41 protein-coding genes and 1 pseudogene are annotated in these 45,099 nt (G+C 61.3%); 29 read left to right on the forward strand and 13 right to left on the reverse strand.

What is annotated here, in order from left to right:
• The 3 genes and pseudogenes from VL598_RS08565 to VL598_RS08575 all read left to right on the forward strand — a co-directional run.
• A pseudogene (locus tag VL598_RS08565) lies at nucleotides 1–403 on the forward strand (alkene reductase); the annotation flags it as partial.
• A gap of 266 nt (nucleotides 404–669) precedes the next feature.
• A complete protein-coding gene (locus tag VL598_RS08570) occupies nucleotides 670–1,431 on the forward strand; it encodes an SDR family oxidoreductase (protein ID WP_325326280.1) in 762 nt (253 codons plus the stop codon).
• Nucleotides 1,432–1,480: 49 nt separating this feature from the next.
• On the forward strand, nucleotides 1,481–3,250 hold the full coding sequence (locus VL598_RS08575; RefSeq protein WP_325326281.1) for a tetratricopeptide repeat protein: 1,770 nt from the start codon (nucleotides 1,481–1,483) through the stop codon (nucleotides 3,248–3,250).
• 25 nt (nucleotides 3,251–3,275) lie between these two features.
• Here VL598_RS08575 and VL598_RS08580 read toward each other — a convergent pair whose 3' ends face one another.
• The 7 genes from VL598_RS08580 to VL598_RS08610 all read right to left on the reverse strand — a co-directional run bounded on the left by VL598_RS08580 (nucleotide 3,276) and on the right by VL598_RS08610 (nucleotide 10,075).
• Nucleotides 3,276–4,208, reverse strand: a complete 933-nt coding sequence (locus tag VL598_RS08580) for an MBL fold metallo-hydrolase (protein ID WP_325326282.1) — start codon at nucleotides 4,206–4,208, stop codon at nucleotides 3,276–3,278.
• The gene (locus tag VL598_RS08585) at nucleotides 4,205–5,062 is read right to left on the reverse strand and encodes a quinoprotein dehydrogenase-associated SoxYZ-like carrier (RefSeq protein WP_325326283.1); all 858 of its coding nucleotides are present in this window, start codon (nucleotides 5,060–5,062) and stop codon (nucleotides 4,205–4,207) included. Before VL598_RS08585 ends, VL598_RS08580 begins: the two co-directional genes overlap by 4 nt.
• Before the next feature lie 13 nt (nucleotides 5,063–5,075).
• Nucleotides 5,076–5,960 (reverse strand): quinoprotein relay system zinc metallohydrolase 2, encoded by an 885-nt coding sequence (locus tag VL598_RS08590; protein ID WP_325326315.1) that lies wholly within the window; start codon nucleotides 5,958–5,960, stop codon nucleotides 5,076–5,078.
• A gap of 54 nt (nucleotides 5,961–6,014) precedes the next feature.
• Nucleotides 6,015–6,764 carry a hypothetical protein gene (locus tag VL598_RS08595; protein WP_325326284.1) on the reverse strand — a complete coding sequence of 250 codons (750 nt, stop codon included), beginning with the start codon at nucleotides 6,762–6,764 and terminating at the stop codon, nucleotides 6,015–6,017.
• A complete protein-coding gene (locus VL598_RS08600; RefSeq protein WP_325326285.1) occupies nucleotides 6,761–7,675 on the reverse strand; it encodes a substrate-binding domain-containing protein in 915 nt (304 codons plus the stop codon). Before VL598_RS08600 ends, VL598_RS08595 begins: the two co-directional genes overlap by 4 nt.
• Before the next feature lie 59 nt (nucleotides 7,676–7,734).
• The gene (locus tag VL598_RS08605; RefSeq protein WP_325326316.1) at nucleotides 7,735–8,154 is read right to left on the reverse strand and encodes a c-type cytochrome; all 420 of its coding nucleotides are present in this window, start codon (nucleotides 8,152–8,154) and stop codon (nucleotides 7,735–7,737) included.
• A gap of 112 nt (nucleotides 8,155–8,266) precedes the next feature.
• Entirely contained in the window at nucleotides 8,267–10,075 is a 1,809-nt protein-coding gene (locus VL598_RS08610; RefSeq protein WP_325326286.1) for a methanol/ethanol family PQQ-dependent dehydrogenase, read from the reverse strand.
• 373 nt (nucleotides 10,076–10,448) lie between these two features.
• On the opposite strand from VL598_RS08610, the gene VL598_RS08615 reads away from it, so the two are divergent.
• The 8 genes from VL598_RS08615 (at nucleotide 10,449) to VL598_RS08650 (ending at nucleotide 17,660) form a co-directional block, all read left to right on the forward strand.
• Nucleotides 10,449–11,501, forward strand: a complete 1,053-nt coding sequence (locus VL598_RS08615; protein ID WP_325326287.1) for a beta-ribofuranosylaminobenzene 5'-phosphate synthase family protein — start codon at nucleotides 10,449–10,451, stop codon at nucleotides 11,499–11,501.
• 76 nt (nucleotides 11,502–11,577) lie between these two features.
• Nucleotides 11,578–12,507, forward strand: coding sequence for an NAD(P)-dependent methylenetetrahydromethanopterin dehydrogenase (locus tag VL598_RS08620; protein ID WP_325326288.1), 930 nt, complete (start codon nucleotides 11,578–11,580; stop codon nucleotides 12,505–12,507).
• Nucleotides 12,504–13,673, forward strand: a complete 1,170-nt coding sequence (locus tag VL598_RS08625) for an ATP-grasp domain-containing protein (RefSeq protein WP_325326289.1) — start codon at nucleotides 12,504–12,506, stop codon at nucleotides 13,671–13,673. The genes VL598_RS08620 and VL598_RS08625 overlap by 4 nt, the downstream gene beginning before the upstream one ends.
• A gap of 3 nt (nucleotides 13,674–13,676) precedes the next feature.
• The gene (mch, locus tag VL598_RS08630) at nucleotides 13,677–14,687 is read left to right on the forward strand and encodes a methenyltetrahydromethanopterin cyclohydrolase (protein ID WP_325326290.1); all 1,011 of its coding nucleotides are present in this window, start codon (nucleotides 13,677–13,679) and stop codon (nucleotides 14,685–14,687) included.
• A complete protein-coding gene (locus VL598_RS08635) occupies nucleotides 14,684–15,643 on the forward strand; it encodes a RimK family alpha-L-glutamate ligase (RefSeq protein ID WP_325326291.1) in 960 nt (319 codons plus the stop codon). The genes mch and VL598_RS08635 overlap by 4 nt, the downstream gene beginning before the upstream one ends.
• On the forward strand, nucleotides 15,630–16,514 hold the full coding sequence (locus VL598_RS08640) for a triphosphoribosyl-dephospho-CoA synthase (RefSeq protein ID WP_325326292.1): 885 nt from the start codon (nucleotides 15,630–15,632) through the stop codon (nucleotides 16,512–16,514). Before VL598_RS08635 ends, VL598_RS08640 begins: the two co-directional genes overlap by 14 nt.
• Nucleotides 16,515–16,681: 167 nt before the next feature.
• A complete protein-coding gene (gene fae / locus VL598_RS08645) occupies nucleotides 16,682–17,191 on the forward strand; it encodes a formaldehyde-activating enzyme (protein WP_325326293.1) in 510 nt (169 codons plus the stop codon).
• A gap of 76 nt (nucleotides 17,192–17,267) precedes the next feature.
• The gene (locus VL598_RS08650; protein WP_325326294.1) at nucleotides 17,268–17,660 is read left to right on the forward strand and encodes a hypothetical protein; all 393 of its coding nucleotides are present in this window, start codon (nucleotides 17,268–17,270) and stop codon (nucleotides 17,658–17,660) included.
• A gap of 162 nt (nucleotides 17,661–17,822) precedes the next feature.
• Here VL598_RS08650 and VL598_RS08655 read toward each other — a convergent pair whose 3' ends face one another.
• Nucleotides 17,823–18,311: a dihydroneopterin aldolase gene (locus VL598_RS08655; protein WP_325326295.1), complete on the reverse strand. Its 489-nt coding sequence runs from the start codon at nucleotides 18,309–18,311 to the stop codon at nucleotides 17,823–17,825.
• A gap of 399 nt (nucleotides 18,312–18,710) precedes the next feature.
• Here VL598_RS08655 and VL598_RS08660 point away from each other — a divergent pair, with 399 nt between their 5' ends.
• The 6 genes from VL598_RS08660 to VL598_RS08685 all read left to right on the forward strand — a co-directional run bounded on the left by VL598_RS08660 (nucleotide 18,711) and on the right by VL598_RS08685 (nucleotide 24,530).
• Nucleotides 18,711–20,816, forward strand: a complete 2,106-nt coding sequence (locus VL598_RS08660; RefSeq protein ID WP_325326296.1) for a sigma-54-dependent Fis family transcriptional regulator — start codon at nucleotides 18,711–18,713, stop codon at nucleotides 20,814–20,816.
• Nucleotides 20,816–21,415 (forward strand): flavoprotein, encoded by a 600-nt coding sequence (locus tag VL598_RS08665; RefSeq protein WP_325326317.1) that lies wholly within the window; start codon nucleotides 20,816–20,818, stop codon nucleotides 21,413–21,415. The genes VL598_RS08660 and VL598_RS08665 overlap by 1 nt, the downstream gene beginning before the upstream one ends.
• A complete protein-coding gene (locus tag VL598_RS08670; RefSeq protein WP_325326297.1) occupies nucleotides 21,394–22,788 on the forward strand; it encodes a DUF6513 domain-containing protein in 1,395 nt (464 codons plus the stop codon). Before VL598_RS08665 ends, VL598_RS08670 begins: the two co-directional genes overlap by 22 nt.
• A gap of 207 nt (nucleotides 22,789–22,995) precedes the next feature.
• Nucleotides 22,996–23,070 (forward strand): pyrroloquinoline quinone precursor peptide PqqA, encoded by a 75-nt coding sequence (gene pqqA, locus VL598_RS08675; RefSeq protein ID WP_325326318.1) that lies wholly within the window; start codon nucleotides 22,996–22,998, stop codon nucleotides 23,068–23,070.
• A 134-nt stretch (nucleotides 23,071–23,204) separates the two neighbouring features.
• A complete protein-coding gene (locus tag VL598_RS08680; protein WP_325326319.1) occupies nucleotides 23,205–23,819 on the forward strand; it encodes a DUF447 domain-containing protein in 615 nt (204 codons plus the stop codon).
• 24 nt (nucleotides 23,820–23,843) lie between these two features.
• Nucleotides 23,844–24,530, forward strand: a complete 687-nt coding sequence (locus VL598_RS08685; protein WP_325326298.1) for a (5-formylfuran-3-yl)methyl phosphate synthase — start codon at nucleotides 23,844–23,846, stop codon at nucleotides 24,528–24,530.
• A gap of 57 nt (nucleotides 24,531–24,587) precedes the next feature.
• Here VL598_RS08685 and VL598_RS08690 read toward each other — a convergent pair whose 3' ends face one another.
• From VL598_RS08690 to VL598_RS08700, 3 genes are all read right to left on the reverse strand, one after another.
• The gene (locus VL598_RS08690; protein ID WP_325326299.1) at nucleotides 24,588–25,175 is read right to left on the reverse strand and encodes an aspartate kinase; all 588 of its coding nucleotides are present in this window, start codon (nucleotides 25,173–25,175) and stop codon (nucleotides 24,588–24,590) included.
• A 98-nt stretch (nucleotides 25,176–25,273) separates the two neighbouring features.
• Nucleotides 25,274–26,443 (reverse strand): hydantoinase/oxoprolinase family protein, encoded by a 1,170-nt coding sequence (locus VL598_RS08695; protein ID WP_325326300.1) that lies wholly within the window; start codon nucleotides 26,441–26,443, stop codon nucleotides 25,274–25,276.
• Nucleotides 26,440–27,471 carry an ATP-grasp domain-containing protein gene (locus VL598_RS08700; protein WP_325326301.1) on the reverse strand — a complete coding sequence of 344 codons (1,032 nt, stop codon included), beginning with the start codon at nucleotides 27,469–27,471 and terminating at the stop codon, nucleotides 26,440–26,442. Before VL598_RS08700 ends, VL598_RS08695 begins: the two co-directional genes overlap by 4 nt.
• Nucleotides 27,472–27,484: 13 nt before the next feature.
• On the opposite strand from VL598_RS08700, the gene VL598_RS08705 reads away from it, so the two are divergent.
• The 7 genes from VL598_RS08705 (at nucleotide 27,485) to VL598_RS08735 (ending at nucleotide 34,751) form a co-directional block, all read left to right on the forward strand.
• Nucleotides 27,485–28,222, forward strand: coding sequence for a HisA/HisF-related TIM barrel protein (locus tag VL598_RS08705; protein WP_325326302.1), 738 nt, complete (start codon nucleotides 27,485–27,487; stop codon nucleotides 28,220–28,222).
• Nucleotides 28,223–28,477: 255 nt separating this feature from the next.
• Nucleotides 28,478–29,830 (forward strand): formylmethanofuran dehydrogenase, encoded by a 1,353-nt coding sequence (locus VL598_RS08710; protein ID WP_325326303.1) that lies wholly within the window; start codon nucleotides 28,478–28,480, stop codon nucleotides 29,828–29,830.
• Entirely contained in the window at nucleotides 29,827–31,530 is a 1,704-nt protein-coding gene (locus VL598_RS08715) for a formylmethanofuran dehydrogenase subunit A (protein ID WP_325326304.1), read from the forward strand. The genes VL598_RS08710 and VL598_RS08715 overlap by 4 nt, the downstream gene beginning before the upstream one ends.
• Before the next feature lie 5 nt (nucleotides 31,531–31,535).
• A complete protein-coding gene (gene fhcD / locus VL598_RS08720; RefSeq protein WP_325326305.1) occupies nucleotides 31,536–32,477 on the forward strand; it encodes a formylmethanofuran--tetrahydromethanopterin N-formyltransferase in 942 nt (313 codons plus the stop codon).
• Nucleotides 32,474–33,295, forward strand: a complete 822-nt coding sequence (locus tag VL598_RS08725) for a formylmethanofuran dehydrogenase subunit C (protein ID WP_325326306.1) — start codon at nucleotides 32,474–32,476, stop codon at nucleotides 33,293–33,295. The genes fhcD and VL598_RS08725 overlap by 4 nt, the downstream gene beginning before the upstream one ends.
• Before the next feature lie 31 nt (nucleotides 33,296–33,326).
• Nucleotides 33,327–33,896, forward strand: a complete 570-nt coding sequence (locus tag VL598_RS08730; protein ID WP_325326307.1) for a cytochrome b — start codon at nucleotides 33,327–33,329, stop codon at nucleotides 33,894–33,896.
• A 150-nt stretch (nucleotides 33,897–34,046) separates the two neighbouring features.
• Nucleotides 34,047–34,751, forward strand: a complete 705-nt coding sequence (locus VL598_RS08735) for a response regulator transcription factor (RefSeq protein ID WP_325326308.1) — start codon at nucleotides 34,047–34,049, stop codon at nucleotides 34,749–34,751.
• Here VL598_RS08735 and VL598_RS08740 read toward each other — a convergent pair.
• Nucleotides 34,676–35,743 carry a sensor histidine kinase gene (locus VL598_RS08740; protein ID WP_325326309.1) on the reverse strand — a complete coding sequence of 356 codons (1,068 nt, stop codon included), beginning with the start codon at nucleotides 35,741–35,743 and terminating at the stop codon, nucleotides 34,676–34,678. The two genes, VL598_RS08735 and VL598_RS08740, sit on opposite strands and share 76 nt — an antisense overlap.
• A 165-nt stretch (nucleotides 35,744–35,908) precedes the next feature.
• Between VL598_RS08740 and VL598_RS08745 the strand changes: the two genes are divergently transcribed.
• Nucleotides 35,909–38,281: a TonB-dependent receptor gene (locus tag VL598_RS08745; protein ID WP_325326310.1), complete on the forward strand. Its 2,373-nt coding sequence runs from the start codon at nucleotides 35,909–35,911 to the stop codon at nucleotides 38,279–38,281.
• Between the two features lie 103 nt (nucleotides 38,282–38,384).
• Here VL598_RS08745 and VL598_RS08750 read toward each other — a convergent pair whose 3' ends face one another.
• Nucleotides 38,385–39,458, reverse strand: a complete 1,074-nt coding sequence (locus VL598_RS08750; RefSeq protein ID WP_414718682.1) for a beta-propeller fold lactonase family protein — start codon at nucleotides 39,456–39,458, stop codon at nucleotides 38,385–38,387.
• Nucleotides 39,459–40,261: 803 nt separating this feature from the next.
• Between VL598_RS08750 and VL598_RS08755 the strand changes: the two genes are divergently transcribed.
• From VL598_RS08755 to VL598_RS08770, 4 genes are all read left to right on the forward strand, one after another.
• Nucleotides 40,262–41,884: an adenylate/guanylate cyclase domain-containing protein gene (locus VL598_RS08755; protein WP_325326311.1), complete on the forward strand. Its 1,623-nt coding sequence runs from the start codon at nucleotides 40,262–40,264 to the stop codon at nucleotides 41,882–41,884.
• 231 nt (nucleotides 41,885–42,115) lie between these two features.
• On the forward strand, nucleotides 42,116–42,730 hold the full coding sequence (locus VL598_RS08760) for a hypothetical protein (RefSeq protein ID WP_325326312.1): 615 nt from the start codon (nucleotides 42,116–42,118) through the stop codon (nucleotides 42,728–42,730).
• A 46-nt stretch (nucleotides 42,731–42,776) separates the two neighbouring features.
• The gene (locus VL598_RS08765; RefSeq protein ID WP_325326313.1) at nucleotides 42,777–43,820 is read left to right on the forward strand and encodes a patatin-like phospholipase family protein; all 1,044 of its coding nucleotides are present in this window, start codon (nucleotides 42,777–42,779) and stop codon (nucleotides 43,818–43,820) included.
• A 438-nt stretch (nucleotides 43,821–44,258) separates the two neighbouring features.
• The coding region (locus VL598_RS08770; RefSeq protein ID WP_325326314.1) for a LysR family transcriptional regulator at nucleotides 44,259–45,099 on the forward strand (841 nt) is incomplete at its 3' end.

Consider the following 45,099-nt stretch of genomic DNA (forward strand, 5'->3'; position numbering starts at 1 on the left):
GCGTGTCGGCATGCATCTCGCACCGCGAGGCGACTCGCATTCGATGGGCGACTCGAATCCGAGCGAGACGTTTGGTTACGTCGCGCGCGAACTCGGCAAGCGGCGTATCGCCTTTATCTGCGCACGCGAATCGCTGGGCGAGAATCGCATCGGTCCATTTGTGAAGGAGCAGTTCGGCGGCGCCTACATCGCCAACGAAAGCTTCACGAAAGAAACGGCCGAGCATGTGCTCGATGCCGGGGAAGCCGATGCTGTTGCGTGGGGCAAGCTCTTCATTTCCAACCCTGATTTGCCGGCGCGCTTCAAGCTCGACGCGGAGCTCAACAAGCCGAACCCGGATACCTTCTTCGCCGAGGGCGCGGTCGGTTATATCGACTATCCGTCGCTCGCAGCGGCTGCATGAAGTAAGTCAAGCCACATCAAGCAAGCAGTGCGAACGCAAACTCCGGCCATGCGCTAAGCACAGGCTGCAGTGCCAAAACGGCATCCCAGCCGGGTCTGCCCGTCTTGCCCGAGCAAAGCCAAGCGCCCCTGGCATCGCCAGGGGCCAGCTCGTTACATTTACTTCTCCAATCACGAGTGCGATGTGCGATGTGCGATCGAAGGATCGACGTTGTGCACGTCGGATATCCTGTGCGCCTACAACATCGCCAACTTGCTGAAGCTGTCATGACACCTACCACTTCGTTTGTTTCAAAGGTCATCATCACCGGCCATACGCGCGGCCTCGGTGCGGCAATGTCCGAAGCATTGCTTGCGCGCGGATTCGCTCTGCTGGGCGTGGCCCGAAAGCGCCACCCGTCGCTTGCTGCCCGCTTTCCCGGAGCAGTCGATGAAATTGAACTCGACCTCGCTGACGCGCATAGCGTCGAGGAATGGCTCGCCGACGGACACATGCAGCGCTTTTTGCATGGCGCAGAGCGTGCAGTGCTCATCAACAACGCCGGTAGCGTACAACCGATCGGGCCCTGCAGCGCGCAGTCGCCGGCCGATGTGGCACGTGCCGTCACATTGAACGTCGCTGCGCCGCTCATGCTATCGAGCGCGTTTGCTGCCGCGAGCGCTGATGTACCCGACCGGCGCATCGCACACGTTTCGAGCGGTGCGGCGCGCAATGCGTATGCGGGCTGGAACGTCTATTGCGCCACGAAGGCCGCCCTCGACCATCATGCCCGCGCGGCCGCACTCGACGCCGAACGCGCACTGCGAATCGCATCCATCGCGCCCGGCATCATCGATACCGATATGCAGGTGGAAATTCGCAGTGCAGACGAATCGCGTTTTCCTTTGCGCGATAAGTTTGTCGCATTGAAAGAAGACGGGCAGTTGAGTTCGCCTGACCAGGCCGCAGCGCTCTTCGTCGACTATCTGTTGAGCGACGGCTACGGCCAAACTCCGACTGTCGACGTGCGATCGCTTCCGCCCCAATGACGGGTTAGTGGCAAAGCAAAAACGGCCACATCTCAAGCCTCTTCTGCGTATGAGCAAGCCCGCCAACCGACGACAACTCGACACCCTCCTTCAACAAGCCGTCGCGCTGCATGAGAACGGTGCGCTCGCCGACGCGGAGGAGCTCTACCGCGAAATCCTCTCGCAGCGCCCGCGCCATTTCGATGCGCTCCAGTTGCTCGCTGCCCTGGCCTTGCAAGCCGGACGCATCGACGAAGGCGCGGAACTCTTGAAAAAGGCACTCTCGATCGACGGCACGCAAGCGCCCATCCACTCGAATTTGGCATTCGCATTGAATGCCTTGGGCCAGCATGATGCAGCGCTATCGAGCGCCAATCGCGCGATTGCGCTCAAAGCCGGCTTCCCGGATGCGCTGAATAATCGGGGCATGGCGTTGGCCGCGCTTGCCCGTCCAGCTGACGCGTTGACGAGCTTCGAAAAAGCCCTAGCCGCCAAACGCGATTTTCCCGAGGCTTGGAACAACCGCGGCTGCGCCTTACGCGATCTCGGTCAGCCGGCAGACGCGCTTGCTAGCTGTGATCAGGCGATTGCGCTGCGCCCGGAATACGCCGAGGCGTGGAGCAACCGGGGCAATGCGCTCAGCGACTTGAACCGGCCTTCGGACGCGCAGGCGTCGTACGAGCGCGCGCTCGCCGTATCCGACCGACTGGCCGATACCTGGAACAATCTGGCTTTGACATTCGCCGATCAAAGCCGCCATGACGATGCGCTGACGTGCTACGAACGTGCGCTCGCGATTGCGCCCGACGCGCCTGAAACGCGTTGGAATCGCTCATTGTGCCTGCTGCAAATGGGACAGTTGGAGACAGGTTGGGCTGAGTATGAATGGCGTTGGAAACGAAGGCGCATCGAGGCGACGAAGCGCGTATTCGATGCACCGTTATGGCTCGGGGAGACGTCGCTCGAGGGCAAGACCATCTTGCTGCACGCGGAGCAAGGGCTCGGCGACACATTGCAGTTTTGCCGTTACGCGGCATCGGTTGCACAACTCGGCGCGAGGGTGATCCTTGAAGTGCAGCCCGAGCTCATGCGGCTGCTGACACGGCTCGAAGGTATCGCGCAACTGGTCGAAGCAGGTCACCCACTGCCGCACTTCGATTGCCACTGCCCGTTGCTGAGCCTGCCGCTTGCACTGCGGACAAACCTCGCAACGATTCCCGCCGGGACGCCCTATCTATTTGCCAATGCTGAGGACTCCGAACATTTCGCAGTCTGTATCAATCGAATCGAAGGCAATGCGCAGACCGGCGACGCGCGCCCGCTCAGAGTCGGGCTTGTATGGGCCGGCGGCGCTCGCCCGCACGTTCCCGAGCTACGCAAGAACGATGCGCGGCGCTCGCTCGCGTTTGCGCAGATTGCACCTATTGTCGAGGTGCCGGGCGTGCAGTTCTTCAGCCTGCAAAAAGGGCTGCCCGCGGTGCAACTCGCTGCTGCATGTGAGACCCATGAAGCGAGCCGGCGTGTCATCGATTGGACCAATGAGCTGAACGACTTCGCCGACACCGCTGCACTCGTCGATAATCTTGACCTCGTGATCGCTGTCGATACGTCGACGGCACACCTCGCCGGCGCGATGAATAAGCCGGTGTGGGTTCTGAATCGCCTTGATACCTGCTGGCGCTGGATGCTCGAACGAGAAGACAGCCCTTGGTATCCGAGTGTCAGGCTTTTCCGTCAACGGACGCTTGGCGATTGGACGAGTGTCATCGATGCCGTTGCACGCGCACTGGCTGAGCGCGTTGTGTCCCAAACCGGAAGCAAATCGCCGCGAGCGGCATAAGGATCTAATTGCGGTTGGTACGAGCCTACGGCTTTTCCAATTGAAGATAGATCCGTTGTACGTTTTGGGGCTGCGCAATCGCATAGAGCTTGTAACCGCTGAAAGCAGGAAGCTGCACGGTGTGCATCGCATCGATCAGACTCAGGCCGCGTCGGTAAGCACGCTTAACCGACGCATCGAGTTCCCGCAGATAAACGTCCGTCTGCATGATCCCGTCGCTGTCCAAGGGCGGCCCGAAGCCTGGCACCACCGCCCTCAGTCTCAGGGTGTGCAGACTCTCCAGCGCCGCCAGCCAGCCCGAGATCTGCTCGTTGCGCAATTCGGGGATGCGGCCATTCGAGACCAATCCGCCCGCAAACAGGACACCAGTTTGCAGATCGAGCACCGCGAGATCGCCCGGCGTGGATGCAGGCCCGAAATGCAGCAGCTTGAGCTTGCGTCCCCCGCTTTCGATCTCGGTCGTGCCGTCGACCGTCTTGTCGGGTACGGTCACACGCGAGTCGGCCATCTCGACTTCACCGAGCGTCTTACGCAAATTCGCAAGGCAAATCGAGCAGCGTTCGCGAATCGATTGTGCAGCACGCGCATGCGCGAGAATCGACACACCATGGTCGCGAAATGCCGCAGCGCCAAACACGAATTCGGGCGCCTGATGGGTGATGACGACGAGTTTGATCGGTAAAGGTGTGACCTCACGAATCGCTTCGATCATCGCACGTCCATAGCGATAGGACGGGCCCGTATCGATTACCGTCACGCCGCTTTCGCCCACGATGAATCCGTTGTTAGCAACGATGCCATGATTCGCGGGTGCAACGGCTTCACCGTCGCCAAAAAACGCGTATACGCCTGGCGCAATCGCGCGCGGGTAAGGCATGCCGCTCATCGTCGCGTGTGCGATCGCGGTTACCGCAAGCAATAAGGCACCCAAGCCCGAATGAAGACCGCGCGCCGTCATTTCATCGTCGTCGCTTCTGCGGCAGGCCCCACATTGACCGCCACGGCCGCTTCAAATTGTTTGTTTTTTGTGTCCTCGATATGCGCCCTCAATTCACCCTTCCCCTTCGGCACGAAGTAGAAGCGGAAATTGGGGTTCTCGCTGATCGAGAAATTGACATCTGCGGTAAGTACGGGCTGACCGTTGTAGGTCACGTCGACTTTGCGCACGAAGTACGCCGTCGCATAGTTGCGCGTGATCTGGTTCATCGCCATGCCCGTGCGGTTCGGATGCCGGACCATCAGTTGCGCAAGCTCCGCTTTTCCTGCAACGGCCTGTCCTTGCACCTGCAGGCGCACCGCGCCGGCCGCGCGCTCTTGCGCATCGTCGTCTTTGTCAGCGGGAGCGGAACAGCCGCCCGATGCCTTCACGAAGCGAATCGCGCTATACAGGTGGCCGTCATTGGTTTCTGCAATCACGCGCATGAAAGTGTAGTCCTCCACGCGCACGCGAGTTTCAATACTGGCGAGTCCCGACTCCGGCGTGAATTGAAAGGAGCCGGCGTAAGGCTCGGGATTCTCGTCGATGAAAAGCCAAATCTCCTTGATGTAGTGAGTGCTCGTCTGCGGAAACTGCGCGCTGATCGCAATCGGCACGACAGCCGCATCCGCCGCTCGAGACGGAGCGTCCAGCTTGATCACCGCATCACCGCGTGCGTCGATCGTGCGATCCTTGAACGTGCCTTGCTTGAAGTCAAGCCAGCGCACGACCTTGTCCGGATCGTCATCGGGTTGTGTGGCCTGCGCTGCGTAAGGCGCGAGCAAAGCAATCGTCGCCGCCGCGACTCTCGCAATGGGCCTGAACGTGCTTTTCATGATCGGCCTCCTTCTACGGCTCCCACTCAAGTTCCGCGTAAGCCGCCGTTACGTTGCGGCGCTGGTAAATGTCAAACAACAGCCACTTGTCCCGCTCATCGAGCCCTATCGAATCCACGGCCTGCTGCATGGTCTTGCCCGACCTGATTGCCGAGCGCACATCGCGCGCCAGCCGCAAAAGGTATTGCTCCTCAGCATCGAGCGCCTGTCGCCAGGGTGTATCGATCGGACCATGCCCCGGCACGACATGACGAGGATTCATTTGTCGCAGGCCGGCGATGTCGTGAAGCCAGCCCTCCACGCTGCCGTCCACCACCGGAATGCATCGCACAAAGAGCAAGTCACCCAACCACGCAGTGCCGGTATTTTCGTCATATACCGTCATATCGTTATTGGTATGCGCGGTTTCCCAGGTACGTAACGTCAAAGTACGGCCGCCCAGATCCAGCGTGCCGCTACCGTTTACTGTCTGAGTCGGTCCGATGATTTCGCTGCCTTGCCCCTCATCGCCCAATTCGCGTTTCAGCACCCGCTTGTAGTTATCCGCGCGCGATGCCTCGGCTTGCGCGAGTTTCGCGCTGCCGACGAATTGCGGATGGTCGTCCAAGAAAGCCGCATTGCCGAAGATGTGATCGGGATGCATGTGGGTGTTGATGACATAGCACACCGGCAAGGGCGTTTTCGCACGGATTGCCGCGCGCAATGCCCGCCCTTCCACGAGCGTGCCGCCGGTATCGATCACGGCCACGCAGCGATTCCCGACAATAAAGCCAATATTCGCGATATCGCCGCCGTTCTCTCGCGTGGCGACGTCGTCACGGCCACGATGAACGAAATTGCCCGGCGCGATTTCCTGTACCACGAGCGGATCTTGGGCACGGGCAATCGCCGAGCACATCAGCGCGAAGAGAAGAACGATTAATTTCACGTCCGAGCCACGAACGCGAAGTCTTTACCGTGAAGCACTTGGCGCATTACCCGCCTTCCCAGGGCTTCCCGCCGGCGTTTTGAACGCCCCTTGATAAACGATCGTCTCAAACTGCTGTGGATGAGAAAAATCGTTGCCTGGCCCGGGCACTTCGGTTCGGATCATGAGCACATGACCTGGGACATCGTCGGAGAACACGAACGTATAACGCTTGCCCGTGTACTGTGAAAGCCGCGCCGCGTTCGGATCGTTCAAATAAGGCTGTATCACGATTTGCCGCACATTGACGTGCTTCGACATCCCGAGCGACTCACCTGACACCGGCGTGATCGCTGGTCCGGCAGCGAGCGCCATGCGAACCCGGTTTTGAAAATAACGCCGTTGGCCGCCCGTCAGCTGCTGCATCTCCGTAATGTCGTGTTCCAGAAAATAAACGATCACAGGGTTGCAAGGCAGCCCGCCCGGCACTTCCACCTGACCCGTGCGGTCCGTCACCTGCGCATCGTTTTTATCGTTGCCCAGACTCATTACGCGCACACGCACCGTATCGCTGACCTTTTCGGGTGGTCCTGAGTAGTTCACCGCATAATCGAGTTCGGTCTGCGGCGCAACACCAGAAAGATGCGGCTGCATGAAGAGCAGTCGCTCGGCCGATGTGATCTCAGAGGCCTGCTGCGCGTCGCTGGATGCAATGTTCGCCTGCGCACCCAACGCCGACGCGCTCGCAATGCCCATCGCGGCACACAAGCACGCCGCCACGACAGTGCGCCTCATTGCGCCGATACCGGTTGCAGCGGCAGCAAGGGAACCTGATAGCTCGTCAGGATCTGGTCGATCTTCGGCTGGTTTGAAGCAATCCAGTTGTCCACCTTGTCGTGCCATGCCTTTTCTCCGTAACGCACGCCCATCGATATTTCATAATCGAAGCGGATGCCAGGTTGCGGCGGAAACGGCACAAGTCGTACCTTGTTGCCGGAGCGGTTCACGAAATATCCCGCGATAGGTCCCCACACAAAGGCAGCATCGACATTGCCCGCAGTCAGATCATGCTCGATCATCTCACCGGGAAATGCGTCGGGATCTCCGCTTTGCTCTTGATACGACACGGCCTGATCGATCAGGTTGTGGCTCAAAAGCCAGTCCACCGCTGGGCTTTTGACGAAGATGCCGAGCTTCATCCTTTTCAGTTGCTCGGGCGGCAAGTTCATGAGATCGATCGGTGTCTTGATGCTCGCGTACTCGGGCGTGTTGGGAAACACCATCGCGTACGTAGAATGCAGATAGGGCCGCGTCGTCGCGGTCATATCGTAGCCCTTCGGCACGCCGATGATCAAATCGCACTTGTACTGCTCGGTGTTCGGCACTTTATCGCGCAGGGTGTTGCGCACGAAGCCCATGCGTTGCGGCCAGAACGTATATTCGACCTTATAGCCGAAATCGCTAGCCATCTGGCTCGCGATCTTGTTCTCGTAGCCTTCGCCCTTTTGATTCGACAAGGGCATGTTGTTCGGATCGGCGCACACGCGCAGCACGCCATCTGCGCCATCGTTGTTCGGCAGATTCGACGGCGGCCCCCCCGCACTCTGCGCAAATGCCGCTTGTCCTGCCAGCGCGGCGCAAAACACGGAAAGGAAACTAACCCGAGCGAGAAACAAAGCGGTGCGGCGTGTATCACAATCAAACATCGACTCCTCCAGGTGTGGTGGCCTTCTTCTGAAAGCAGGCGAAGACGTCGCCCAGCGGCTTATTTCACATCCATCGCCTGCAAGTCACCTGGTTTGATCTTGCCATCGGAGCGCCCTTTCAAATAGGCGTACAGACTCTCCCAATTCTTCTGCATCATCTGACTTGAGCTGAAATCGGGCATGCCCTTATCGACGCGGCCGCCAAATACGGTGCGATGAAATTCGTTCTTATCCAGCGTTTTAAAAGCATCGACCAACGACGGGCCGACGAGACCTTCCTGCTGTGCCCCGTGGCAACGTTCGCACGCGAGTGCACGCCAGGTACGCCAGCCCAGCAGCGTCCCGTTGTCAACCTTGTTGCCATCGACGACCTTGTACGTCACCGGCTGGATCTGCCCCGGATTCAACGGTGTTTGGGCGAAAGCAGCGGGCAGCGCAGCGAGCGCTATCGACAGCACCAGAAGAGATCGGCCTTTCATGCGTTTGACTCCGTCAACATGTTTTAGGTGTGGTCGCTTCACCGGTTCTCCCGTTGCGGCAGAACCGGCCTGATTGCGGCGGCCGGCCCCGCCGCATCACAACGATTTCAAATCAACTCGGGATGGCAAAGACGAACAGCGTGCCGCCGAGCGCCGTATACCTGGCCAGTTCACGATAGCCACCCACCGCACCCAGACCCTCGGCGGACTTTTCAAGGCCTGCCGCCATGCCGATGCCGGCCCAGCCGCCAATGCCCGAATAGACACCGACAAACTGCTTGCCCTGGTACTCGTAGGTGAAGACGTTGCCGATGATTCCCGACGGCGTCTTGAACTTCCAGAGCTCTTTGCCGTCCTTGATGCGCACCGCCTTGATGTAGCCTTCAAGCGTGCCGTAGAACACGATGTCGCCGGCCGTCGCGAGCGCACCCGACCACACGGAGAACTTCTCCGGCTTTGACCATACGATCTTGCCCTTCGAAGCATCCCAGGCGATGAAGTTACCCATCGCGCCGTTTTCGTTCGGGCCCGGATACATCGAAAGCGTCGCACCGACGAATGGCTGCCCCGAAACGTAATCGACCTGGAACGGCTCGTAATCCATACAAACGTGATTGGTCGGCGCGAGGAAGAGGTTCGAGTTCGGATCGAACGCAGCCGGTTGCTCGTCCTTCGAGCCGAGCGCAGCCGGGCAGATGCTTTTCACGTTGTGATCGGGACCGGCCGCCTGCGTCGAATAACTCGCGTTGCGAATCGGCAGACCACTCTTGAGATCGACGCTGTCAGCCCAGTTGACCGCCGGATCGTACTTCTGCGCAACGAGCAGTTCGCCCGTTACGCGATTCAGCGTGTAGCCGAAGCCGTTGCGGTCGAGGTGAACGATGGTGGGCACCTTCTTGCCGTTCACGTTGAGGTCGGCCAGGATCATCTCGTTGACGCCGTCATAGTCCCACTCGTCGTGCGGCGTCATTTGATAGACCCACTTTGCCTTCCCCGTATTCAGATCGCGAGCGAAGATCGTCATCGACCACTTGTTGTCGCCGGGCCGCTGTGTCGGGTTCCAGGTCCCGGGGTTGCCGGAACCGTAGTAGACAAGGTTGAGCTTGGGATCCCATGCGTACCAGCCCCACGTGGTCCCGCCTCCGTATTTCCACTGATCTCCCTGCCAGGTCTTGAGCGACGAGTCAGCGCCGACTGGCACCATCTTGCCGTCGGACCAGGTCATCGTGGTCTGCGGGTCGAACAGCATGTCTTTGTCAGGACCGACGCTATAGGCCTTCCAGACTTCCTTGCCGTCCTTTATGTTGTATGCGACAAGCCGGCCGCGCACGCCGAACTCACCGCCCGAAATGCCGGTCAGCACCTTGTCGCCGAAGACGTGCGGCGCGTTGGTGTTGGTTTCGCCCTTCTTCGGATCGCCGTTCTGCGCCGACCACAGGACGTCGCCGGTCTTGGCATCGAGCGCGACGAGTTTGGTATCGGCCTGCTGGAGGAAGATCTTGCCATCACCGTAAGCGAGACCGCGATTGACCGTGTCGCAGCACATCACCGAGATGACCTGGTTGTCTTGCTTGGGCTGGTACTGCCAGATGAAGGTTTGGTCCTTCAGGTTGATGGCGATGACCTTGTTGGGGAACGGCGAGTGGATATACATCGTATCGCCGATCACGAGCGGCGAACCTTCATGGCCGCGCAACACGCCGGTGGACATCGTCCATGCGACCTGTAACTTGCCGACGTTGTTCTCATTGATTTGCTTAAGCGGGCTATAACGGTGATTCGAATAATCTCCGGCCTGTGCCGCCCAGTTGGAAGGATTCTTGATCAGGCTGTCGAGTTGCGGATCGGCCTGCGCCATGAGTGAATTCAGGCCAGCCGTCGCAACCACCGCCAGTCCAAGAACCACGGTGCGTAAGTTCATGTCTCCTCCACGATAGTGATGCCTCCAACCCAAGGTTGACCTCGCTACCAGGTTGCATGTGCGCGCCTTCCAATGCAGGTAACGGGCTACGCTGCGCCGATTCGTTGCCGGACGCCTTGCGCAGCGACGCCCACCGCATATTCCGTGCCGACTTAAAAGGAACCGTCGTTCGCATCGCGATGCGTGGCCGCTTCGCACTACCTATAAGCCGATGCTGACTGAGCGGCGATACAACCTGTGTCAAATGCGCTAAAAATTGAGCAGAATGGGACACCGGCTCTCATGAACCGGGCAACGCGATAACTGGTACAGGTTTTGCCTTAGGCGAAGGCCCTTAAACCCGCCGAGTAGGCACCAAAGACCTAAACCCGCGATGCCCACCCAACCTAGCCGTCTATCGCCGCCCTCGGCGATCACCGTCGAAACGCCTGCTCGTCTGCATCTTGGCTTCATCGATCCGAACGGCTCCCTTGGCCGCGCTTTTGGAAGCGTGGGCTTGTCGATCGAAGGGCACGGCACGCGCCTCACCGCGAGACTCACGGCCACGACGAAAGGTGCGCCACGGGTCGTTGGCGCCGTCACCGCGGCACAGCGAGAACGCATCGCTCAGCACATCAGCCAACTGCAAGCGGCACTGCAGGAGCCCCGCTCCGTCGACGTCGAAATCCATGCGGCCCCCCGCTCACATACGGGGCTCGGCTCCGGCACACAGCTCGCGCTGGCATTGGGCACGGCCTTCGCGAGCGTGACGGGCCACGACGCGAGCACCGCCGAACTTGCAAGCATCCTCGGACGCGGGGCCCGCTCCGGTATTGGCATTCATGGATTCGATCACGGTGGCCTGATCGTCGACGGCGGCCGCAACGCCGCGCAACCGAGCGGCACAACCATGCCGACGAAGCGCCCCCCGCTTCTTACGCGCCTGCCGTTTCCGGAGGCCTGGCGAATCCTTCTCATCGACGACACCTCACGCGAGGGCCTGCACGGCGACGAGGAACGACGCGGCCTCGCATCGCTCACGCCGTTTCCCGCGACGCTCGCCGCACATTTGAGTCATCTCGTGCTCATGCGCATCCTGCCCGCCGTCGCGGAGAGCGACTTCGACGTTTTCGCCGATGCCCTCAGCACCTTGCAGCAGACCATCGGCGAGTACTTCGCGCCAGTGCAAGGAGGCGTGTTTTCGAGTCCTGCCGTCGCGCGCGCGCTCGAAGCCATTGGCGCTGAACAAAAAGCCAGCATCGGACAGACGTCGTGGGGACCGGTGGGCTTCGCGTTCGTCGCCGGCCCGGAAGAAGCCGAACGCGCCCTTGCCACCGCCCGGCGAGTTTCGCGCGGTGCGCCGCTGACCTTTTCGATCGCCACGGGGCGAAATCGCGGCGCGGCGTGGCAAGCCGCCGATCGCCATCACGGGGCCGACGCCGCCTGAACGCCACTCGCGCGCAGCAGCCGCATTGTCGTTGTCGCAAGCACCGCTTTCCTTAAACCGCCACGAGCCCATCGCCATGCCTGAAGCCACCGAAAGACCTTACGTCCTGCACATGTTCTCGAGCACACCCCAGATGAGCCCGTTCGACGTCAACATGGCAGCCGATGCGGGCTATCAGATTGTTGTGCCGTACTGCAATGTCGACGAAGACAACGTCGTGCAACTCACGCAGGACGCCATCTTTTCGCGCGGCCCCAAAGGCGTGTCGCGCACGGGCATCTTCATCGGGGGGCGCGATGTCATGCAGGCAGCCGACATGCTGGAGCGTGCACGCAATGCGATGGTGCCTCCCTTCGAGGTTTCGGTCTTTACCGATCCGAGTGGTGCCTACACCACGGCAGCCGCGCTTGTCGCACTGGCGGAAAGGCATCTGAAGGCGGTGCACAACGTCGATCTGGGCGGCAAGCGCCTGCTGATTCTCGGCGGCACCGGCGCAGTGGGACGTGTGGCGGCGGCGATGGCCGCGTCGCTTGGCGCGGATGTCGCGGTGGCGAGCCATGCGAGCCAGTCGCGCGCGACGCAGGTGAGCGACGAGATCAATCGGCGCTTCGATATCGCAACTTCGGGTGTCGCGACCGGGTCGCCCGAGCAGTTGCACCGCGAGCTCGCGCGCGCGGAAGTGGTCTTCGCCACTGCCGTAGCGGGCGTGCAGGTCATGACCTCCGCCGATCTCGCCCATGCGAAGAACCTGCTGATCGCCGCCGATGTGAACGCCGTGCCACCCGAAGGCATCGCAGGCGTGAATGTGATGGACGACGGCAAGCCGCTCGCGGGCGCGGCACGCGCGGATGCGGTCGGTATCGGTGCGCTCGCCATCGGCAACGTGAAATATCAGGCGGAGCATCGCCTGTTCCTGCGCATGCGCACGGGTGGCAAACCCGTTTATCTCGGCTTTCCAGAAGCATTCGACGAAGCCCGCGCTATTGTCGCGGGCCAGAGCGCATGACAATTCGCACGCATGCCTCGCACGCGCCACGCATCGCGGTGGCCGGACTGTCCGCGCGCCTCGTCGCACAATCGGCCACCCGCGCGGGACTCGATGTAGTCGCGCTCGACGTCTTCGGCGATCGAGACACCAGAGAGCATGCGCACCTGTGGTTCGATATCGCCGGCGACGGTCTTTCAATAGACCGTGCGCGTCTCTATGACGCGCTCGAACAGGCCGCGCACCTGCCGCGCATGCTCGGCCTCGTCGTGACGAGCGGACTGGAACCCCTCACGGACGAGCTTGCCCGCGCGCCGCGCGTGCCGCGCTTCATCGGCAATGGAGGCGAAGCCGCCGCCGTGCGCAATCCGCGGCGCTTTTTTGCGCTGCTCGACGACGCGGGCATCGCTCACCCGGAAGTGCGGTTTACGCCACCGGTTGAACGTCAAGGCTGGCTCGTGAAGTGTCCGGATGGCTGCGGCGGCACGCACATCGAGCAGGCCGAGCACGTCGATGAGACCGCTCCCGGCGCCTATTTCCAGCGTCTCTCGCCGGGCCGTTCGATGTCGGCGCTCTTCGTCGCGGCGCGCCGCGAAACGGTGGTAATCGGTTTTGCGGAGCAGTTGAGTATCCCGATGGGACATTTACCGTTCGTGCATGCGGGCTCCATTGGGCCGATCGACGTGATGCCGACAACGGCCATTCGCATCGTTGAAGCGATTGAGACGATCGTCCGGAAAACGAACCTGACGGGCCTGAACAGCATCGACTTCCTGCTCGATGACGACACATTCCGCGTGCTCGAGATCAACGCGCGTCCCTCTTCGACGATGGCGCTCTACGAAGCGGCACGCCCCGACGCGTGGCCGCGCGGTCTAATCGGTGCACACCTGGACGCGTGCCTGCACGGCGAGCTACCGCGCGCGCGCTGTGCTCAAAGCACGATGTTGCCAATGCGCGCAGGCCAGCGCGTGATTTTCGCGCCCTTCACGTTTACCGTATCGCACGCTTTGAGCGACGCCTGCTTTAGCGATCCCGCCTGTCACGATGTGCCACTCGCAGGCACGCGCATCGAGGCGGGAATGCCGGTCTGCACCGTCAGTGCCATTGCGCCCACACTGGCGAGGCTGCACGTCGAACTGGAGCGCGAACACGCACGCATTCTCCGAAGCATCCAAATGGACTGAGCCATGATTTCATCTGCTACCACGCCGTCCGGGATCAGCGTCAATGCATCGAGCGAGCGGCTCGTCGCGCAACTCATCGACAACGCGAAGCGCCTGTCTGTCGAGGTCACGAAGACGCACGCCGGCACGGTCATTGTCGATGCGGGCGTGAACTGCGCTGGCAGCGCCGAGGCGGGCCTTTTGATCGCACGCATCTGCATGGGCGGGCTCGGGCACGTCGCGCGGCGCATCGCCTTTGACCCGCAGCCGCTTTGGCCGAGCTATCTCGAAGTCCATACGTCGAATCCGGTGATCGCGTGCCTCGGTAGCCAATACGCGGGCTGGAGCCTTAGCGCAACGAAAGAGCAAACAGGTGGCAAGAAGTTCTTTTCCCTCGGCTCGGGACCCGCCCGTGCGCTTGCGGGAAAGGAAGCGCTTTTTGACGAGCTGGGCTACCGCGACCGGCACGAGTGTGGCGCGCTGGTGATGGAAGTGGACCGCCTGCCCCCGCAAGTAGTTATCGACAAAGTGCTGAACGATTGCGGCCTCGCGCCCGAAAACCTCGTGATCGCCGTGACACCGACACACTCTGTCGCGGGTACGGTGCAAGTCGTCGCGCGCGTCGTCGAAGTTGCAATGCACAAAGCGCATGTGCTGGGCGTCCCGCTCGAGGAAATCGTCGAAGGCAGCGGCAGCGCGCCGTTGCCGCCGCCCGCTCCCGACGGCATCGAAGCGATGGGCCGCACGAACGACGCGATTCTGTATGGCGGCCGCGTGTACCTGACCGTGAAGAGCGATGCGGCTGCAAAGCGACTCGCCACCGAATTGCCGTCGTCCAATGCACGCGACTACGGGCGTCCGTTCGCCGAGATCTTCAAGTCCTTCAACTACGACTTTTATCAAATCGATGCCGGACTCTTCGCACCCGCTGAAGTATGGATATCGAGCCTCGAAAGCGGCGCTACGTACCACGGCGGGCAGGTCAACAAAGCACTGCTCGACACGCAATGGCGAGCGCTCGGAGTAACAGCATGAAAACGCGCCTGAGCGTCGCGATCATGACCGACGAAACGGGCTGGCACACCAGCCGGCTGAAAAAGGCGTTTTGTGCGCGTGGCGTGGAGGCGCGCTGCGTCGATCTGGCCAATTGCCGCATCGACACGAGCTGGCGACCTTACGGTCTCGCGATTCCGGGCTTTGGCCACACCTTACCCGACGCGGTGTTCGTGCGTGGCATCGCCGGGGGGACTTTCGAACAGGTGACCCTGCGGCTCGGGATCCTGCACGCGCTTCGCGAATGCGGTGTGACGGTGTACAACGATGCGCGCGCGATCGAACACAGCGTCGACAAGTCGATGACGAGTTTTCTGCTCAACCGTTACGGTGTGCCAACACCTGAAACATGGGCGTGCGAATCCGCGGCTTTCGCGCAACGAGTGCTGCTGCGTGAGACGGCGGCCGGCCGGCAGCTGGTGATGAAGCCGCTGTTCGGCTCACAGGGCAAGGGCTTGAGGAAGATAGGTGGAACGGCGAGTGCCACGCTTCCTTCGTTGAAACCGTTCAATCGTGTGGCTTATCTCCAGCGTTACGTCGAGGCCGAAACCGTCGCAGGCGAACCCGGCTTCGACTGGCGCGTGCTCGTGATTGGCAAGGAACCGGTCGCGGCAATGAAACGCGTCGGCGGCGACGGCTGGATCCACAACTTCGCACGCGGTGCGCGCTGCGAGCACGCCGAGCTGAGCGCACCGCTTGCGGACATCGCACTGCGCGCAACTCAGGCGCTTGGACTCGATTACGCGGGCGTCGACCTGATTGCGTCCGACGACGGACGGCCCGTTGTGCTCGAAGTGAACGGCGTCGCGGCGTGGCGAGGGCTGCAATCGGTGACGCCGGTCGATATCGCGGCGCGGCTCGTCGACGATCTGCTCGAGCGCAAGCTCGCCGCATCGCAGGTTACGCTTACGCTAGCGAGCGGCGATGGCCCGCGCTGACACCTGCCCGCGCGCATACGCCCGCGCGGCCTTCCTGCGCGCGTGCGCGCTCGATATCGAAGTGCGCAAACCGGGCAACGTGAGCATCGCAAGCGCGGGGCACGGCATGACCGCAGCGCAATTTATCGCGAGTGCGGACGCGGCCGCCGCCGGTCTCTTCTCACCGGACGCACACGTGGGAGCACGCATTCTCGATGCCGTGCGCCGCACGTTCGACGCGGTCCGCTGCAATACGAACCTCGGCATCGTGTTGCTCTGCGCGCCGCTGTGCGTTGCGCTGGAACGCATCAAATCCATCGGACAGACCGATCTGCTCGATGCCACGCAATGGCACGCCACGACGCAAGCCGTGCTCGACGGGCTCGATATCGATGATGCATGCCACGCCTATCGCGCGATTGCATTCGCCAATCCCGGTGGCCTCGGCGATGCGCCCGAGCAGACGGTGCATGCGCCGCCCACAGTTGGACTGCGCGCAGCCATGGCGCTCGCCGCCGAACGCGACAGCATCGCACGGCAGTATGCGAACGGCTTCACGGACGTTTTCGACGCCGCGCGTGCCGTGAATGTCACGGATCCACACGAAGCCATGCTGGAGGTGTTTCTGACGTTCCTTTGTGCCTGGCCCGATTCGCACATTCTGCGCAAGCACGGTACGGCGACGGCGCAAAGTGTCACGCGTGACGCGTCCCTTTATCGCGAGCGCTGGCGCGCCGCGGGACACCCATCGGCAAGCGCGGAACTCGACGCATGGGACGCAAGCCTGAAGGCGCACGGCATCAATCCGGGCACGAGCGCCGATCTCTCGGTGGCGGCGCTTTTCGTCGCGCTCGTGCTCGACGGCAAGCGGCATGAAGCGCGCCTCCTCTAAGCAAAAAGTGGCACGAATCATGTTAAGGACTGCGGGCTTATGCGCTGCGAAACGCAAGTCGCTCGCCGAATGCATGAGGCAAATGAGTCGCTTGTTTCACGCCTTCCGGACTTCGTGTCCGAAAGCAAATTCGATCGTCCCGAGAACTACATCACTGGAGGAACAGCATGGCCAAAATCAACCGCGTCCTGGTAGGCGAGTCGCTCGTCGGCGATGGCAACGAGGTCGCACACATCGACTTGATCATCGGACCGCGAGGCTCCGCGGCCGAGACCGCCTTCTGCAACGCGCTCACCAACAACAAGGACGGCTTCACGTCGTTGCTCGCCGTCGTCGCGCCGAATCTGATGACCAAGCCGAACACGATCCTCTTCAACAAGGTGACGATCAAGGGCGCAAAACAGGCCGTGCAGATGTTCGGCCCGGCGCAGCGCGCGGTCGCGATGGCGGTGGCCGACAGCGTGGAAAGCGGCATCATCCCGGCCGATGAAGCCGACGACGTGTTCATCAGCGTCGGCGTGTTCATCCACTGGGAAGCGAACGACGACCAGAAGATTCACGACTTCAACTATCAGGCGACGAAGGAGGCAATCGAGCGCGCCGTTGCAGGCGAACCGAAGGCCTCGCAAGTGGTTTCGAGCAAGGGTGCGTCGTCACATCCGTTCTCGCCAAACTGATTGGCCGTGCGGCTTGCGCGTAACGCTGAAGCGGGCCGCACGCAGCATGACTACGATAAAGCGAGGCTTTAAACGCATGATTCCACGTCGCTACGCACTGATGGCGCTCGCCTGCCTTTCGCTGATTCCGCCATTCTCGTATGCCGAGGGGAGCGCTTCGGTCCAAGGCCACGATTATCCAACCCAGGGGCGCGTGGAGTACGTGCTCGGCTGCATGGATGACAACGGCCACGACTTCGTAAATGTCTATAAGTGTTCCTGCGCCATCGACAAGATCGCACAGGTGCTCACTTACGACGATTTCGTCGAGCAGTCGACGTTCTCCAAATATGCGACGTTGGGCGGCGAAGGCGGAGCGGAGTTCCGCGTCGATCGCGCGAGAGCGCAGACCAAGAAGTTTCGTGACTTGCAAAAGGATGCCTTCAGGCAGTGCGGGTTCGGACGGCAAACCGCCGCCTCCGAGAAATAATCTGTCAGCGCCCCTCCGATAATCGGTCTCTGGCGCTCACCCCGCTCGTGTTCCCCGGCGCTGTTCCGTCCCGCGCATTTTTGGGCGTGCGGGCTCTAGCTCATCGCTTGAAGACCGCATGACGCCCTGACGGCGCGGCACCATCAGGGCGTCACCGGCACTTCAGTTTGGAAAGAAGCCCGTGCCAATCCAGGCGAGACTCGCTCGGCGGTCCCGCATGGCGCTGTCTTCCCGTCCTGCCCGGCAACGACGCTCTATCAGCACGCCAACCGCCCCGACATCGTCGAACTTCGCTGGCTTGGCGAGCGACACCCTCACCCAGTGCGCACCGAAGTCGGCGATCATCATCTGCGCGATGCGCTCGGCAAGCACCTCCAGCAACTGGACGCCGTGCGAGGCCAGCAAGCGATGAATCGCCTCGCGGACCGCTGCGTAGTTAACTGTGTCTTCGATGCGATCTGTGACGCACGCCCGAATCGACGGCACCCCGATCGCAAGGCTCATCCTGACCGGCTGCGGGTCATGCAGTTCACTATTGTCGATGCCGATTACCGTCTGCCCCGTCAGTCCCTCGATGTACACGATATCCATTGCGGCGCGGTCCTCGGTGTCCTGCTGCACGGCTTCGCGCATCGGCTCGAATCGGTCCATGTGTTTTCGCCGCTTCAGCGCGGCCCGGTTAATTTGCTGCCGTTGATCGGCGCTTTGGCGCATCTCGCATCGTGCGTCAGAGCGATGAGGCGCAAAAACAAGCAAAAATCGGGCGCAAAGACAATCCTAATGCGACTACGTATTGAAGCAATTCTCCATAGGATGTAGTCTTTTTGGGAACCGGGTCGGATCGCTAAAAAATATTGCCATTGCTGAGCAGCCGGCACCCGGCCTCGAGGTACGCCTAGCATCCGGACAGCCGTTGCAAGCGTAGAGCACCGAGAGCTTGGGCATAAAACACAACGATTCGGCGTCGAGGGTCCGCGCGAGAAGTTTGCAAGTTGCTTGCAAACCACTTTCAAACACCGACCACGAGAGACGCCACGGAGACACGCCCCCATGTCGTCACTCGCTGACGTAGACACGCATGTCCGTGAAGTGCTGAATATTGTCAACAACCCGCTGGCCGCCCGTCGCGCCAGAGATTCCGTTGCGCAATCCTGGATTCGCTGCCTGACCGAATTTCAGCTCGATCCTGCCCGCTTCGTCATGCCGCCCGTGCTGACGCAGCACGAGCTAGCTGAGCGCCGCGACGCCGCAAACGACCTCATCACATGTTCGAAGCTCGAAATGACCACGCTGTATCAGCAACTGGCCGACCCCGAGCTCGCCGTGGTGCTAGCGGATGCGGACGGCGTGATCGTGCATCAGGTGTCCTCGGTGCCATTCGGCGAGGCGGTGGCGGCAGACGGTCTTCGCGTCGGCGCGCTGTGGAGCGAGCGCGAAGCGGGTACTAACGGCATGGGTACGTGCCTCATCGAGCGCGATTGCATCGCCGTGTGCCAGCGCGAGCATTTCTATCCGCGCTATACGTCGCTCACCTGCTCGGCCGCGCCGATCTTCGACGAGCGCGGCACGGTGGTCGGCGCACTCGACGTGACGAGCCGCTCGAAGCTCCTGCAGCAACACTCGCTCGTGCTGGTCGGCATGTCACGGCAGATGATTGAAAATCGTCTGATCGATGCGCGCTACCGGCATGTCAACATGATCCACTTTCACAGCCGCCCGGAATTCGTCGGTACGCTGCATGCGGGCAAGCTTGCCGTCAGCGATGAGGGCGTCGTTCTCGCCGCGAGCCGCAGCGCGCTCTTCCAGCTTGATCTGCGCTCGCCCAACGAATTGTGCGGCAAGCGCATCGAGGAAGCATTCAACGCAACGCTCGAGGACATGATCGCCCGCAGCATCCGCGGCTCGTTCCATCCCGTGACGGTTTACAGCGCAAAGGCGAACAGCCGCTTCTTTCTCACCGCGCAAACGCCGCGCGATGCGGCAAACGGAGCAAACGGCACTAAGCGTAGTTTGATGACCGATGGGCTGCCGGCCTCGCCGAGCGCCACACGCCAGAAAGCGCCGCTCAAGGACACCACGCGCGATGCGCTCGGTAGCACGAGCGAGAGCGGCCGGCTCGACAAGCTCGCGCATCTGGAATTCGGCGATCCTCGCATGGCCTCGCAGATCCAGCTCGCAGCGCGCGTGATCCAGCGCAAGATACCGATCGTTCTACGCGGCCAGACGGGAACCGGAAAGGAAGTATTCGCCAACGCCCTGCACGGCATCAGCCCGAACGGGTCCGGCGCCTTCGTCGCGGTGAATTGCGCATCGCTGCCGGAAAATCTGATCGAAAGCGAGCTCTTCGGCTATCGCGCGGGCGCGTTTACGGGCGCGCAGCGTGAAGGACGGCGCGGCAAAATCGTGCAAGCAAACGGCGGCACGCTCTTTCTCGATGAGATCGGCGACATGCCGCTCGCGTTGCAGGCGCGTCTGCTGCGCGTGCTGGAGGAGCACGAAGTGACACCGCTCGGCGCGGAAACCATCGTCAAGGTGGATTTTCAGTTGATCAGCGCGAGCCATCGAAATCTCATCGATCTCGTGCAAAGCGGTATGTTTCGCGAGGACCTCTACTATCGGCTCAACGGGATCGAAATCAACCTGCCGCCGTTGCGCGAACGAGCCGACGCGCTCGCATTGATCAACCATATCCTCGAATCGGAATCGGAATCGGACCGCCCGCCCGCGCTGAGCGAAGAGGCGCGCCGCGCGCTGCTGAGTTACGCGTGGCCCGGCAATATCCGGCAGCTGCGCCATGTGTTGCAAATGGCGATTGCGCTGTGCGACGGGCCTGAGATTTTCTGCGTGCATCTTCCGCGTGAGATCGTCAACGGCACGCCGCAAAACGCAGCGCCGGCCGCGCCGCGTGCGCCGGCAGCCGGCACGCAGCTCGCGGATCTGGCCGATTACGCCGACACCTCGACACTCAACGCAATCCAGGTCGTGGAGCGTCAGACCGTCCTGCAATTGCTCCGGGAGCATCGCTGGAATGTGAGCAACGTCGCGAAGGCACTCGGTATCAGTCGTAACACGTTGTACCGCAAGATGCATCGGCTGCATATCCGACTTTCGCATGCATCGTATGACACCCCCATGCAAACTGACGCCGGCGCATGATGGAGCAACCCACGCCCGCCCGCCGGCTCGACGAGCTCAAGCCTGATGCACGCTTCGCATGGTGCGTGACAGGCTCCGGCCACATGATCGAAGAGTCGATCGATCTTGCGTTGCACCTGCCGGATGTCGATCTCTTTCTTTCCTCCGCGGCCGAGGAAGTGCTGCCGCTTTATCGTTGGCCCGTGCCGAAGCTGCGCGAGCACTTCAAGGTGTTCCGCGACAACAGCGCGAGCAGCGTGCCCGTCGGCATGTTGTATGGCGGCGACTATCACACTGTCGTGATTGCGCCCGCGACGAGCAACACCGTCGCCAAGTGCGCGCTCGGCATCTCCGATACGCTGCCCACCAATCTGTATGCGCAAGCCGGCAAGCAATGCGTGCCATCCATCGTATTCGCCTGCGACACCGCCAAAAGCGTGATCACGCAGACGCCGCATGAGTGGGTCGAAGTCCGGCCGCGCGCGATCGAGTTCGAACATGTCGAACGGCTCGCGCAATTTGCGTACACCACGGTTGCCCGCTCGCTCGACGACTTGAAGGCTGCGCTCGATCAACGCCTGTCCGATCTGAAACTCGCATGGACCACATCGTCTTCCTGACGGGCAGACTCGCTCAGGCGAGTCTGAATCAGGTGCTCGAAAGCATCGCACCGGCCGAAACAAAAGCGCCGTTTACCTGGGAAGTGCGTGAGATCGGGCTCCAAGTGGCGGGGCTCATGACCGCCGACCTCATTCGCAGACGCGTGAATCCGCCTTTAACCGAAGGCACGAGCCGCATGATCGTACCCGGACGCTGCCGTGGCGATCTCGATGCGCTCACCGAACACTATGGCGTCAAGGTGGAACGCGGCCCCGAGGAAGTGAAGGATTTGCCGCAATTCTTTGGCCGCCAGGCCAAGCGCTGGGATCTGGAGCAATACGAGACGGAGATTTTTGCGGAGATCGTCGATGCGCCACGGCTCGATCTCTCCGGCATCGCAGCGCAGGCGCTCGAATACAGGCGTCAGGGCGCAGATGTGATCGATCTCGGCTGTCTGCCCGCGACGCCCTTTCCGCACCTTGAGGACGCGATCGCGATGCTCAAGGAACAAGGCTATCGCGTGAGCATTGATTCGATGGCGAATGAAGAACTGCTGCGCGGCGGTCGAGCAGGCGCGGACTATCTGATGAGCTTGAACGCGGATTCGCTATGGATCGCAGATGAAGTTTCATCGACTCCGATACTGGTGCCACGCGAGCCGCATGACATGGCCTCGCTCGATCTGGCGATCAAAGAAATGACGAGGCACGGCCGCCGTTTTTTTGCCGATCCGATTCTCGATCCGATTCCGTTCGGACTTGCGGCCTCGATCGCGCGCTACGTGTCCCTGCGCGAGCATCATCCGAGTGTGCCGATCATGATGGGCATCGGCAACGTGACCGAGTTGACAGAGGCGGATACGACGGGCATCAACGCAGTGCTGCTTGGCATGGCAGCGGAGCTACGCGTCGGAGCGGTGCTGACGACTTCCGTCAGTCTGCATGCGCGGCGCGCCGTGCGCGAAGCCGATGTCGCGCGGCGGGTGATGCATGCGGCACGCCAAGCGCAGACGCTGCCCAAAGGCATCACCGACGATCTATCGCCACTACACGCAAGGCGTCCGTTTCCTTATAGCGTCGAGGAAATCAGCGCGTTCGCGGCAGCCGTGCGCGATCCGAATTTCCGCGTGCAGGTGTCGGCCGAAGGCATTCATGTGTATAACCGCGACGGGCACCATGTCTCGGTAGATCCTTTCGCACTGTTTCCCGAGTTGAGGGTTGAGAACGATGGCGGGCATGCGTTCTATCTCGGCGTGCAGTTGGCACGAGCGGAGATTGCATGGCAACTCGGCAAGCGCTTCGATCAGGATCAGGCGCTCGACTGGGGGTGCGAGGTGGATCGACCCAAACAGGATCTGAGCGGGTGGCATGCGCCGGGGGCGACCAAGAAATAGAGTGCCTCTTTCCCCCTTGCGCTTCCATGGGACAGTTTGCTGCGTTTTTGTCGCACTCGCCATAACGTTGTGCTGGTCAACTTGTTCGGCAACGCTTCATGTCAGGTCGATGGTTTTGGCATGGCCCTTGCGTCTTTCGACCGGCAGCCGCTCCTTCGGCACTGCGAGCAGTCTCAGCAACGATTCACCATCACATGGAGAAACGCTATGCAATGGACCACCCCTAGCTTCATCGATATGCGTTTTGGTCTCGAAATCACGATGTATATCGCCACGCGCTAAATGCGCATGAAGCCTGCACGAAGCCGCATCCCATGAAATATGCGGCTCCGCTCGTGCGGTTTCTCGCACCCGTTGCCGGGCGTACTTAGATGGCCGCCTCCGTCACGAACCTATATCGGCAAGTGCCCGATCTCATGATCTACGAAACGATTGTCACCACCGCGGATCGCGATGGTCGGCCGCATGTCGCGCCGATGGGCGTGCGCTATGAAGATGGCTTCACGATCCTCGCGCCGTTTCGTCCCTCCACTACGCTCGACAACGTGCTAGCCACAAGGAGCGCCGTGGTCAACTTCACGACCGACGTGCGCGTGTTCGTGGGCTGCGTGACCGGCATCGCACGCGATTGGCCGACACGCGTCACGACCGCGGTGCCGAGCGTGCGGCTTGCCGATTCGCTCGCGCATACGGAGCTGCGTCTCGCCGAAGTGCGGGACGACCCAACGCGCCCGGTGTTGCGCATGGAGTGCGTCCATCGCGAGACGCATGCGCCATTCGCTGGCTTCAATCGTGCGCAAGCCGCCGTCGTCGAAGGGGCCGTTCTAGTGAGCAGGCTCTTTATGCTGCCGCCGGAAAAGGTCGATAGCGAGATCGCCTATCTGCGCATTGCTATCGACAAGACCGCCGGCGACGCGGAGCGCGAAGCATGGCAATGGCTCATCCAGGCCATCGAGCAGCATCGGGCGAAGGATTCGATCCCTTCGTGCGCGCCAAGCGCTTGCGGCGCTTTGGGGTCTCGAAGCGCGTAGGACCACATTCCACGGGAGTTCACGATGACCGCATTGCTTGCGAGCGTCCGCTCGGCAGAAGAAGCATTTGATGCCGCGAAGGCCGGCGCCGAACTAATCGATCTGAAAGAGCCGGGCGCGGGCGCGCTCGGCGGCGTTCTTATCGGCGATCTCGCCCGGATCGTGCCCGCGCTTCGCGCGCAGTACCCAGTGCGGCCGATCAGCGCTGCGATTGGCGATCTGCCCAACGACGCACTCAATGAAATGGCGACCCGCGTCCTCGACGTCGCAGCGACCGGGGTCGACTATGTGAAGGTCGGCGTAACGCCCGGGCCGGGCGCGGCAAACTGCTTGCGATTCCTTGCGAGCTTGCCGGCAGCGGTGGTGCCGGTGCTTCTTTCTGATCACGGTGTGGATCGCGCGCTTTGTGCGCTCGCCGCACAGCTCGGCTTCAAGGGCATCGTCTTCGACACCGCGAGCAAAAATGGTCGCACACTATTCGATTGCGTCGATGTCAACACGCTAGCGGCATGCCTCGCCGAGGCACGTTCACGCGGCACGATGACGGCGCTCGCCGGATCGCTCGGTTGGGACGATCTCGTCCGGATTCGCGCGCTTGCACCTGATATCGCGGGTTTGCGTGGCGCGCTATGCGACGAGCGCGACGGGCGAACGGGACGGCTCGACCCGCGTCGCGTGGAAAAATGGGCAACGGCGTTGCGCGGCCATTAGATTGATGCAGCAAGCCGCTTGTCGATACGGCTTGCGCATGCCTTCACGGGGCCCCGATCAAACCTCCACATTGAGCAGCCGGTCCCGCATCACGCCCGCATCGTTCTTGCCGAGAATCTCGACAACGTAATTCGCATCCCGCACATAAGCAGGAAACCGCGCATCGACCACACCTTGCGCGGCAAGCGTCTCCAGCGGCGCATCCGCCTGCACATTGCAGGACTTGACCATCATCAGACGCTCGGCATTGATCGAAGCGCAAAGCCATGCGGCGAGGCTGTCGGAGGTGGTGTCCCAGTTGGTCATCGAATCGGGCGCCGTGCGCATGAGATTGGTGGGCACCCATACGGCCACGCGTCCGTCGCGCAACGCACGCCGGATGTGCTCTTCATTCGAAGCAAGCACGAGTTCGGGCACCACACCCTGCATGAGAATGGCGTACTGCGCCATGGCGAGCAGACACATGTTGTGGGCGGCGAGATCGTCGAAGCGCCATTCGCTCTGATACTGCCGCACCGCGTCAGCAAAATCGCCGCCACCCGGGACGATCACGACGCGCCCTCCCCCCAGCTCCCAAAGCCGCGTCAGCCACTCGCGCAGCGCCGGGTCGTGACTGAGGCTGCCCCCGATTTTCACCACCCACATGGTCACCTTCCTCTTTCGTGATGGAACGCCCGGGCCTCACCGTCAAGCCACGCACCCGGTTCTCTTCGATTCGATCGCGTCGTTTGTCACGTAAGCGCTCATGCAGCGGGCGACGACGCATTGCAGGCAAGACACGTTTCGTGGCTCGCCGTGCTCTCTATCCCCCTCGACGCGAGCAGCGCAATCGCCACGCTCGGCGCGCACGTCGACGCCCATTCGGCTCGCTCGGCTTCCTCGCTCTCCACGCCCGCCACGCGCGCAAAGTCGACATAGCTGCGCGATTTTTGGCCTGCGAGCGCCGCCGCGAGAAAACGCCCACATCCCGCACCGACGAGCGGTGCCCCCAAGAGCGCCGGATGTCGTTCGCTCACACGCGTGAGGTTGGCCGCGAGTGTGCGCAACTGCGCGCGCCGCCAGTGTTGCGCGAACCGCCGCCATTCGTCATCGCTTGCGTCGGCCGCATCGCGTCCGATCATTCGGGCGATACGCTGGCGGCTGGCGGCCTCCGTTTTTGGACCGTTGTCGGCACTTGGATGCTGATCGTGCTCGGGCCATAGTTCACCGGTCAGACGATAGACGTCCGCAGTCGTCGCGAACCACTCGTTCATCACGCCCGTGGTCTCACCGCGAAACGCGATGCGACGCGCCACACCGCACAAGGGCGTGCGTACCACGCCCTGATAGACGAGTTCTCCGCTCACGAGACGCTCGGCGTCGTTCCATCCGCACGCGGCAACGCGCCCTGCGACGATCGGAATAATGTCGGTGGTCGTGCTGCCGATATCGATCAGCAACGCATCCGGCATCGAGGCCGCCACCCACTGCGCTGTGGCGAGCCAGTTCGCGGACGCCACCTTGCGCCAGCCGTCCACGCACGCGGAACTCGCGAGCCAGCCGCCTTCCCGTGTTCCGCCCGCAAAGAAAAATGTCTGCCGCCCGAGCCGTTGTGCGAGCGTGCGCGTGAGTGTGCGCACGCCTTCTGCACGGTCGGCGAAAAGATCGACCATTTCTCCGGTCATCGTGACGGCGTGTAGCGCCGATGCCTCCGCGGCCGCGGGCCAGCGCTCGAAGACGCCATCGATTGCGTGCTCCAGATGGGCAAGACCCTGCCAGAGCGGACACGCCCATTGCGCCACGTCAATGACCTCGGCAACCGCACCGTGCACCGCCGCGCGGCGCGTCATCGATACCTTCACATGTGCACCGCCCACGTCCCAGCCGAACACGGACGTTTGCCTGTCGATCAAGTTCGTCGGACCGGCATTCATGACGAGGCCCCGCACGCATGAGCTGTCTTGCGGCCATCGAAGCCCGGCACGCGATGGGCGGCGAGCAGGTCCGCCGCGAGATTGCGCGCCGCTCGCTTGGACAATTCGGCGTAGGCGACGGTCGGTCGCGGATTGACCTCGATGACGACGGGCCCGCGCGCCGCGTTCCATACGACATCGATGCCAGCGAAGCCGCGCAATCCCGGAAACGCCTGCGCCACATCCATCGCAAGCCGTTCGAGCGCGCGCCCTTGCGGACCTTGCCGGTCGATCTGGTCGACCTCCACGCCGTCGAACTGCACGATGCGTTCACGCCTGGCCGAATTCGCTTCCGAGATCCCGATGCGCTGCCGGTTGATCGATATGAGCCGTGCGCCCTCATCGTCGCACATGAGCGACAGGCTAAGCGGCTCACCCTCCACCCACGCCTGCAGCACAGGATTGCGGCCACCCGCCACGCGCCTTTCATACTCCACGCGGGCGGCGTCGAGATCCTGATAGACAAAAGTGTCTAGTCCGCCCGCGCCGTCGTCCGGCTTGACGACCCAACGGCTGGCCTCGTGCAAGCAAGCATCGTCGGGCTTCAGCGCGGGCGTCCCAGCGATACCGTGCGCGGCGAGACGCGCGGCCGTCGCACTTTTACTCGATGCCGCTCGAATGGCTTCTTTCGCACAGCCAAGCCAGCGCGACGCACCGACCGCATCGTGCAAACGCAAGAGCAGCTGGTCGCACTCGGGCGCGATGACGCACGCGTAATCGTGCGCACGCGCCATGCGCGCGACGAAATGCGTGACCGGTTCACCGCGCTCGGCGCAACGGCGCGCGAGCGCGCCGTCGGGTTGCTCGAAGCGCGAGCTCGCGAACGTAACCGCGACGCCTGGCAATGCGCGCAAGTCCGACGCAATCGCATCGCGCATCATTCGGCCTTCGACAATCAGCGCGGAAAGATCGGCAAGGCTGCCCGTGCCCGCGACATCCGGATCGATGCCGCCGCCCGTGAGATACTCGAAAACAAAGATCGTGGTCAAAGGAAATCCATCCATGCAGGTAATTCCCGTTCTCGATCTGCTCGACGACCACGCGGTGCGCGCGGTGCGTGGCGAGCGCTCACACTATCGGCCGATCCAGTCATCCTTGTGCGCAACGAGCGATCCACTCGAGGTCGCCCGCGCGCTAGGTGCGGCTACTGGCTCGACTACCCTTTACATCGCCGATCTCGGCGCAATACTGCAACGCGGCGCGCATACCGAGACGCTCGCCGCGCTGTGCGATGCGCTCGGTGCTCACGCGTCAATCTGGCTCGACGCTGGCTTCACCGATTTCGCATCGATGTGTGCACACGTCGAGCGCATCCAGGGCCTCGCGCGCTCGGCGAGTCCCGCGACGCTCGTGCCTGTCTTCGGCACGGAAACCTTGCGCGATCCGCACGCTATCGCCGAGGCAACCGAGGCAGGTCATGCGCCCATTCTCTCGCTCGACTTCCGCGGCGGGCGCACATTGGGCCTCGCGCATGCGGGCAGCACGTGGTGGCCGTCGCGCGTCATCGTCATGACACTCGATCGGGTGGGCGCGTTCTCCGGGCCCGACCTCGACACGCTTGCCGCCGTTCGTGCCGTTGCCGGTGAGCGAGAACTCATCGGCGCTGGCGGTGTGCGCGATGACGCCGATCTCGCACGTGCTTCATCGAGCGGTGCGTCCGCCTGGCTCGTCGCTTCCGCAATCCACGATGGGACCATTCACGCTTGCCTCGATGCAAGCCGTTATTCGTCGCAAGGGTGACTCAATATCTGTGCCATGCGAGGTACATGCTGGCGTGGCCCGGAGCTTTGTTGATTTAACGGTGTAAGCCGTTGGCAAGCTGGTGTTGCATCGTGCGATTCATGGGTGACAGTGTGTTGCACTGCGCACCATTCTTTAGCCTGACGGCTGCTTATCACCGAATTGCGGTGAGGCCTGCGGAAATGGCGTACCTCTCGCCTGCGAAACGACGCTCAGTTTGCGCATGGGTAGGAGCCGGATAAAGCGGAAAGAACGATGGCACAGACTTTGCGACAAAGCGCGACCATGCACGCGCCCCCCACTTCTCGGCACGAAGCCGATCCAGGCCAGCACGAAAAGGTCCCTGCTCGCGCAGACGAGCACGCACCCTGGACGTGTCCATTTTGCCCTTTGCTATGCGACGACATCGCACTCGTTTCGACGGGCACAGCAGGTCTCGCTGCGCCGCGTACCCAGTGCTCGCGGCTTGAGGCAACGCTCATCCACCTGGAAAACGCGGACGCAAACCCGACACAACCCATGATCGACGGCTGCCGCGCCGATCCAGCATCGGCGCTCGCACGAGCCGCACAGATCCTGTCGCGAGCGAAACGCCCACTCTTCGGCGGCCTCGCGACCGATGTCGCCGGCGCGCGTGCACTTTATGAACTGGCGGCACACTGCGGCGCGATCCTCGATCATCTGCACGGCGATGCGCTCGCCGCGGGCACATTCGCGATGCAGGACCGCGGCGCCGCATTCACCACGCTCTCGGAAGTGCGCTCTCGAGCCGATCTGCTCGTCGTGTTCGCATGCGAGCCATCGCGACGTTATCCGCGCTTCTACGAGCGTGTCGTCGGGGCGAAGCACGGCCAGAGCGTTGTCTTCGTCGGATGCGAAACGGACCCGGCCTTCAATGGCCCGAGCGAAGCGATGCTGCAAGGCGGGAATCCATTCGAGCTCCTCGCGCAATGGTCGGCGCTCTTAGAGAGCGGTGGCAAATCCATCGGTTCGAATCGCATTACAGAAGAACTCGGCGCATTGAGTGAACGAATCAACGCCGCCAGCTATACCGCGTTCGTCTATGAGCCCGCGGCACTGCCAGGCCCGCACGCGGCGCTCGCCATCGAAGCGCTGCATCGCATCGTCAAGGCGATCAATCGCACCGCGCGCGCAGGCGCACTCGCCCTCACGGGCGACGATGGCGCCCTCACGGTCAATCAGGTCGTGACGTGGCTTTCGGGATTTCCGCTGCGTACCCGCGTGGCCGCCGGCTTGCCGCTCGATCACGACGCGCATCGCTATCGCACCGACACGCTTCTGAGTCGACATGAGATCGATGCGATGCTCTGGATCTCTAGCTTCACCCCCGAGTTGCCGCCCGTCTTGCTCAATGACGATGTGCCCATGATTGTCCTCGGTCATCCGGCAACAGCGCTCTCGTCGTTGAATGCACGCCATGGATCGACCGTGTTCATTCCTGTCGCGACGCCCGGCATCGATTGCGGTGGACATCTCTTTCGCGTCGATGCGTCGGTGGTCACACGGCTTGCAGCTGCACGTGCAGCAAGCCTGCCCAGCGTCGCGCAGATCGCGAACGAACTGATCAACGCGCGGAGATCGTCATGATCACGCGATTACGGGGGGGCACACTTTACGATCCCGCCAACCGTATCGACGGCGAGCGGCGCGACTTGTATATCCGCGATGGCCGCATCGTCGAACAAGAAGCGATACACAGCGAAAGCATCGCGCCCGAACGCGATTTCGACGCGGGCGGCATGGTGGTGATGGCGGGCGGCATCGACCTTCACTCCCATATCGGCGGCGGCAAGACGAATCTGTCTCGGCTACTGTTGCCCGAGGATCACCGTAACGATCCGCGTGCCGTTTGCAACGATGTGGGCGACGGAAGCTACATGCGTCTGCCGTCATGCGGCGTGTGCGCGCCAGGCACGCTCGCCACCGGCTACCGTTATGCAGAAATGGGCTACACAGCCGCATTCGAGCCCGCGATGATGGCGTCCAACGCACGCCACGCCCACTTGGAAATGGGCGATACGCCAATCATCGATCACGGCGCCTACGTGATGATGGGCAACGACGAGCTGTTTTTGCAGATGCTTGCTGCGCAAGAAGACTTCGAGCGCATTCGCGATTACGTCGGCTGGACCATCAACGCGAGCAAAGCCCTCGGCGTGAAGGTCGTGAACCCAGGCGGCATTTCTGCGTTCAAGTTCAACCAGCGCTCGCTAGATGTCGACGAACCGCACCGGCACTACAACATCACGCCGCGCGATGTGCTGAAGACGCTCACGCGCGCACTCACTGATCTGCGTGTGCCCCATCCGCTCCATGTGCATGCGAGCAATCTCGGTGTGCCAGGCAATGTCGAATCGACCATCAAGACGATGGACGCCGCCGAAGGCCTGCCCATCCATCTCACGCATATCCAGTTCCACAGCTATGGCGCAGACGGCCCACGCAAGTTTTCGTCGGGGGCGCGCGCGATCGCCGAAGCGATCAATTCGCGCGCCAATGTGACGATCGACGTCGGTCAGATCATGTTCGGCCAAACGGTGACCGCCTCGGGCGACACGATGATGCAGTTCAAAAACGTGCCGCTCGCTCGACCACGCAAATGGGTGCTAGGCGATATCGAATGCGATGCGGGCTGTGGCGTGGTGCCGTTCCGCTATCGTGAAGAGAGCTATGTGAATGCGCTGCAATGGATCATCGGGCTCGAAATTTTTCTGCTCGTCGATGACCCGTGGCGTGTGTCGATGACGACCGACCATCCGAACGGTGCGCCGTTTACGAGCTATCCTCATCTCATTCGCCTGTTGATGGACAAGTCTTTCCGCGATGACCAGCTCGCGAAGCTTCACGCCGACGCGCAGGCCGCCAGCACACTAAAGGACATTACGCGCGAATTTTCGCTTTACGACATTGCCATCATCACGCGCGCCGGTCCCGCGCGCTTGCTGGGACTGAAGGACCGCGGCCATTTAGGCACGGGTGCCGCGGCGGATATCGCCGTATATCGCGACGATGACAATCGCGAGCGCATGTTCACATCGCCCGCGTTCGTGTTCAAGGACGGCGAATTGATCGCACGCGACGGCACCTTGCTGCGCGCTCCGGCTGGCGGAATTCACCATGTTCGCCCCGACTATGACCGTTCGATCGAGAAACGTGTTCGTGCTTTCGCAGAAGCCAATATCGCAAGCAGGTTCGAGAACCTCGCCATCGGCGATGACGAAATCTGCGCATGCTGCAACGGCGGTAAGCTGCTGCCCGTTGCATGCTTTGCCACGAGCGCGGGGTAACGTGCATGCGCATCAACGACACACAGATTGACGACACCTTCGCCGAGGCCTTCCCGATGAAGGCGACACGCCTCATCATCACGGCGCATACGCGGACGTGGGCGCGTCATGCAGCGAATTCGCTGACGGGTTTCGCGACTTCCGTGATCGATTGTGGCTGCGAGGCTGGCGTCGAACGCGATCTCACCCGCGATGAAACGCCCGACGGCAGGCCAGGCGTGTCGGTGCTGATTTTCGCTGTGTCGTCGAAGGAACTGGCTAAACAGATCGCACGGCGTGTCGGTCAATGCGTGCTGACGTGCCCGACCACGGCAGTCTATAACGGCATCGATCCCAGAGCGACGCATGCCCCGCTCTCCGATAACGCACCGCTTGGTGCGGGCCTGCGCTTCTTTGGCGATGGCTGGCAAGTTTCAAAGGTACTCGACGGCATACGCTACTGGCGCGTGCCCGTGATGGATGGTGAATTCGTTTGTGAGGAGTCCGTCGCGACGGTAAAAGCCGTGGGCGGCGGAAATCTACTCTTTCTCGCACGCGATCTCGATAGTGCACTGAAGGCCGCCGAAGCTGCCGTCGCCGCGATCCATACGCTGCCCAACGTCATCACGCCATTCCCGGGCGGCGTGGTTCGCTCTGGCTCCAAGATCGGCTCGAAATACGCCGGCGCCGCGGCTTCGACCAACGACGCGTTCTGCCCCACGTTGATTGGCTTGTCGAAGAAAAGCGAGCTAACTCGCGACGTTGGATGCGTACTCGAAATCGTCATCGACGGTCTCACAGATGCGGATGTCGGCGCCGCGATGACTGCCGGCATCCGCGCCGCAACGTCAATCGATCAAGCAGGCGGCGTATTGCGAATTTCTGCAGGCAATTACGGCGGCAAGCTCGGCCCCTATCACTTCAGGCTCCACGAGCTAGCCGCGCGCATCGACGGGAGGCGCGCTTGAACGCCATTACCTTACGCGTGAAAGATGCGCCTGGCTTTCGTGTCGATGCGTCGACATTGTTGCCTGCCGTGCTTGCTTCATCTTCATGCAATGATGTGCCGCGCATCGTACTGCAAGGCGCCGGCGAGAGATGCACGCTGGGCGATCTCTTCAGTATCAGGCAGGTGGACGCCAACGCGCCATCACTCACGATAGAAGGCGACGCGCAATGGCTCGATCGCCTGGGCGCGAACATGAGCGAAGGAACACTTACCGTCCGGGGCCACGCAGGGGACTATGCGGGTATCAACATGATCGGCGGTGAGTTGCACATAGAGGGCAATTCGGGCCGCTTTACTGCGTGCGAGTTGCAAGGCGGCCGCGTCACGGTGCACGGCAATGCGGGCGATTTCGCGGCCGGCGCGCTGCCAGGCGACATGGAAGGCATGGCAGGCGGCGTGCTCACGATCCACGGGAACGCAGGTGCGCGTCTCGCGGATCGCATGCGGCGCGGCACGGTGCTCGTTGGCGGCGATGCCGGAGATTTCGCGGCGTCGCGGCTGGTGGCGGGAACGGTCTGCATCGCCGGTGAGGTAGGTGCACATCTGGGTTATGGCATGCGGCGCGGCACGTTGCTGTTGCTCAATCCGCCCGCGCACATCGCGCCAACCTTTACTGAGGGCGGCCACGGCTTCGGCGTGTTCTGGTTACTGCTCAGTCGCGCGCTCACACACGAAAGCGCGGCTTTTGCGACGCTCGACACGAGAGCGTTGCCACGGCGCTATGCAGGCGATCTTGCCGTGGACGGACGCGGGGAATTACTGATCGTTAAAGACTAGTTTTGAAGTTGCTTCACCATGGAGCCACGTTATGAGCACAGCGCGGACAACCGCGAAGACGCGCAACGCCACCAGCGAAGCGAGCGATCGCTTTGCACGACCGATGATCACACTTCACTGGCTCATTGCGATCGCCATCATCGCGATGCTGTGCATCGGCTTTTACATGGTGAGTCTTCCGCGAGGCCTGCCGTTCAAGTCGACGCTCATCAACTTTCACAAGTCACTTGGCATGACCGTTTTCCTGCTGGTGCTGCTTCGCTTTTGGGCGCGGTTGGCTTATGGCCGACCGCCTTACCTGCCGATGCAGACGTGGCAACGCGCCGCCGCGAGCATCACGCAGGCTTTTTTATATGTTGGCATGGTGGCGATTCCGCTCACCGGCTATTTCGGCTCGTCGTTCAACAAGTTCGGGACGCGCTTTTGGGGCGTTCCGCTGCCGCAGTGGGGCTGGGACGATCAAAAGCTGCGGCGTGTCTTCTTCACTTTCCACGGCTTTCTGGCGTGGGCCATGGTCGTACTGATCGCGCTGCATTTTCTCGGCGCGCTCAAGCATCAATTGATTGACCGCGACGGCCTTTTGAAGAGAATGTGGCCGTGAAAACATGCCGGCTTCCCACATCGCGAGCGAGTGATCGAAGTGTTGCACGCAGCTTCGATGCTTTTGGGCGAGAGGACACACTAGAACAATTGTCTTTCGCAACGATGCGCCCCGGGGCATCGCCGGTCCACGAGAAGGAGAAAAAAAGCCATGACCGTCGACATTTCCGTCCTTCTGGTGGACGACCACGCTGTCGTGCGAGAAGGCTACAAGCGTTTGCTCGAACGCAGCCCCGACGTGAGCGTCGCGGGTGAAGCAGCGAACGCATCCGAGGCATATCAGAAATTTTGCGTGCTGCAACCGAATGTCGTGGTAATGGACCTCGCGTTGCCGGGCGCGAGCGGCATCGAAGCGATGCGGCGCATGCTCGCACGCGAACCGCACGCGCACGTGCTCATTTTCAGCGTACATGAGGAAGCGATTTTCGTGCGCCGAGCGCTCGATGCGGGCGCGCGCGGTTATGTGACCAAAGCGAGCGCGCCCGATGTGCTGGTCGAAGCCGTGCGTTCAGTGGCTCGACGCGAGCGCTATCTCAGTCCCGATATTTCGCAGGCGTTAGCCTTGCGCGCGACTATCCAGGAAGGGCCGCCGGGGCGGCAACTTTCCGCGCGGGAATTCGAAGTGCTGCGCCTGCTGGTACAGGGCTATACGCTGCCGAGCATCGCGGAGAAGCTGGGTTTGAGTCAAAAGACGGTGGCCAACCATCAATCCGCGATACGCCAGAAATTCGGTGCAAACAATGGGGTGCAACTAGCTCAAATCGCCAACCGTCTCGGCCTTCACTTTGCGGGATCGGACGATGCATCGTTTGCGCCTTCGTTGGGATCATTAATCGGCAACGGCAGTCCGGCCTGAACGGGCACACGCGCACAAAACAGAAAGCCTTCGCCCGGCCGGCTCGCGATGTGAAACTCTCCGCCAAGAGCCTCCACGCGCTCGCGCATGCCGATCAGGCCCAGTCCCTTTCGCGGCTGTGAAAGGTCGACGCCCGGCCCATCGTCGGTCATCGTGACGACGATTTCGCTTGAGCCATCAGCATTGCGTGGGCCGTGCGCCAGATAAATCTCGACTCGCGCATTTCGTGCGAACTTCGACACGTTCGTGAGCCCTTCCTGCACGAGCCGATAGAGCGTGATGTTGAGCGCGTCGCTTAAATGATCGAAATCCCCGTCAACAGCAAGCGCGAATGTGGCATCCGGCAAGCGCTCACGCCAGCCATCGACACAGTGCTCAAGAGCGGTCGGCACGCCGAACTCATCGAGCCCGATGGGCCTCAGCTTACGAATCATCCCGCCGATTTCGCGATAAACATGCGTCGCGCTTTGCATGAGCACAAGGGACAGCCGATGGATCTCTTCCTCGCGCCCCGCCGAGAGGTCGCGAATACGGCCGGCATCGAGCGTGATGGCATTGAGATATTGGCCGAGTTCGTCGTGCAGTTCACGCGCCAAATGACGGCGCTCAGTCTCTTGCGCGCATGTGGCTTCGTTTGCGAGACGCCTGTTTTCCACAAGCAAATGTTCGGCCTCCTCTTCCAGCACCCGGCGTCGCTGCGCCTCGCGGCGTGCCTCACAATAGCGCCGCCACGCAAACCAACCGAAACCCGCTGCAAGCACGAGCAATGTCACGGGCAATTCATCGAGCTGAAAACGTTCGGCGTTGCGCGTCAGTCGAAATATGAGCTCGCTGAAGTCGGATTCGGCAAACAACAGCCACGCCAGCGCCGTGACGGCCGACACGCAAGCCAGATCGCGCCGCACCGTGGAGCGTGATCCGTGCTTGCAAAGGTCAGCAGCGGCGCCTTTCGACGCCGCCGTGGACGATGAGGACACTGAATTGGATGGCATCACGGAATGCATTTTACGCGCGCCTGGTTCGGACTACGTGGGAAAGTCAGTGCATTTGGGAATGCTTCCCTGCATGATCGGGAAAGACTCCCGGTGGGCGCGGAGATTCTTATGCGACGCTTAAAAAAATAAACGCAAAAAGAATAGCCACAGGAAACATCGACGATGAAAAGCATGCCTTGCAATTCCGAGCCCGCGCATCCGTTGAAACCCCGAACGAGGTTGCAGCTTGTGTTTGTTGGAGCGATTGCGAGCCTCACCGTCGCAGCCCGGGCGCAGGCGGCGCCCGCTTCCGATTCCGCCGAGGGGCCCGCAGCCGCATCCACCGCTGCAATCGCGAGCCAGGCGGTGGCCGCAAGCACACCCAAAGCCGTTCTACCGACCATTGTGGTCGTCGGCACCACACCGCTCCTGGGCGTCGGCACGCCGCTCCAAAAGGTGCCGGCCAACGTGCAGACGATCAGGGGCAGCGAAATCGATGCTCAGCATTCGCCGACCGTCACCGATTATCTCGACAAGAACGTCGTCAGCGTGGATGTCAACGACGCGCAGGGCAACCCGCACCAGACCGACATCAACTATCGCGGCTTTACGGCCTCGCCGCTGCTCGGCACACCGCAGGGCCTCTCCGTGTTCATGGACGGCGTACGAATCAACGAACCGTTCGGCGATATCGTCAACTGGGATCTGATTCCGCAATCGGCGATCAACACGATACAGATCATCCCCGGTTCAAACCCGGTCTTCGGCCTGAATACGCTCGGCGGCGCGGTGGCGGTCACGACCAAGAATGGCCGCAGCAATCCGGGCGGCGATGTCGATATGAGCCTTGGCTCCTTTGGTCGCAAAGAGGGTCAGCTCGAGCAGGGCGGCGTGCTCGGCGATCATCTCGACTACTACTTCACCGCGAGCGTCACGAACGACAACGGCTGGGCCGCTCAAAATTCGAGCAAGATGCGTCAGGCCTTCGGCAAGCTGCGTTATACCGACGCCGATACGACCCTCTCTGTATCGATGGGCGGGGCCGACAATACACTCAACGGCACGCAGACGATCCCGCGCTCGTTCCTCGACAACTACACGCAGGCCTACACCTTCCCCGACACGAACGAAAACCAGGTTGGCTATTTGACGATCAATGGGGAACACTACTTGTCGCCGAACATCGAGCTGAGCGGCAATGTGTATTACCGGCACTATCGCAACAAGAACGTAAGCAGCAACGTCAACGACGACTACAATCCCGGCACGGATGGCGATGACGACATCGATCTCACCCAGGCGACCAACGAGCAGTCGGTGATCGTCACGGACAGCTACGGCGCGAGCCTGCAACTCACCTTGCTGAACAAGCTGTTTGGCAAAGACAACCAACTGATCCTCGGCGCGTCGGGCGATTTTGCCAATACGCACTTCACGCAGGCCACGCAATCGGCGGAATTCGAAGACAGCCGCGCGACGATGGGCACTGGGCCATACGTGCCAAACACCGATGCAAAGACGCGCAACGAAACCGGGGGCTTGTATTTCCAGGACACCTTTTCGTTTAACGAAAAATGGTCTATGACGCTCGCGGGCCGATACAACTGGGCAAAGGCGACCATCGGCGATGAAAGCGGCCTGCAGCCGCTGCTCGACGGGCAACACACGTTCTCGCGCTTCAATCCCGCGGTAGGCTTTAACTGGAACCCCACGTCCTGGTTCACGGCCTACGCGACTTATAACGAGGGCATGCGTTCACCGACGGCGATTGAACTCGCATGCGCGGATCCGAATGCACCGTGCTCGCTGCCAAACGATTTCATCGCAGACCCGGACCTGAAACCGGTGATTTCACGTACTTTCGAAGTCGGCGCGCGCGGCAAGATCGGCCGCTCGACGCAGTGGAGCGCGGCGGCTTATCGCACCACGCTCTCGGACGACATCCAGTTCATCGCAAGTCAGGGCGCGGCGAGCACGCTCGGGTATTTTCAGAACGTGGGCAAGACGCGCCGCCAGGGATTCGAACTCGCAGGCCGCACTCAATGGGGGCCGCTCGGCGTAGCCGCCAGCTACAGCTATATAGACGCGACCTATCTGTCGACGTGGGGCGAATCGAGTTCGAGCAATTCGAGTGCGAATGCGAACGGCAACATCACGGTGCATCCGGGCGATCGCATTCCCGGCATCCCGGCCAATACGGTAAAAGTGCGCCTTGACTACAAGGTACTGCCGCGGTGGAGCATCGGGACGAATCTCACGTATCGCAGCGATATCTTTGCGCGCGGGGATGAAGACAACAACGATGTAAATGGAACCGTCGCCGGCTATTTCCTCATGGATCTCGACACGACCTATAACGTGACCAAGCAACTTCAAATCTATGCGACGGTGCAGAACTTGCTCAACAAGCGCTACGCGAACTTCGCAATTCTCGGCGAGAACTTCTTTAATGGACCGAACCACACATTCAGCGGAACGGACACCACCAATGAGCAGTTTCTCGGTCTGGGGGCGCCGCGCGGCTTTTGGGTAGGCGTGCGTTACGCGTGGAATTGACGTTGAAGAAGAGCAAGCCGCGCGACTCAGCGCGGTCTGAATGGATTGTGACTCGCTGGCCGGCGCACCTGCGCGTCGGCCCTTATGTCGAGCTTCTCAGGTATCACCGGCCCACGATGGTGCCTGCACTCGGCGGGTACGTCACCACGCCCCATGCGAGCGGCAAATCACCGATCTGCTTTACAGTCTGATAGTTCGATGCATCTAGCACATAGACCGCGTTCGAGCGTCCGCAGGCAAGCAGAATCTTCGAGCCGTCGGGCGTGAAGCTGAAATGCCAACAACGCTGGCCGATGGCGACGTCGTTCTGATGTTCGAAGGTTGAGCCGTCGAACACCTGCAAGGTTTTGTCCCGTGCCGCCACCACGAGCAGGTGCTTGCCTGACGGGTCGAACGACACGCCGTACGGGCCCATCTTCGTTTCGACGGTCTTTACGATCTTCATCGTCGCGCCATCGAGCACAGCAAACTGATTAGTGTTCTCCAGCGTGACGACATATTCCTTGCCGTCCGGCGTCGCCTTGATGCCGCGTGGGCGCGATCCCTTTGGCAGACTTACCGAGCGCACCGGCTTGCCCGTGCGGACCCGATACACAGAGACCGTGTCATCGCCCTCGTTCGTTACGAGAATCAGCTTGCCGTCCGGCGAAAATTCCACGCCCTCGGTTTCGTGTCCGCTCTTCACCGAATGCGTGACCTTCATTGTCTTGAGATCGACGACGGCGATTTCGGCTGGCACCAAGTTCGCGTCGTCATCGCCTCCCTTCTCGGGCAGCCCCGGCTTGGGCCGACCGTGGTCTTCGCCTGGCTCGTAAGTCACATACGCGAAGCCGCCAAATACGCGCACAAACTCGGGGTTCTTTCCGATCTTTACGCGCCGCAGGACTTTGCCCGTCGACGTATTGATTTCAATGAGATCGCTCGTCGTCTTGCTCGCCACATAAAGACGCGTGCCATCCTTGTTCAGGCTCAGGCCGCGCGGGCCGTCCTTGCCCACGTCAAAGGTCTTCGCTAGCGTCAGGTCGGCGAGGTCGATCACGCCAACGCCAGCGGTCTCGCTGGTCACATAAGCGGTCGGTGCGGCGGCATGCGTAAGGCTTGCAGTGAGCGCGAGCCCGGGCGCTAAACCCGACAGGCACGCAATGCGCGCCACAGCCATTTTGAATCTGACTTGCATGGTCGTCTCCGGCGATTCGTTTTCGATCATTGCGTGAATGAACGTTCGCATGCCGCAAAATGCGCACGCACGTGCATTGCGGAACCAACTTAGCCCAATATCAAACGCGCTGGCAACGGCGCGCGGCGGGAGAAACTCCCGAATTTTGCGCGACTGTCTTTGCCCGGCCCACCGCGCCGCCGAAGGCGAGGCATTTCAATCCGCTGCGGCACGACGGATGAGAAGGAAGATATGACGACATAGTGCCCTCTCGACTGGGTTCAGGAGGTAGACCGCCGGTTCACTCGGCGGGCCTCCAGGGCTTGTGTTCGGAGAGCTATACTGCGGCGTCATCCGTTTTATTCACCAATCGGAAATCACACAGCTGGCGCTCGATGGGACACGTTCCTTCACCGCGTTGCTACATAGCGCATTGGCATGTTGAACCCGGCCCGGAGCGTTGGCCTGCCCTTACCTACATCCGGCCGGATCACGGAATAGCCGTGGGATGCTCGCGGTTTCTCTAACGAGGAATACGAACTGAGCGATCAATGCATTGAGATTGGGTCATCTCCGAAAAAGTAGGTTGCGCAGCGAATCAGAATGACGGCGTACCGCACCGATCATCGGTGGCTATCCTTTCCGGCCGGTTACGGCGGTGCTTCATTGAGGGTGCCGTATTTCAGGACCCGCAGCGACGCCTGCTCGACGCATGTCGCGCAGCACTCGAGACGCGTGGAGAGTAGAGCATGTCACACTTTCCCTTTCTTCAACGGTTGCGGCCGACGGGTGTACGTTCGGTACGGCTGACCACCGGACTGGTGGTGTTCACCTACGTGAGCACGCACCTCCTGAATCACTCGCTAGGGAATATCTCGCTCGCATGGATGGAGCGCGGTCTGCTGGTACAGAAATTCATCTGGCAGGGATGGCTTGGAACGGCCGTGCTGTACAGCGCGCTGGTGACGCATTTCTTCTTGGGTCTGTGGGCTTTGTACGAACGACGCTCGTTGTACTGGACTCCGGGTGAGGCGGCGCAACTCGTTCTCGGTCTTTGCATACCGCCGCTGTTGGCAAACCATCTTGTGAATACGCGGGTCGCCTTTGCCGAGTTCGGCCTGAACAAGGGCTACGAGCAGTTGCTGTACTCGTTCTGGATCGACTCGCCGTTCTTTGGCCGTGTGCAGCTGACGCTATTGGTGGTCGCCTGGCTACATGGGTGTTACGGTATCTGGTTCTGGTTGCGATTGAAACCATGGTTCGGAGCGTGGCGGAGCGTGCTGCTGAGTGCTACCGTCCTGCTCCCGGTGCTCGCGCTGCTCGGCTTCTTGCAGAGCGGACGGGAAGTGATCGCGCTTGCGCAAGATCCTCTTTGGCGGGCCGCGGCGGCCCGACCGACGATCGTCGGAACGGGATTGCAAAATCATTGGCTCGCCGAGCTTCGCAACGATTTTTTGCTCTTCGATGGTGGTGCGCTTCTGCTAGTGCTTGTCGCGAGGCTGGTACGCGCGGTGCGGGAGCGCCGGATCGGGCGGCTCTGCGTTATGTATCCAGATGGCCGAAGGGTATTCGCGCCGCTCGGATTTTCGGTGCTCGAGGCTAGCCGCATGGCCGGTATTCCCCATGCCAGCAGCTGCGGTGGGCGTGCCCGATGCACGTTATGCCGGGTACGCGTGCTCAGCGATGTGCCGCTACCCGCGCCTGCCGAGGCGGAGCGTCGCGTTCTGGAGCGGCTGGGAGCTGATTCGCAGACAGTGCGGCTCGCTTGTCAATTGCGGCCGGCCCATGATCTCTGTGTGTGGCCACTGGTGCCACCGGCAGCATCAACGGCCTTTTTGCATCGGCGCCAGCGGGACGTCATGCCGCAAGAGCGATTCGCAGCGTTCATGTTCGTGGATATGCGGGACTCAACCAGGCTTGCGGCGGCACAGTTACCATTCGACAGCCTGTTCGTGGTCAGTCGCTTCCTGAATGCGGTCAGCTCCGCAGTAGTCCAGGCGGGTGGCCTACCCAATCAGTTCCTAGGGGACGCAGTGCTCGCGATATTTGGCTTAAGCAGCGAGCCGTCCACCGCCTGTCGTCAGGCGCTCGGCGCAGTGCCGCTTGTGGCAGCCAATATCAACGAACTCAACGCTGCGCTCGAGCAGCAACTACAAGTGAAGATCCGATTTGGTATTGGATTGCACTGCGGCCGGGCAGTCATGGGGGAGATTGGTTTTCGCGAGCATTCCACATTCACTGCAATTGGTGACCCATTGAACGTGGCCTCGAGACTTGAGCAGTTGACAAAAGAGATCGGTTGCGAGGCGATCGTCTCAGAACAGGTCTTCCAGCACGCCGGCGTTTCAGCCGCAGGTCTGCCGCAGCTTGCCGCACGCCTGAGAGGCCGCGATGACCCGGTGCCGGTCCGTGTGCTGTCCAAGGCGGCGCAGATTCCTCGGGCGTAATGAGGCCCTCCACGCCACGCTCACGGACCTCGCAGTGTCGCTTGACACGCCCGAGCCGAAGGTCCCATATGAGTGCGTTCGTCGGGATACTAGCGAAGCGCGGAGACAGCCGGTTCAGGCGCCGAAGTAGAGATCGCAGAAGCTAACTGGGTCCGACACAACCGGTGGATCTTAGAGAGACGTTGTCTCGAGCGCCGAGCAGTTCCTCGCCTACGGGCACAAGGGGGGCGAATGAACAAGACACAAGCGCGCTTCGTCAGGCTTTGGTCGCGCTGCGGCGGTATTGACGCCGAAGCCGTCTACGACCGCCTGGTACAGCACTATGCTGAGCCTGGGCGCCACTATCATTCGCTGCCCCATGTCCGGCGGTGCCTTTGCGATCTCGACTGGGCACGCATTGCGATCCCCGATCCCGATGCGGTCGAGCTGGCGCTGTGGTGCCACGACGTGGTCTACGTACCGGGAGCGCCGGACAACGAGCAACGCAGCGCCGACTGGGTTCGGCGCTGGGCGCAGGGCCGCATTGCTGCGACCGAACGCGTGGCCGACATGATCCTCGCCACCGTGCACACAGCTGTGCCGAACGATCCTGATGCACGCTTCACTGCGGACATCGATCTGGCCGACCTCGGTATCGACCGCGCGTGTTTTATCCGCGATGAAGCATCCCTTAGGGCGGAGCGGCCGGATCTCGACAACGCCGCTTATGATCGCCATGTGCGCGCGTTTCTCAGTGCCTTGCTGGCGCGTGAGTACGTCTACCATACCGAGACATTCCGTGCCCGCTGCGAAGCCCGTGCCCGTTCGAATCTTTGCTGGCGGCTTGCTCGACCCGCCGTGGACTGATGAGTCACCGGCCGCCGCGTCGATCAGAAGATCAGGGAGCCGCACGATGGACGCACAACAAACCGCAGCCACATCGCACACCACACGCCGCATTAACGTAGCGTTACAAGGCGGCGGCAGCCACGGCGCCTTCAGTTGGGGGGTACTCGACCGTCTGCTCGAAGACGCCCGCATCGAAATCGACGGCATCAGCGGTACCAGCGCTGGCGCCATGAATGCCACCGTGCTGGCCTACGGCCTCGTCAGCGGGGGACAAGATCGAGCGCGCCGCGCGCTCGAAACGTTCTGGCGAAAGATCTCCGAACTGGCCGCGACGAATCCTCTGCAACATGCCTGGCTCAACAGCGTGACGGGCTGCGCCAATATGGATCTTTCGCCCGCATGGCTGATTTTCGACTTTTTCACGCGCCTCTATTCCCCGTATCAGCTCAACCCCTGCAACCTGAATCCGTTGCACAACGTACTCACGGAAACGGTCGATTTCGAAGTACTGCGGGGAAACACCGACATCAAACTGTTCTTGTGCGCAACCAATGTGCTGAGCGGACGCATACGCGTGTTCTCCACTAAAGAGATCTCCGTGCAGGCCGTACTGGCCTCGAGTTGCCTGCCGCAGCTTTTCCAGGCCGTTGAAATTGACGGCGAATATTTCTGGGACGGTGGTTACATGGGCAATCCGCCAATCTATCCGCTCATCTATGAGACGGACACGAGTGACGTGCTGATCATTCGCATCAACCCCATCCGCATTCCCAGGGTGCCCAGGACTGCGTATGAAATTCTCGATCGCGTCAATACGCTCAGTTTCAACTCGTCGTTGATGCGCGAAATGCGTGCTGTTGACTTCGTTACGCGACTGATCGACGAAGGGGCGCTCGACGGTGCGCGCTACCGCCGCATGCTGGTCCATAGCATCGATGCTGAGGAGGAAATGTCGCAGCTTGATGCGTCGAGCAAATTTAATGCGGATTGGAGCTTTCTGTGCAAGATGTTTGAACTGGGGCGCTCTCGGGCCGATGCCTGGTTAGACATGAATTTCGATGCGTTGGGACAACGTTCGTCGGCGAATATTGTTGAGATGTTCCTCTAAGGGCAGGAAGACGTTTGCGTGGGTGCATTCAAATTTGCATTTGTCGACGCTGTGACACTTTTTATTTTCCGCCGACACTTTACGTTGGCTTCACGATTGATCTCACAAATAAAAACTGTCAAAAAACAACCACGACCCACCTGGATTTCGCGTCTCGTCAAGAATTGTCAAAATTTCCGATGTCAACGCGCGCGTCACTGAGTGAAAAACAAAAAATGTCAAATTTTTCCCGCGCCGCACCAGAACCGGCATCGGACGGGCCCGAATTTTGCCGTCGGATCAATAGATGGCCAGCGCGGATAGGTTCAAAACAAGTTCTGTGTCGGGCACAGCCAACTCCGGTTGACTGTTCGAATTGCCATACTGGACTTTGGGAGCCCTATAATCAATAAACAGCCAATACTCAGATTGTTCTAATAATTCGCACGGTGACATCGGATGGCTGAAGGTCTGACGGAAAGCAGAATCCTCTATTTCTACGAGGCGGTTCGATTCGGAACCATCCGCGCCGCGGCTGACTGGCTGAATGTGGCACCGTCCGCTGTGAGCCGCCAGATTGGCGTGTTGGAGGGCGAACTGGACGCGACACTCGTGGAGCGCCATGCTCGCGGTGTCAAGCCAACGGAGGCGGGACAGTTTGTCATCGAGTATTTCCGGGAGCAGATGGCTCACCGGGACGACTTGCTCTCGCGCCTCCAGGAACTCCGAGGTCTGCGAACTGGGCACGTCAACGTCGTTCTGGGCGAGGGCTTCGTCTCTGACGTGCTGTCGGGCCCAATGCAGCAGTTTTACAAGCAATTTCCCGGCATCAAGGTCAACCTCGACCTGGCCGGGACGAACGAGGTGATGCGGAAAATCACCGAGGATGAAGGCGAGATTGGGCTTGTGTACAACCCGCCTCCCGAGCCCAAGATTGTTTCGCGCGCGTCGGCCATGCAACCATTGATGGCCATTGTGGGCCCGGGTTTTCCCCGGGTCGCCCGCGAGAAACCGATGACCGTGCAGGAATTGGCATCGTTCCCGCTCGCAGCGACGCATGCTTCGCATGGCACAAGACAGATGCTCCAGGCCGTGGAGTTCGCCGAAAAGATTCGTCTCGACCCAGTCGTCACGACGAACTCAATCGCCATCCTCAAACAATTCGTCAAATCGGGGCTGGGAATCGCATGTCTGCCCGCCTTCTCCGTTTCGACTGAACTGGATGCGGGCGAACTCGTCGCCATCCCCATCGACCATCCCTTGCTCGCGAACGCGGAAGGTCACGCGGGTAGGCAGAAAG

Source organism: Trinickia sp., from assembly GCF_035492435.1.
Lineage (GTDB): Bacteria > Pseudomonadota > Gammaproteobacteria > Burkholderiales > Burkholderiaceae > Trinickia.

Coding starts and splice junctions, on each gene's coding strand:
- VL598_RS08670 (WP_325326297.1), top strand. CDS start 21,394: ATGGACCACATCGTCTTCCTGACGGGCAGACTCGCTCAGGCGAGTCTG.
- VL598_RS08625 (WP_325326289.1), top strand. CDS start 12,504: ATGACAATTCGCACGCATGCCTCGCACGCGCCACGCATCGCGGTGGCC.
- VL598_RS08640 (WP_325326292.1), top strand. CDS start 15,630: ATGGCCCGCGCTGACACCTGCCCGCGCGCATACGCCCGCGCGGCCTTC.
- VL598_RS08695 (WP_325326300.1), bottom strand. CDS start 26,443: ATGAATGCCGGTCCGACGAACTTGATCGACAGGCAAACGTCCGTGTTC.
- VL598_RS08600 (WP_325326285.1), bottom strand. CDS start 7,675: ATGTTTGATTGTGATACACGCCGCACCGCTTTGTTTCTCGCTCGGGTT.
- VL598_RS08735 (WP_325326308.1), top strand. CDS start 34,047: ATGACCGTCGACATTTCCGTCCTTCTGGTGGACGACCACGCTGTCGTG.
- VL598_RS08730 (WP_325326307.1), top strand. CDS start 33,327: ATGAGCACAGCGCGGACAACCGCGAAGACGCGCAACGCCACCAGCGAA.
- VL598_RS08635 (WP_325326291.1), top strand. CDS start 14,684: ATGAAAACGCGCCTGAGCGTCGCGATCATGACCGACGAAACGGGCTGG.
- VL598_RS08705 (WP_325326302.1), top strand. CDS start 27,485: ATGCAGGTAATTCCCGTTCTCGATCTGCTCGACGACCACGCGGTGCGC.
- VL598_RS08650 (WP_325326294.1), top strand. CDS start 17,268: ATGATTCCACGTCGCTACGCACTGATGGCGCTCGCCTGCCTTTCGCTG.
- VL598_RS08590 (WP_325326315.1), bottom strand. CDS start 5,960: ATGTGCTCGGCGATTGCCCGTGCCCAAGATCCGCTCGTGGTACAGGAA.
- VL598_RS08620 (WP_325326288.1), top strand. CDS start 11,578: ATGCCTGAAGCCACCGAAAGACCTTACGTCCTGCACATGTTCTCGAGC.
- mch (WP_325326290.1), top strand. CDS start 13,677: ATGATTTCATCTGCTACCACGCCGTCCGGGATCAGCGTCAATGCATCG.
- VL598_RS08685 (WP_325326298.1), top strand. CDS start 23,844: ATGACCGCATTGCTTGCGAGCGTCCGCTCGGCAGAAGAAGCATTTGAT.
- VL598_RS08665 (WP_325326317.1), top strand. CDS start 20,816: ATGGAGCAACCCACGCCCGCCCGCCGGCTCGACGAGCTCAAGCCTGAT.
- VL598_RS08765 (WP_325326313.1), top strand. CDS start 42,777: ATGGACGCACAACAAACCGCAGCCACATCGCACACCACACGCCGCATT.
- fae (WP_325326293.1), top strand. CDS start 16,682: ATGGCCAAAATCAACCGCGTCCTGGTAGGCGAGTCGCTCGTCGGCGAT.
- VL598_RS08570 (WP_325326280.1), top strand. CDS start 670: ATGACACCTACCACTTCGTTTGTTTCAAAGGTCATCATCACCGGCCAT.
- VL598_RS08660 (WP_325326296.1), top strand. CDS start 18,711: ATGTCGTCACTCGCTGACGTAGACACGCATGTCCGTGAAGTGCTGAAT.
- VL598_RS08575 (WP_325326281.1), top strand. CDS start 1,481: ATGAGCAAGCCCGCCAACCGACGACAACTCGACACCCTCCTTCAACAA.
- VL598_RS08760 (WP_325326312.1), top strand. CDS start 42,116: ATGAACAAGACACAAGCGCGCTTCGTCAGGCTTTGGTCGCGCTGCGGC.
- VL598_RS08715 (WP_325326304.1), top strand. CDS start 29,827: ATGATCACGCGATTACGGGGGGGCACACTTTACGATCCCGCCAACCGT.
- VL598_RS08585 (WP_325326283.1), bottom strand. CDS start 5,062: ATGAAAAGCACGTTCAGGCCCATTGCGAGAGTCGCGGCGGCGACGATT.
- VL598_RS08740 (WP_325326309.1), bottom strand. CDS start 35,743: ATGCCATCCAATTCAGTGTCCTCATCGTCCACGGCGGCGTCGAAAGGC.
- VL598_RS08745 (WP_325326310.1), top strand. CDS start 35,909: ATGAAAAGCATGCCTTGCAATTCCGAGCCCGCGCATCCGTTGAAACCC.
- fhcD (WP_325326305.1), top strand. CDS start 31,536: ATGCGCATCAACGACACACAGATTGACGACACCTTCGCCGAGGCCTTC.
- VL598_RS08610 (WP_325326286.1), bottom strand. CDS start 10,075: ATGAACTTACGCACCGTGGTTCTTGGACTGGCGGTGGTTGCGACGGCT.
- VL598_RS08595 (WP_325326284.1), bottom strand. CDS start 6,764: ATGAGGCGCACTGTCGTGGCGGCGTGCTTGTGTGCCGCGATGGGCATT.
- VL598_RS08690 (WP_325326299.1), bottom strand. CDS start 25,175: ATGTGGGTGGTGAAAATCGGGGGCAGCCTCAGTCACGACCCGGCGCTG.
- VL598_RS08750 (WP_414718682.1), bottom strand. CDS start 39,458: ATGCAAGTCAGATTCAAAATGGCTGTGGCGCGCATTGCGTGCCTGTCG.
- VL598_RS08655 (WP_325326295.1), bottom strand. CDS start 18,311: ATGGACCGATTCGAGCCGATGCGCGAAGCCGTGCAGCAGGACACCGAG.
- VL598_RS08615 (WP_325326287.1), top strand. CDS start 10,449: ATGCCCACCCAACCTAGCCGTCTATCGCCGCCCTCGGCGATCACCGTC.
- VL598_RS08605 (WP_325326316.1), bottom strand. CDS start 8,154: ATGAAAGGCCGATCTCTTCTGGTGCTGTCGATAGCGCTCGCTGCGCTG.
- VL598_RS08680 (WP_325326319.1), top strand. CDS start 23,205: ATGATCTACGAAACGATTGTCACCACCGCGGATCGCGATGGTCGGCCG.
- VL598_RS08710 (WP_325326303.1), top strand. CDS start 28,478: ATGGCACAGACTTTGCGACAAAGCGCGACCATGCACGCGCCCCCCACT.
- VL598_RS08580 (WP_325326282.1), bottom strand. CDS start 4,208: ATGACGGCGCGCGGTCTTCATTCGGGCTTGGGTGCCTTATTGCTTGCG.